The following is a 53783-nucleotide window of genomic DNA, read 5'->3' as shown; positions in this document are numbered from 1 at the left end:
ACAATACCCAGTGCATGACCGCACCAATTGATCCCGGATCGGCAGGGTTATCGGCAGCCGATGCCCAATCCCGAACGATGCGCCGATTTGCTCCAAACTGGCGGCTGTCCTTTGCAAAGCACGGCTGACACGATGGACCGGTGCCTGAGGGTCTAGCTTAGAATACCGGGAGAACACCGCGATGAATGACATCGTCGCGCAAGTCGAAGACTGGCTTGCCCATATGCCGCAGGGCGATTTCGAAGGCTATTGCGGCCCGGTGGCGGACGATTTCATCCTGCGCCTGCCGTTCATGCCTCCGGGTCTGCCCAACGAGTTCGCAGAGCGCGAAGTTGCACAGGCTGCGCTACAGAGTTCGGCGAAGGGCCGCGCACCGCTCGTTTTCTCGAACAAGGTGATCCTGCGCACCGAAGACCCAGACCTGGTCGTGGCGACCGCGCAGGCCGAAACGACTATGGCCAATGGCAAGCCATACCGGAACAGCTACGTGATCTTCGTGCGCTTCCGCGACGGCGTGATCGTCGAGCACACGGAGTACCTGAACCCGCTGGCGGTGATGGAAGCCGCCGGAGACTAAATCTCCAGCTGGCTGCCCAATTCCACCACGCGGTTGGTCGGCAGGCGGAAGAATTCCATCGCGCTGGCCGCGTTGCGCATCATCCACGCAAACAGCTTTTCGCGCCAGATCGCCATGCCCGGCTTCTCCGATGCGACCAGCGTCTGGCGCGAGAGGAAGAAGCTGGTCTTCATCATCTCGAACGGCGCCCCGCACATCGGCGCATAGGCCAGCGCATGGGGCACGTCGGTTTCTTCCATGAAGCCGTAGCGCAGCGTCATGCGGAAGAAGCCCTGCCCCAGATCGATGACTTCATACCGATCGCGCGGTTCGACATAGGGCACGTCCTGCACTTCGATCGTGAGCACGACGACGCGCTCGTGGAGGACCTTGTTGTGCTTGATGTTGTGCAGCAGCGCCGAGGGTACGCCGATATTGCTGGAAGCCATGAAGATCGCGGTACCCGGAACGCGGGCAGCACTGCCATGCGCGCTCTTGGCAAACACGTTCAGCGGCAGCGCGGCTTCGGTCATGCGGTCGCGCATGAGCTTGCGGCCCTTGTTCCAGGTCGTCAGCAGCGTGAAGGCAATGCCGCCGATCAGCAGCGGGAACCAGCCGCCGTCGGCGATCTTGGCCGCGTTCGCGGCGAAGTAGGCGCCGTCGACGATGAAGAAAAGCAGGATGACAGGCACGGCCAGCCACATCTTCCATCGCCACAAGCCGATCAGCAGCACCGCCATCAGGCAGGTGTCGATCAGCATCGCACCGGTAACCGCGATACCGTAGGCCGACGCAAGGTTCGACGAGTTCTGGAACACCAGAACCAGTACGATCACGCCCGTCATCAGCGCCCAGTTCACGAACGGAATGTATATCTGTCCGACCTCATGCTCGCTGGTGTGCCGGGTCGAAAGACGCGGAATGAAACCGAGCTGCATTGCCTGGTGCGTGATCGAGAATGCACCCGAAATCACCGCCTGACTGGCGATGAAGGTCGCGCAGGTTGCAAGGATCACGAGCGGCAGACGCAGCGAGTCCGGCGCAAGGTTGAAGAACGGGTTCTCCATGGCCTCTGCCGCCGAGGCATCGTCGAGCCCCAAAATCATGGCGGCCTGACCGAAGTAGTTGATCAGCAGGCACGGCATTACGAAGCCGAACCAGGAAAGCCGCATAGGACCGCGCCCGAAGTGCCCCATGTCCGAATAGAGCGCCTCTGCGCCGGTCACGGCCAGCACGACCGAACCAAGCGCGAGGAAGCCCAGCATCTTGTCGGTGAGGAAGAACTGGATCGCGTACCACGGATTGAGTGCCACCAGCACGCCGGGCATCTGCACCAGATGATAGATGCCGAGAACGGCAAGCGTGATGAAGTAGATGACCATCACCGGCGCGAACAGCGCACCGACCTTGGCCGTCCCGCTCTTTTGCAGAACGAACAAGCCGATCAGCAGTATCAGAGCGATCGGCAGCACGAACGGCGCGAGACTGGACTGGACGACGGTCAGACCTTCCACCGCAGACAGCACCGAAACTGCCGGCGTAATCATCGAATCGCCGTAGAAAAGCGATGTCGCGAAAACCCCGAGAAGGACGATCAAGCCGCTGTATCGGCGTTTCTTGAGCACGCCGGAAATCAGCGCGACCAGCGCAAGGCTGCCGCCCTGCCCCTTGTTGTCCGCCCGCATGAGAATGCTGACGTACTGGACCGAGACGACCAGCGTCATCGACCAGAAAATCAGGCTGACGACGCCGAGGATGTGCAGTTCGTCGATCGCCAGCGGGTGCGGGCCGACGAACGTTTCACGGAAAGCGTAGATCGGGCTGGTACCGATGTCGCCGAAGACGACACCGACAGCGCCGAACGCCAGTTTCGCGATATTGCCCGAGCCATGGCCACCATGCCCCGGTGTTGCGGAGGCTGTGACCGGATCGATAAACGCCGGGCCGTCAGCCGTATCCGATGTTGCATCACTCATTCGTGCGCCCCGTCATGGATTCGCAGGCCCATTTCGCCACTGCGGCAAGGGTGTGGCCGTTAGCAGCATGCGTTGGGCCAAGCAACGCCGCAGAAAGTGCGGTCAAAAGCCCGTTCACGGTTGGGACGGAACCGAATCGGAAGCGCCCGCAGGCTGTTGCGACAGCACTGCATCGAGTCGCTTCAACTGTTGTTCCAGAGGCGCGCGCCACTCGGCGTCCTCCGGCGCGCGGTCCAGCACATCGGCCCAGAGCGATCGTGCCTCGGCCACGTTCCCGCTCTGCAGCAGTGCCAAGCCGAAGAAGAATGGCGGTCCCGGCGCATTGGGGTCAGCCTTTGCCGCACGGCGATAGGCATAGATCGCAGCAGGCGTAAGGACACCTTCCGAATGCGCCATCAGCGAATTGGCCATCGCGAGCCAGGCTTCCGAATTGCCCGGATCCTTCTCGATAGCCCCGCGCAGAACCTTTGCGGCATCGGCATAACGGCCGTTCCGCGCCAGACCATCGGCGATCACCACCCATTGGTTGTTTGGCGGGATGCCTTTGTTGGTGACCTTGAGCCGCGCTTCGACGAGCGAGGCGGCATCGCGCGACATGGATTCGCTCGGCGGCTTCGGTGCGCCCGGCATGGCTGGCGAACCTTGCGTGACGTAGCCGGCAAGACCGAGCAGCAATGCAGCTGCAACGGCCTCACGCGTCCCGCGCGGTGTCTTGAAGGCGAAAACGATAAGCCCGAATGCAATCAGGGCAAGGGCAATGACGAAGACCCAGGTCATGCCTCGCCTCCTTCATCCGCTTTCGCGCCGAACCGGCGGCGCAGCAGCAGGAATGCGAGCAGGACCAGCACGGCAGGCACCGCAAACAGCGGCCACGTCAGACCGGTGATCCGGGGCGCATAGCTCACGTAGTCACCATAACGCTCGATCAGCCAGGAGCGGATCGCTTCGGGCTCCTCGCCCGCGGCGATGCGCTCGCGCACGAGCGAACGCATCGAGCCGGCTATCGGTGCATCCGAGTCGGCGATGGACTGGCCCTGACACTGCAGGCAGCGCAGCGTTTCCATCAAGTCCTGCGCCTGCTCTTCCTTGGCGGGATCATCGAGCTGCCGATAGGCATAGGGCGCGGTCGAGCGTTCCTCCTGCGCCATTCCCGGCGTGCCCGTGGCCAGTCCCAGAGCGAGAACCATGCCCGCGACAAAGCTGTAAGCCGCGCGCATCATCGGCCGGCCTCTTTCAGCTTGTCGAGCAGCAGCCCCAGATGTTCGGGGCGAATTTCACCGATGTGCTGATAGACGATCGTCCCCTTGCCATCGATCACATAGGTTTCGGGGACACCGGAAGAGCCCAGCGCAAGCTGGACCTGCCCATCGTCATCGGCCCCGATCCGCTGGTAGGGATCACCATTTTGCTGAAGGAAGGCCTGCAGGTTCTCGGTCGTGTCGCGAACCGAGATGCCCTCTATCGGGACACCGGCCTTTGCCAGTGCGGCCAGTTGGGGAGCCTCGACACGGCAGGGTACGCACCAGCTCGCGAAAATGTTCACGAGATGCGGTTTGCCATTGGCCAGTAGCTTGCTGTCCAGTCCCGGACGGCCCGGCAGCGCCGGCGGCAGACTGAACTCAGGCATCGGCTTGCCGACGAGCGCGCTGGCGACATTCCTGTCTGCCGGACGGAACAGACCGATCATCACGAGCACGACAAAGCCGAGAAAAAGCGCCAGCGGCAGCCAGATCACCCAGCGCCGGGGCTTGTTGGCGGGAAGGTCGCTCATGGCCGCATCCCCAACTGCGCTTCCCCTTCATGGCGGTCGGCAATCCTGCCCTTGGCCACCAGACGGCGCACATCGCTCTTTACCCGACCGATCAGCGCAAAGACGCCGCCAAGAGCAATCAGGAGCCCGCCAATCCAGATCAGCGGCACGAAGGGCTTCCACCACAGGCGAAGCTGCCAGCGGCCATCCTCGCCCTCTCCGCCAAGCACGGCATAAAGCTGCCCGTTCCAGCGCGTCAGCAGCGCGGATTCGCTGGTCTGCTGCGGCGGTGCCCAGAAGCTGCGCGATTGAGGCAGCATGCGGGTAACCTTGCCATCGGGACCATACCGCACCAGCAACCGGGCTTCGAGAGCAGTCCAGTTCGGCCCCGCCACCGGTTCGATGGCATCGAGCTTCACGCCCCACGGGCCGACCTCGGTAATGTCACCGGTTCGAACCGCCACAAGCTTCTCGACCGTGAACGCACTCTCGCAGCTCATGCCGAACAGGGCCACGGCAATGCCGAAATGGGCTATGACCATGCCCCAGACGGGCAAAGGCGTGCGGCGCAGGTTGCGGTCGCGCAGGGGAAGGAAGCTCGCCCACGCGAGGCCCACCGCCAGAACAAGCCCCAGGAAGGGCAGCAACGATACACCGCCGATCATGACAACCGCGATACCTGCCACGGCCACCAGCATGGCCGGGATCACCAGCGCCTTGCCCACGCGTGCGAACTTGTCGCGACGCCAGCGCAGCAACGGACCGACAGCCAGCACGACCAGCATAGGCACTGCGAACAGCGCACTCATCGGATTGAAGTACGGCGGGCCTACAGAGACCTTCGCCCCCATCGCCTCGGCCAGAAGCGGGTAGAGCGTGCCAAACAGCACGATGCCCAGAATGGCCGAAAGCATGACGTTATTGAAGACGAGCGCCCCCTCGCGGCTGACAAGCGCAAAGCGCTTGCCTTCGGTCACGGTCGCCGCACGCAGCGCGAACAGCGTCAGCGCACCGCCGATATAGATCGCCAGCAGGCCAAGAATGAAAGTGCCGCGTTCGGGATCGACGGCGAAAGCGTGAACGCTGGTGAGAATGCCGGAACGGACCAGGAAGGTGCCGATCATCGACATCGAGAAAGCGACCACACCCAGCATTATGGTCCACGCCCGCAAGGCGTTGCGCGAAGCCAGAACGCTGGCCGAATGCAGCAACGCCGTCGCGGCGAGCCAGGGCATCAGCGAGGCATTCTCGACCGGGTCCCAGAACCACCAACCGCCCCAGCCGAGCTCGTAATAGGCCCAATAGGAGCCGGCCGTGATACCGATGGTCAGGAAAATCCAGGCTCCCAGCACCCAGGGACGCATGGCACGGGCAAAGGCGGGGCCGACCTCACGGGTAATCAGTGCGCCAATGGCGAAGCTGAAGGCGACCGAGAGCCCGACATAGCCAAGGTAAAGCGTCGGCGGATGGAACGCGAGGCCAAGATCCTGCAGCAGCGGATTGAGCCCATTGCCCTCAGGCGGAACCGGCGAGAGCCGCTCGAAGGGATTGGAGGACAGCAGCAGAAAGGCATAGAAGCCAAGCGAAACGAACGCCTGCCCGGCCAGCGTGGCCAGCATGGTCGGTTCGGGCAGCCGTTTCTCGACGAGCGCGACGACAGCGCCGGCCATACCCATCACCGTCACCCACAAGAGCATCGAACCTTCATGGTTGCCCCAGGCACCGGCGATCTTGAAAACCAGCGGTTTCATCGAATGCGAATTCGCCGCGACCAGCTTTACCGACAGGTCCGTGACGGCGAAGACATAGATCAGGCAGCCGAAGGCGAGCAACGCAAGCAGTCCCTGAACGACTGCAAGAGGCCGGACGACGCCGCTCATCGCCGTCCCGCGCCGGGTCAGTCCCAGTGAGCCCGAAACGAGTTGAAGCGCGGCCAGTGCCGCAGCCAGCCAGAGGGCGGCAAGACCGAGTTCGGCAATCATTGGGTTTCGGCCACGACCTGCTTGGCCTGCGCGTCAGTCATGTTCTGCATTTCACGCGGCACATAGTTCTCGTCGTGTTTGGCCAGGAGATTGTCGGCGATGAACGTGCCGTCCGTCCGCATCTTGCCTTCGGCGACCACGCCGGAGCCCTCGACGAAGAGCGACGGAGCAATGCCCTTGAAGGTCACCGGCACGCGCGCCTCGCCATCCTGAACGACGAAGGAGATCGTTACCCCGTCGGGCTGTGTCTTGATCGAACCCTGCTCGACCATGCCGCCAAGCCGCACCGCTCGGTCGGGCGCGGGCGGGTCGGCAACGATCTCGCTGGGCACGTAGAAATAGCTTGCCTGATTGCGCAGTGCCCAGGCCGCAAGCAGCCCGGCGCCGATCAGCACGACAAGCGCGATCACGAGCAGGACCAGACGCTGGTGCTTTGCCTTGATAGCCATGATCAGCGCTTCCTCGCGTCGTCGCGGCGCTTTTCAGCGCGCCTCATCGACAGCAACGACCACCCGATCATGGCGACCGTGGCCCCCACGCCGATGGCATAGGACGCCGCAATGAATGTCCAGGGATCCATGGCTTCGCGCACTACAGGTCTCCTGCCGCCAGGGCCTTGCGGCGAAGGCGAGCCTCTGCCTGCTGATTGGCGAGAATAGCCCGCATGCGCGCCAGCACGACACCGCCGAAAATCAGCGTGAACCCGAGCATGGCGAACAGCAGCGGCCACAGGAAAGCGCCGGACATGGCCGACTTGCCCATGGTGATGCTGGGCGGCTGGTGCAGGCTGTTCCACCAGGTCACCGAGTAGTGAATTATCGGAATGTTCACAGCACCGACCAGTCCGAAGATCGCGGGCGCCTTGCTCTGCCCGCCGTCCGATGCCTCGCTGGCCTGCGACAGCGCCATCCAGCCGAAATAGAGGAACAGCAGAACAAGCATGCTGGTGAGACGCCCGTCCCACACCCACCAGGTTCCCCAGGCGGGGCGGCCCCAGAGCGATCCGGTGATCAGACAGACAGCCGTGAACACCGCACCCGGCACGGCACAGGCCCGCGCGGCGATGCCCGCCAGCGGGTGCCGCCAGACCAATTCGGTGAAGCTCGCAACGGCGATTCCCATCCACCCGGCCATGCCGAGCCAGGCAGCCGGGACGTGAAGATAGACGATTCGCACGGTCTCGCCCTGAAGGCGCTCTGCCGGTGCGGCCAAGAGCCCCCAGCCGAGGGCGCCGAAAGCCACGACGATTCCCGCCCCCATGCAAAGGGGCATCAACCATCGCGCGATGCGAAGGAATCGGGCCGGGTTGGCAAAGCCATGCATGACAGGCGCGCTTCTAAAGACCGTTGCGAAAGGAACAAGGGGTTGGACAACAAGGCGTCTTGCTTGTCACCCGCAATAGGGACCTGATGCCGCGATGAAAGGAAAAAATGGGGCGATCGATGGGGTTCGAACCCACGACCTCCGGTACCACAAACCGGCGCTCTAACCAACTGAGCTACGATCGCCACACCCGGGATGCGCTTATTTTGCAAGCTGCGTCCTGTTTCGCGAAGGGCGTAGCATAACACCCCAAGCGCGGGAGGGCGCATTTGCACATGGCGGCCCTTCTTGCAAAGCAAAAAATCGGATCGGGGCACAACTCACGCGATTTTCTCTCCCTTGCCACGCCGCTATGGGTGCCGCCATGACGCAACCAGGCGAATCATCGGCAGCGGGGCTGCTATCCCGCGCGGGCATTCAGCGCTTCCCGTCATCGCGACTGGACCTGTTCATCGTGCGCGACTTCCTCTCACGTGAGGAATGCGCGGCACTCGCTGAACTGATCGAAGCCCAGCACCGACCTTCCACCGTGGCCGACAGCAACGGCGACAATGCCTTCCGCACGAGTTCGACTTGCGACCTCTCGTCCGAAATCCCCGCCGTCGCGGCACTGGCGAAAAAGCTCTCGCACCTTTCCGGAATCGATCTCGCGCATGCCGAACCGCTTCAGGGCCAGCGCTACGAGGTCGGTCAGGAATTCAAGGCGCATACCGACTACTTCGAGCCGAAAAGCGCTGACTACGAGACCTATTGCGCGGTTGCCGGCCAGCGCACCTGGACCTTCATGATCTACCTGAACGATGTGGAGGCCGGAGGCGCCACTCGGTTCCGGGCTATCAACAAGACGATTCAGCCGGAATGCGGCAAGCTGATCGCGTGGAACAACCGCAAACCCGACGGTTCGCTCAATGCCGCAACGCTGCACCACGCGATGAAAGTGCGCGCGGGCCGCAAGTACGTGATCACGCAATGGTATCGCGAAAGACCCTGGGGCTAGGACGGAGGCAACCGCCCTGCCCCAGGTTCAGCATCATTCGCCAGCGCTGATCACCGCGCAGGCAATACGGTTACCTGCTGCGCCAGAAGGCTGGCTCATGTAGTCGTCAGCACCCGCGTGGATCACAAGTGCCGAACCGTCTGCATCGAGCAGCGAATTCGGGCCGGGCGTCAGCGTCACACCGGTGTTGAAGATCTGCTCCTTCAGTACACCATCCGGTCCCACGTACTGGTTCGGCATATCGCCCGCGTGCGGACCACCCTCCACCATGAGCCCATGCTTGGCATGACTGCCGGCGAAGTGCCCGCCGGATGTCGTGAACTTATCAGCCGGGCTGCAGATGCCCTTTTCGTGAAAGTGGAAGCCGTGCTCGCCTTCGGGCAGCCCCTTGAGATCGGTCGACACAAGGACGCCGGTCGGCGTCTGCTGCAAGGTGATCATGCCGAGCGAGTTTCCATCCAATCCAACGACGGTGGCATGCACCGTTTCGCCCTTGGCGGCCGCCGGCGAATCTTCCGCAACGGCTGCGGATGCAGACAGCACCAGGGCACATGCAGCGGCGATAGGGACTGATCGGATCATAGCGCTTCTCCTTGTCGGAACCTTCTCGGCTCTTTCCATCACTTGACGCCACCGACCGGGTGCCTCCCCATCAGGAAAAGCACGCCCCGGTGGCCGTGGTGCAAACCACACCTGTTTTCACAACGCGTCAGACTAGGAACGTTCCCTGCAAAGGCAATCTCCGCACCGTCGAAACAGGGTTACCGCGTTGGCAAGCCTGTATCGTGGGCGATGATTAACGATTGCAGAGCGACAATGCGCGTCTCTCCTAGCGCCACAAAAGACGGGAATCGCTGTGAACGCACCAATCGGAAGACTATACGCCAGCAATCAGGACGCGCTGGATGACCGCCGCCGCGAACGGCGTCACGCCACGCACTTTGAAGCCACTCTCGAAACATCGCAGGGTCGCCGCTTCGACGTTCTGCTGGCCGACATCTCCCTGCACGGCTGCTGCGTCCAGACCGAAGGCGAAGCGCTGCGTCAGGGCGGGTTCGTCTCGATCGGACTTTGCGAGAACTCGATGCTGCCCGCGATCGTGCGCTGGGTACGTGGTCAGGCCGCCGGTATGGAATTCCTGCGCGCTGTCCCGCCCGATCAGAGGGAATGGCACGACCTCATGAACTTCGGCCTGGATGGCTGAACGAAAAAAGGCGGTCCGATCCGGACCGCCTTTTTCTTTTTGGCTATATGCCGATCGCTCACTTCTTCTTGAGCGACAGACCACCGAAACGCTTGTTGAACTGGGCGACACGACCGCCTTCGTTGACGCGCTGCGTACCGCCGGTCCAGGCCGGGTGCGAGGTCGGATCGACTTCAAGCACCAGCGTATCGCCTTCAGCGCCCCAGGTGGAGCGGGTCTGGAAGGTGGTGCCATCGGTCATCTGCACCGTGATCATGTGGTAGTCGGGATGCGTATCGGCCTTCATTATTCGGTACTCTCTGCATGTGGCCGGTTCCGACCGGCCTGCCTAGGAAAGCGGCGCCCATAGCGCCGGAAGCTTATAATTGCAAGACTCCGTGCACCTGCCGTCGCGCAGGAGACCGCGTAAATCAGCTGTCTGCGATCATCGCGGTGAAGTTCACCTCGCACGTCACCTTGTCGCCGATCGAGGCCTTGCCCCAGAACTTGCAGACGCGCGAGCGCTTCTGGACGAAGCCCGCACGCAGATCGAGCAAATGGCCCGGCGTGACCGGATTGCGGAACTTCGCATCCTCGATCGCCATGAAATAGACCAGCTTGCCGGTTCCGGCGAGGCCGAGGCTCTCGATGGCGAGAATGCCCGCGGCCTGCGCCAGCGCCTCGATCTGGAGAACGCCGGGCATGATCGGACGGCCGGGGAAATGGCCCTGGAAGAAGTCCTCGTTGAAGCTCACGGCCTTCACGGCATGGATTTCCTCTTCGGCGAGGGAAGCCACGCGGTCGACCAGCAGCATCGGATAGCGGTGCGGAAGCGCCGCCAGGATCTTCGCGGTGTCGTATTCCACTTCGGTGTTGTCGCTCATGCCCGGTACTCGCGCTCTATCAGCGGCCGGCCGGCTGCGTGCTGGTGCTCTGCTGAGCCTGCTCGGCAGCAGCCTGCTGAGCACGAGCTTGGCGAACCTGACGCGGCTCCCACCCTGCCGGCGGTACCAGCTGCGCGGACGGGAGGGCGGTGTTCAGCTCGTTCAGGATGTCCTGATTGAGGTTGTAGGCCGCACCGTTGAAAGCAATGACCGATTCCGGCGACAGGACCATCGAGACGCTGCGCTTGTTCATCGCAGCCTTGAGAGCGTCGTTGAGCTTGTCCTCGATCTGCTCCTGAACATAAGCCTGCGACATCGCGACCGGCTGCAGGATCTGCTGAAGTTCGGCCTTGCCCTTTTCCTGGATCTGCTGGATCGCATTGGCCTGCTGCTGCAGCGAAGCCTGGTTCGGATTGGCCGCCTGACGATCGGTGTTGAACTTGTCGACCATCGGCTGAAGCTGAGCGGTCAGCTGGTCGCGACGGGCCTGCGCCTGATCGTACTGTGCCTTGTAGGTCGTCTCACGCTGCTGCTCGGCCGTCTTGTAGGCATTCGAGTTGGCGATCACGGCGTCGAGGTTGGCAACGCCAAGGCCAGGAACGATGGTACCGCCTTCTGCCTTGCTCGCCTTCTGGGCCAGAGCCGGCTGTGCGGCGACGGTGGCAAGCGCGAGGGCCGAGCCCAGCGCCACGGTCTTGAACATCTTTTTCATCAGAATTGGGTTCCCACGTTAAATGTGAATGTTTTGGGATCGTCGCCATCCTCCTTGAGGAGGACCTTGGAAATGTTGATGCGGAACGGCCCGAAGGGCGAGTTCCAGTTCACACCAAACCCCACCGCGACACGGGGCTTCCAGCTATCGCCGACGAAACGCTCGGTGAAATACTGCGTCGATCCGACTGCCAGGTTGTCAGTACCGTTGGTCTGCTCGGACGTCGTCGTCGTGGTGGTATCAAAGGTACCATCACCGTTGGCAGGGTAGTAGAGCTGATTGCCGTCGCTGTCGCGCGTTCCGATGAAGCAGCCGGCACCGCAGTCGATGGTGTCGGGCGCCTTGATGTTCCAAACAGCGCCGGTGTCGACGAAGATCGATGGACGCAGTCCCATCTCGCGTGCACCAGAGCCAAGCGGGATCTCCAGCTCGGCACGGCCCATGTAGTAGTACTTGCCACCCAGGGCATCGTCGGACTTGTTGCTCTGAACGGTGTAGTCGCCGTTCTCGTCCTGACTGAGGTACTGGCGGATGACGCGTGGGCCCACACCGCGGATGCCGAAGCCGCGGATCTGCGGCTCGCCAAGATAGAAGCGGTCGGTCAGACGGATTTCGTCGCCGCCATAGCCGGTGATGGCACCGCCCTCCGCCGAGAGCGAGAAGATAAACCCGCTGCCAAGCGACCAGTACTTTGCCGCGTTGGCACGCAGGCGCGCATACTTCACGTCACCGCCAAGACCGGCAATGTCGACATTGATCGACGCAGTTTCGCCGCGCGAGGGGCGAATACGGTTGTCGAGCGTATCGTAGACCAGCGAGAGGCCGAGGATGGAGCTGAGGCGCTTGCCGATTGCTTCGCACAGATAGCGACCGGCGCGCAGCGGATCGCAGCCATAAACGCCATTCTCGTCGGTCGAATAGAACTGGTTGCTGCTCAGCGACACGTCGTCGTAGTTGAGCGTGTAGCGACCGATGGCCGTGACATATTCGGTCAACGGAACACCGGCACGCACCTGGAAGCCGGTCGTCGCCTGCTTGTAGGTCGTATTGCGGCTGGAGTTATAATAGTTGAAGCTGTTGTAGTCGCGGCGATAGATGTCGACGCCGAGCGACACGTTCTTGTCGAACAGATAGGGTTCGACGAAGCTCGCCTGCACGCTCTTCGAATAGCGCGAATAGCTGCCCGACAGGCCGACCGTCTGACCACGACCGCGGAAGTTGCGCTGACGCACCGAGGCCTGGAAGATGAAGCTTTCGAGGCTCGAGAAACCAGCCGACAGCTGGAGTTCGCCGGTCGGCTTTTCCTCGACATTGGCTTCGAGGATGATCCGGTCCTCGCCGCTGCCCGGCTTCTGTTCGACCTCGAACTTCTCCTGGAAGTAGCCCAGCGACTTGATGCGGTTGGTCGAGCGCTTGACCTGCAGCGAGTTGAATGCGTCGCCTTCGGCAAGGCGGAACTCGCGGCGGATGACCTTGTCCTGGGTCAGCGTGTTGCCGTTGATGTCGATCCGTTCGACATAGACGCGCGGAGCCTCCTGGATCACGAACGTGATCCCCATGGTGAGGTCTTCCTTGTTGCGGTCGTATTCCGGACGGACATCGGCAAAGGCGTAACCGAAGGCACCGGCCGTCTCGTTGAGGCTGTCGATGGTATCTTCGACCTGCTTGGCATTGTACCAGTCGCCAGCCTTCATCGGCAGGTTCTTCGCCAGCTTCTCGCCGTCGAAATCGCGAAGCTGGCTTTCCACCTTCACGTCGCCGAACTTGTAGCGCTTACCTTCTTCCACCACGTACGTGATGATGAAGTCCTTCTTGTCCGGCGTAAGCTCGGCCACGGCCGAAACCACGCGGAAGTCAGCATAGCCTTCAGTCAGGTAGAACTGACGCAGCTTCTGCTGATCGAAGGCCATGCGGTCGGGGTCATAGCTCGTACCCGAGCTGAAAATGCGCGTTATGCGCGCTTCCTTGGTGACCATCTCGCCGCGCAGCTTCCCGTCGGAGAAGTGCTCGTTGCCGATGATGTTAATCTGGCGAACCTTGGACTTGGGTCCTTCGGTAATCTCGAAAACGATGTCGACGCGGTTCTGGTCGAGCATGACCATCTTCGGCTCGACCGTCGCGGCGTAGCGGCCCTGACGCTTGTAGAGTTCGATGATGCGGGCGACGTCGGCGCGGATCTTCGAGCGCGTGAAGATCTGGCGCGGTGCCACCTTGATCTCGGGCAGGATCTTGTCGTCCTTGATCCGCTTGTTGCCCTCAAGAATGATGCGGTTGACGACCGGGTTTTCCTGAATGGCAATGGTCACATTGCCGCCGTCGTTTGTGACCTGGACGTCCTTGAACAGTTCGGTCGAGTAGAGGTCCTTCAGCGCTTGGTCGGCCGCAGCCTTGGAGTAAGGCTGGCCGATACGCAGATCGATGTAGGACATCACCGTCTGGGGCTCGAGACGCTCGGCACCTGTCACCCGGATCGACTGAATGGTCTGAACGGCAGGAGCAGGATCGGGCGTCTCAGTCGGTGCAGGTGCTGCAGCCGGAGCAACCTCCGGTGCCTGCTCGGCATCCTGGGCGAAAGCCGCTTCGGGAACACCCGCGAGGATCGTGGTCCCAAGAAGCACTGCCGCAAGCTGCGACGCACGGCGGGCATCAGTGCTGCGAACCATTTCCCATCCCATCATTCTACGCAAATTCCCGTTTTCGCTTTCGCGATGAACCCTACATGCCGGACACGCCTGATGCTTGCCCAGCAGGCAATCGCAGCCATCTGCCCGATGGAAAGCCTGCGATCAAGCAGCCAAACCCGGCGAGATTGTGATCGTTGGATAAAACCTCCAGGCTATCCCCCGAAAATCGGTAGAGACACCAGATCGTTGACAGTCACAAACAGCATCAGCGCAAGTACCAGCGCCACGCCGGTGCGGATCGCCCATTCCTGACTGCGTACATCCAAGGGCCTGCGGCGGACCATTTCGGCCGCATAGAAAGCCAGGTGCCCACCGTCGAGGCCAGGGATTGGCAGGAGGTTGATGAATGCCAAGTTAATCGAGATCAGGGCCACAAATCCGACAAAGGCATCCCAGCCCAGACTGAACTGTTCGCCCGAATATTTGGCGATCTTGATCGGCCCACCAAGCTCCTTCACGGATCGGTCGCCCGTGAAAATCTGGCGGATCCCCGTCACCATCGTGCCCATGATCGTGAAGCTGCGCGAAACGCCGAGTTCCACCGCTTCGGTCGGGCTCACGGGCACCACTTCACCGAAACCGGCACGGATACCGAGCTGGCCGAACGCCTTCTCCTGCCCATCAGGCCCCTTGGCGGTGATCGAGCCGATCGTGACCGGGAAAACCCGCGCCTCGCCATCACGCAGCGCCGTGACCGTCACCTGCTTTCCGGGGAAAGGCTGAACCAGTTCGGGGATGTCGCCAAAGCTGCGAACGTCGGCATCATCAATGGCGACGATGCGGTCGCCCGCCTGCAAACCGGCTTGTTCGGCAGGCGATTCGCCAAAGAAGCCGCCAATGATCGGCGGAACGAAATCGATGCCGATGTCACCGATTTTCGCCGTATTGCCGAACTCGTCGCTGACCTGCTCGCTCGCGATCGTAACCGGCAGCACCAAAGTGCGCCCATCGCGCTCGATCGTGACCGGCAGCGTCTTCCCGGCAAAATACGCGACCCGGCCGGGCACCTCGGTAGCGCTGTCGATCTTGTCGCCGTCGATCGCGACAATACGATCCCCGATCTCCATGCCCGCCGCCTGCGCTGGCGAATTCACGGTAAAGGCAGCGACTTCGGCCTCGGCAACCGTGCGGCCGTTGAAAAAGGCAAAGGCGGCCAGAATGGCCACGCAGAGCAGGAAATTGGTGGCTGGTCCGGCGAACACGATCAGCGCGCGCTGCCACAGCGGCTTTACATGGAAAGTGTGCGAGCGTTGCTCCGGCGTCAGGCCGTCGTCTGCAGCCGATGGCGCACTCGCCGGGTTCATGTCTCCCGCGAACTGGACATAGCCCCCCAGCGGTAGAGCCGACAGCTTCCAGCGCGTGCCGCGCTTGTCCGTCCAGCCAGCAAGCTCCTTGCCGAAACCGACCGAAAAGGCATCGGCCTTCACACCGAACAGGCGACCGACGAGGTAGTGCCCCAGCTCATGGATCAGGACCAACGGCCCCAGCACGAGAAGAAAAGCGAAGATCGTCGTCAGCAAATTGGGCGATCCGGTCAAGTCAGGCAGCCTCCATCAGTTCCCGCGCCCGCTGCCGCGCTTCGCTGTCGACATCGAGGACGTCGGACAGGCTGGCAGGCGGAACGGGCATATAGGTATTGAGCACGTCTTCTACCTGTGCAGCAATCCGGGTGAACGAAATCTGACCGGCGAGAAAGGCGGCAACGGCCACTTCGTTCGCGGCATTGAGCACTGCAGGAATAGCGCCTCCCGCGTGCGCCGCATCGCGTGCCAGCCGCGTCGCCGGGAAGCGCACCTCATCGGGCATGCGGAACGTAAGTTCGCCGATGGCCGCCAGATCGAGCGGATCGCAGGGCGTGTTCATGCGTTCGGGCCACGCCAGCGCGGACGCAATCGGCACCCGCATGTCGGACGGGCCGAGTTGCGCGAGCGTCGATCCATCGCGGTATTCCACCATCGAATGCACGATCGATTGCGGGTGAACGATGATGCGCAAGCGGTCGAGGCCCACCGGGAAGAGGTGATGCGCCTCGATCAGTTCCAGCCCCTTGTTGAACATCGTGGCCGAATCCACGCTGATCTTGGCGCCCATATCCCAGTTGGGATGCTTGATCGCCTGTGCCGGCGTCGCCGCGCAAAGCTGTTCCCATGACCAGTCGCGAAACGGCCCCCCGCTCGCGGTCAGGGTAATCCAGCGGACGTGCGCGACATCGTTGCCCTGCAGACACTGGAAGATCGCGTTGTGCTCGGAATCGACGGGCAGCAATGTGGCGCCATGCTTCGCGACAGCCGCCGTCATGACTTCGCCGGCCGATACAAGGGCCTCCTTGTTGGCAAGGGCGATCACCCCACCTTTTTCGATGGCCGCCATGGTCGGTGCCAGCCCGGCGCAGCCAACGATGGCCGCGACCGTCACATCAACGCCGCGACCAGCCACTTCGATCAGGGCATTGCAACCGCCGGCCACCTCTATGCCGGTCCCGGCGAGCGCCTCGCGCAATTCCGGCAAGCGAGCCTCATCCGCGACCACGGCTATTTCGGCAGAGAACTCGCGGGCAAGGCGTGCCAGTTCCAGCGCATTGGAATGGGCGGTGAGCGCTACGACGCTCCAGTTTTCACGCTCACGACGCACGAGATCGAGCGTGGAGGCTCCTACCGAGCCTGTGGCGCCCAAAACAGAGAGGCTGCGCTGCGCACTCATCGCGGCTGGAACAACAGCATGAGGGCCAGCACGAACAGCACGGCGAGAAGACCGTCCACGCGGTCGAATGCGCCACCATGGCCGGGAATCAGGTTACCGGAGTCCTTCACGCCAGCGCGGCGCTTCATCCAGCTTTCGAAGAAGTCGCCTGCCTGCGCGCAGATGGCCAGAAGGATGCCCGTCATCAGGCACATCGCGAAAACCGGGATGGCACCTGCCTCGAGATACCAGCAGGGCTGCATGCCGAAGCAGGCGGGGGCATCTGCAACGAAGCCCGCCTGCGTCAGCCATATGCTGCCATTGCGCCACAGCATCGCGGCCGCAAACAGCGCAAGCGTCCCGCCCAGTGCGCCGCCCACAAGGCCGGACCATGTCTTGGAAGGACTGATAGCCGGCGCAATCTTGGGACCACCGAACGTGCGCCCGGTGAAATAGGCGCCAACGTCAACGGCGATGACTGCAGCAAGCACCGTCAACAGCGGCGCGAGGGTAAAGCTCGGATGGCGCAGAAACAGCAACATCGCCGCTCCCATGCCGACGTAGAGCATTCCGGCAAAGTTCCACAGGCCGCGCTCGGCCGGGCTCTGCGTCCCTGCCCTGGCTAGCTTGACCCATTCCCACAGCACTGCGACCGCAACCGCGCAAACGAACGCGATCCACACGGGGCCACCCAGCCAGACGGCCGCGCCGGCCACGACCAGCATTACCGCTGCGGAGATCACGCGAATGCCAAGGTCCGACTTAGTCTGTGTCATAGTCCTCTCGCCCGGGCCTGATCGCCAAGCTGCTCAGCGCCCCCCATAACGCCTCTCGCGTGCAGCGAAGGTGTTCAGCGCGGCCTTCAGATGCTCGGCGGTGAAATCCGGCCAGAGCACGTCGGTAAAGAGCATCTCTGCATAAGCAGCTTGCCAGAGCAGGAAGTTCGAAAGCCGGACTTCACCGGACGTCCGGATCAGCAGATCGAGCGGCGGCATGTCCGCCGTATCGAGTTCCGCGGAAATCGTCTCGGGGGTGATCGCCCCCTTGGCGGCCGCCTTGCTGGCAGCGCGCGCAATCTCGTCCTGCGAGCCGTAGTTCAACGCCACGGCCAGCGTGGTACCCGAATTGCGCGCCGTACGCTCGACGGCCTTTTCGACCAGCTCGACGACATCGGGTTTGAACGCCTGATAATTGCCGATGATCTTGAGCCGCACACCGGCCTCGGCAAATTCGTCGAGGTCCGAGACGATGAAGCGCTTCATCAGGCTCATCAGATCGGAGACTTCTTCCTCGGGTCGCCGCCAGTTCTCGGTCGAAAAGGCATAGAGGGTCAGCGCCTCCAGACCCAGGTCACGCGCCCCGCGCACGACCTTGCGCACCGCCTCCACGCCGCGCTGGTGCCCCAGCGCACGCGGCAGGCGGCGCTTCTTGGCCCAGCGCCCGTTGCCATCCATGATAATGGCAACATGGCGCGCCCGCGGCGCATCCCCGTTCATCTCGTTTCACTCACTGCAAGGTGGGACATAACCCTCACTTGTTGAGGATTTCCTTTTCCTTGCGCGCCAGCTCCTCGTCGACGGCCTTGATCTGCTCGTCGGTCAGCTTCTGGACATCCCCTTCGGACCGCTTCTTGTCGTCCTCGGAGATCTCCTTCTTGCTCTCGTCGGCCTTGAGCGCTTCCATGCCGTCACGGCGCACGTTACGGATCGCGACGCGGGCCTTTTCGGCATACTGGCTGGCCAGCTTCGCCAGTTCCTTGCGGCGCTCTTCGGTGAGATCGGGAATCGGCAGGCGCAGCGTGTTGCCGTCATTGATCGGGTTGAGGCCAAGACCGGCAGACCGGATCGCCTTCTCGACCGGGCCGATGTTCGACTTGTCCCAGACCTGCACCGAGATCATCCGCGGTTCAGGCACCGAAACCGTGGCAACCTGGTTGAGCGGCATGTTCGCGCCATAGACTTCGACCTGCACGGGATCGAGCAGCTGCGTCGATGCACGGCCGGTGCGCAGGCCGACAAGGTCCTGTTTGAGCGCTTCGACAGCGCCCTTCATGCGGCGTTCGAGATCGGCCTTGTCGTACTTGGCCATTGTTCAGGCTCCTTTCTGCACGATCGTCTGCGTTCCCTGTCCCGCCAGAACGCGGGCGAGATTGCCCTGTTCGCGGATCGAGAACACGACGATCGGAATAGCGTTGTCGCGGCACAGGGCCACGGCGGAAGCATCCATCACCTTCAGGTTGTCGGCGAGAACGGTGTCGTAATCGACGGATTCGTAACGCTTGGCGTCCGGATTGGTTTTCGGATCGCTGTCATAGACGCCATCGACGCTGGTACCCTTGAGCAGGGCATCGCAGCGCATTTCAGCGGCACGCAGCGCGGCGCCGGAATCGGTCGTGAAATAGGGAGCGCCCACGCCGGCGGCGAAGATCACCACCCGCCCCTTTTCGAGATGCCGTTCGGCCCGACGGCGGATCACCGGCTCGCAGACCTGATCCATCTGTACGGCGGATTGGACGCGCGTTTCCACGCCCAGTTGTTCAAGCGCGTTCTGCATTGCGAGCGCATTCATGACCGTGGCGAGCATGCCCATGTAGTCCGCCTGTGCGCGATCCATGCCCTTGGCAGCGCCAGCCATGCCGCGGAAGATATTGCCGCCGCCGATGACGAGGCAGATCTCGAGGCCGGTTTCCTTGGCCGCCTTCACTTCCTTGGCCAGTTCGGCAACGAATTCGGAGTCTATCCCGAATTGCTGGCTCCCCATCAGCACTTCGCCCGACAGCTTGAGAAGGACGCGTTTGTAGGGGGAGGATGACATGCCGCTCGGTCTCCTGGGGATTAGTCTGGAGCGGCTTTAGGAGGGCGCAGGCGGATTGCCAAGGGGCGAGGTTGTGGATGGGAGAATGTTGGCGCTCGACTACACGTAAGCTACAAAATCGAAGATCCGTCTAATCCGGACAAGCGGCGGCTTGGCAAACGAAAGCGGGCCGGGAAGCCTTTGCGCTTCCCGGCCCGCCTTGTTTCGTTTCCCAAAGGAAGTGCGGCTGAAATATCAGCCGGCAACCGCAGCGGCGACTTCCGCTGCGAAGTCGCTCTCTTCCTTCTCGATGCCTTCGCCGAGCTGGAAGCGCACGTAGTCCTTGAGGACGATCTTCGAACCCGCTTCCTTGCCGGCCGCATCGACGACCTGCTGGATCGGGGTCTTGTTGTCCATCACGAAGACCTGCGAGAGCAGCGCGTTTTCCTTGGCGTACTTGGCAATCGCGCCTTCGACCATCTTCTGCTGCACGTTCTCGGGCTTGCCGGATTCGGCGGCCTTTTCCTGGGCGATCTTGCGCTCACGCTCGATCAGTTCGGCGTCGAGATCGTCAGCGGTCAGCGCCAGCGGGAAAGCCGCGGCGATGTGCATGGCGATCTGCTTGCCGAGGGCTTCCAGAACGTCGGCCGGCGCTTCCGATTCCAGAGCAACCAGAACGCCAATCTTGCCGAGGTTCGGCGCAGCAGCGTTGTGCATGTAAGGGACGACGACGCCGTTGGCGACTTCGACGGTCTTCATGCGGCGAACCTGCTGGTTCTCGCCGATGGTCGCGACGTTGTTGGTCAGCGCTTCGGCAACGGTGCCGCCGGTGGGATAGCTGGCAGCCTTGAGCGCTTCGATGTCGTCGCCCGAGACGCCCAGCGCGACTTCGGTGGTGTTGCGCACGAAGTCCTGGAACTGCTCGTTCTTGGCAACGAAGTCGGTTTCCGAGTTGACCTCGACGGCAACGCCCTTGGTGCCCGAAACGGCAACGCCGACCAGACCTTCGGCCGCCGTGCGGCTCGACTTCTTGGCGGCGGCGGCAAGACCCTTGGCACGCAGCGCGTCAACGGCGGCTTCGAGGTCACCGTTCGACTCGTCGAGAGCCTTCTTGCAGTCCATCATGCCGGCGCCGGTGCGCTCGCGCAGGTTCTTCACGTCAGCGGCGGTGTAAGCCATCGCTCAAATCCTTTTGTTTGCTGGAGCCAGTTGCTGGCCCCCGATATGGGTGCGCGCCAGGCCCTGTGGACCCGGCGCGCGACAATTCCATGACGAAACGTCGTGGCCGGGGCCGATCAGGCCTCGACGGCTTCCGCGGTCGGCTCGTCCATGGCGCCGATGTCGGCACCGCTGTCGATCACGGCTTCGCGGCCGCCCTTGGTGGCAGCCTGAGCGACGGCGTCGCAGTAGAGGCGAACGGCGCGGCTGGCGTCGTCGTTGCCCGGGACCGGGAACGCGATGCCCTGCGGGTTCACGTTAGTGTCGAGCACGGCCACAACCGGAATGCCGAGGACGTTGGCTTCCTTGATCGCGAGGTCTTCCTTGTTGGCGTCGATCACGAACATGACATCGGGGATGCCACCCATGTCGCGGATACCGCCGAGCGACAGTTCAAGCTTGTCGCGCTCACGGGTGAGCTGAAGGATTTCCTTCTTGGTCAGGCCGTGGGTGTCGCCGGCAAGCTGCTCTTCCAGCGCCTTGAAGCGCTTGATCGACTGCGAGATCGTCTTCCAGTTGGTGAGCATGCCGCCCAGCCAGCGGTGGTTGACGAAGTGCTGGCCACAAGCGCGGGCAGCCTGAGCGATCGGCTCCTGAGCCTGACGCTTGGTGCCGACGAAGAGCACCTTGCCGCCCGACTGGACAGTGGCCGAGATAAAATCGAGCGCACGGGCCATGAGCGGCACGGTCTGCGACAGGTCGATGATGTGGATGCCGTTGCGGGCGCCGAAGATGTACGGTTTCATCCGCGGGTTCCAGCGGTGGGTCTGGTGGCCGAAGTGGGCACCGGCTTCGATGAGCTGCTGCATGGTGACGACAGGAGCCGCCATAAGTAATTCCTTTCCGGTTATGCCTCTGGAAAGCTGGAACCGTGCAGATCAGCCCGCCGCGGCACCGGTATGTGTGCTTTCCATGTGGATTTGCAGAGGTTGCCGCCCCCCGATTCGGGGCCGATCGCCTAAGCGCGCTCGCCCTTAGAGGCATTCACGATGGAAAGCCAGCCCCCTTCTATCGCGCACTTCGGGCGATTCGCCGCACTTTCCTCCGTTTCGGAACAGATTCCGGTCCGTTTTGGGAACGGCAGGCTCTTAAAAGCTTTTAATCGGCAAATATGACAGTAAATTAGCTAACACTTCAAGAACGCGAATATCTGTTGGGGGTTTTTGAAAGTCACCGGGGGGTGATATCGCCGAAGGAGACACATGATGAGTGTCATTCCATCTCTACTTTTCACCCTTGCGGCAATCGCCGCATTCGTGACCATCTGGATAAGTCTCAAGTCCGCCCTTCCTGCAATCGCACGACTACGCACCGAGCTGGCGGGTGCCCATACGGTACAAGAGATTACCATTCACACCATGGATCCTCGTGCCGGGGCTGAGCTGGAGATTGACGCTCTGCCACTGCCGCGACACATGCGCCGCCGTCTGCGGCCCAAACCGATTACGCATCGCCTGCATCATTACGCGCGCACGGCCAGAAGCGCGGCCTGACTTTCCGACCGGCCCGCTCGCGGCCAGTTACCTTCGTAAGCCTGACACCTAACGGGATCGTCCTGCTCTGGATCGTGTTCGGTCGACCTATTCCGGTGCCTCGCATTGCTGCCAAAGCTCGATCTTCACGCCATCGGGATCGAGAAGCCACGCGAACTTGCCGTACCCCTCGTCGACCGAATCCAGCACGTCGATACCCTTGGCGCGAAGATCCTGGACGAACGCATCGAGATCATCGACGCGCAGATTGATCATGAAAGCGCCTGCGCCCGGCCGAATGTAGGTCTCGTCCGAAAAGTGGCTGATGAGCGAATAGGGCTTCTCGCCCTTCTCTTCCGACCACAGCAGCATCGGCCCATATTCGCCATCGATGCCGAGCGTATCGCGATACCACGCTCGCGTAGCGGCCGGATCCTTCACGACGTAGAACACGCCGCCCAACCCCGTAACCTTTGCCATCACCTGCCTCATCTTCGTTCCAGGATCCCCGGATGAAGGCATCCGGGGCGGTGTGGAAGCCTACGCCAATCAGGCGGAGCTGTCGCCGAGGGAGACGGAATGATGGCCTTACGACGCAATGTTCCAATTAGCGCTTGACAACTTAGGAACAAAAAGCGAACAAAAGCTCGCAAGAACATTATTAGAACAGATTAGCGTTTTCCACAAGCCGTCCACTGACCTGCACACATGTCGCGGACGATGGCTCGAAAGGATCGGTCATGACTGCGTTCGCTGCCTGCCTCTTCGCCTTTGCCGCCCTAATCTCTGCCGGCATCATTGCCGCAAGCTGGCGTCGCCATGGCAAGCGCGCGCTTTCGCTTCGGGGCGAGCTGAAAGCCTGTCCCGGGGAAATGGCCATCAACTGGAAGTCGATTGAACGCAGGCGCTATCCCGGGCCGTTCGCGCTCAGGATGGACCGAGCGGTGCGCCCTGTTCGTCAAAATACTCCGGCGCAGGGTCTGGAGTGGCCTGGGCTGGCGCTTGCCGCCTGACCTTGGCGTACGTCACCAGACCGATCGGGATCAGCAGCAGATAGACGATCGTAATCGCCACAAGCGTGAACCACGGCTCGGTAAGCAGCGCCGCCATGGTCAGCCCCACAAGGGCAATCATGCCCAGACGCAGGCTGGGAGGCGGCCGCAGCCGCGACCAGCTCAGCGTCGGCAAGCTGGAAATCATCAGGAAAGCGCAGAGAACCATCCATCCGCTGACTAGGATGGGATTGGCAAACTCGGAAACGCCGCTGGCGATCCACAGATAGAGCGGAAGAAAAGCGAGACCTGCCCCCAGAGGAGCAGGCACGCCGGTCAGGAAACCGGCCTGCTTGTGCGGCTGATCGAGCATGTCGAGCCGCGCGTTGAAACGCGCCAGCCTCAGCACGCAGCAGATCGCAAAGGCCAGAGCCGCGATCCACCCCACGCTCGGCAACTGGTGGAGGCTCCAAAGATAGACGATCAGCGCGGGGGCGACGCCGAAGGAAATCGAATCGGCGAGACTGTCGAGCTCAGCGCCGAAACGCGTCTGCGCCTTGAGTAGGCGCGCGGCACGACCGTCGATACCGTCGAGCAGCCCGGCCAGGATCACAGCCTGCACCGAACGCTCGAAATCACCACCGATGGCGAAGCGAATGCCGGTCAGGCCCGCGCACAGTGCGGCGGCAGTAATGGCATTGGGCACAATGGCGCGCATCGAGAGACCGCGCGCGAGACGGCGTCGGCCGGCGCCCTTACCCTCCACAAACCCATCGTGTTCCGGAGCCGATCCGTCGCCGGGTTCAATACTCACTGCACAACGCCCTCGATCAGAGGTGCGGCGCCGAGTTCGGCAAGGACAGTTTCGCCGGCGATCGTCTTCTGACCCATCACCACCCGCGGCTCCACACCAGCGGGAAGATAGACGTCAACACGGCTGCCAAAGCGAATCAGGCCGACGCGCTGACCGGCAGCGATGAAATCGCCCGGCTTGATGAAAGGCACGATGCGCCGCGCCACAAGGCCGGCGATCTGCGTGAAACAGATGCGGGTGCCGTCGCTACGCTCGATCAGCACGTGCTGGCGCTCGTTCTCTTCGCTCGCCTTGTCGAGGTCTGCGTTCACGAACTTGCCGGGAATATAGATCACGCGCTTGACAGTACCGCCAATCGGCGCGCGATTGATGTGCACGTCGAACACCGACATGAAAATCGAGACACGGGTAACCGGCGCATTCGGCATCGGCGCAGAGCCCGACCCGTCGTCCACCGTCAGTTCACGCGGCGGCGCGACCTTGCTGATCAGCGTCACCAGCCCGTCGGCCGGCGCCACAATGCCGCGGTCGTCCTGGGGCGTCACGCGCACCGGGTCGCGGAAGAAGGCCAGGACGCAAAGCGTCAGCACTGCAAGCGGCCAGCCTACCCAAGGGCCGAGCAGCAACCAGCCAATCAGCGCTACGCCGCCGGCGATCGCTCCGAACTTGCGCCCTTCGGCATGAATGGAGGGCCACTGCCATGATGCTTCACCACGGCCTTGATTATCGAGTATTTCTGACGCCATCAGCTTCATCTAGTCCCTGTGCACAGGTACCGCAATGCCCGCCCATACGCATGGGGACCATCGGAACCGTCACTGTTGCTTAAGGAAGCTGGTGGTGGACAGGGCTGGATTCGAACCAACGTACGCTTGCGCGGGCAGATTTACAGTCTGCTGCCTTTAACCACTCGGCCACCTGTCCACACCAGTTTCTGGCTGCTGCTCTTCCCGCCATCGAGGCGGTGGAGCGGCTTGGTCGAGGCCCTTTTTTCGGAGCCCCGTTGCCGAGGAGCCGCGCCTTTGCCGAACCGAGCCTTGCCTGTCAATGGGGTCGCTGCCAAAGCGGGGGCACATTTTTCACTGAAAGGACAATCGATGAGCAAGCGCAGCGACAGGCAGGAGGGTGGACGCCCGGCCCGGGCCCTGCGCGGCCGTGCAGGCCGAATGAAAAACGGGCGTGGCAGCGGCCGGGCCTCTTCGGGCATGGTACGCCTCTGGGGCCGTCATGCCGTGGAGGCCGCCCTCAATAATCCCAACCGCAGCCACCGAAAGCTTTGGGCGACGCGCGAAGCCGTCGAATCGCTCGGCGGAGAGCTGCCGGCGGATTTTCCCGTCGAGTGGGCGCAGCCGGTCGATCTGGCCCGGCTGGTGGCACGCGATGCACCGCATCAGGGGCTGGTGCTCGAATGCGAACCTCTGGACGACCTGTTCCTCGCAGACGTACTCGACGGGGATCCGGCAAGGCCGCTCGTGGTTCTCGATCAAGTGACCGATCCGCACAACGTCGGCGCGATCATGCGTTCGGCCAAGGCATTCGATGCCTGCGCCATCGTGACCCAGGACCGCCATGCGCCGCCCGAATCGGGCGTGCTCGCCAAGTCGGCCTCGGGCGCTCTCGAAACGCTGCCATGGATCCGCGTGGTCAATCTGGCCCGCGCGCTCGATGAAATTGCCGAAGCAGGATACTGGCGCCTCGGACTGGACGGCGAAGGCGAAGCAACTCTGGCAGATGCGCTGCCGGCCGGTCCCGTGGCGCTGGTGCTGGGCGCCGAAGGCGAAGGCATGCGCCACAATATCTTACAACATTGCGATGCCATCGCACGCCTGCCGATCAGCCATGAAATGGAAAGCCTCAACGTCAGCAATGCCGCTGCCATTGCGCTCTATGCGGCAGCAATGCGCCAAACCGTGTAAAAGGAACACAAAAGCCCATCGAAGACATCAGGGGGATCATGCAGACACTATCGAACGGAAATGCCGGCCGCAAAGTGCTGACCGGATTTGCCGTCGCCGCGCTCTCGCTGCTCGCCGCTGCCTGTATCTTCGCGCCGGGCGCGTTCACGTCTCGCCTCGACATACGCAAGGATCGCAGTTTCTCGTTCCGCTACACCGGCGAGATCCTGATGATACCGATGATGGAATCGAGCAAATCGGACAAGAAGGCCACCTTCAAGCCCGACGACTGCTACGACGACGACACCTATGAGAAACGTGACTGCACCCCTGCCGAAATCGGCGATCAGAAGGCGCAGTGGGAGGAGGAAAACGCCAGCAAGGACAAAGGCAAGGCACAGGCTGCCCAGATGATGCTGGGCGGAATGGACCCGAGCAATCCCGAAGCCGGCAAGGCAATGGCTGAAAAGCTGCGGCGCCAGACCGGCTGGAACAAGGTCGAGTACATGGGCGAAGGCAAGTTCGACGTCGATTTCGCGATCTCCGGCACGCTGGGCCACGACTTCGTCTTTCCGACCATGGAAGACTTCCCGGTGAGCAACGCCTTTGTCCAGGTCTCCTTGCGCCACGACGGCAGCATTCGCATCGACGCGCCCGGCTTCGGTCCTCCGAGCGGCAGCGCGGCCATGGCCGGTATGATGTCCGGCATGGCCAGCACGGATAAGTCGGACGACAGCCCCACGGCCCTGGCGGATGGCACTTTCACTGTCCTGACCGATGCGCAGATCCTGGCCAACAATACCGATGAAGGGCCGAAGTCTGCTCCCGGCGGTCAGGCGCTGGAATGGGAAATCAATCCGCGCACCAAGGCGGCCCCAACCGCCCTCCTGAAAATGGTAGACTGAGCAGAGCTTTCACAAAGTTCGCTCAAAACGAAAAACGCCGCGCCAACCGAGGTTGGCGCGGCGTAATCGTTTCTGGCCTGCGAGGCGTTACAGACCGCAAGGCGCCTTAGTTGACAGCGTCCTTGAGGCCCTTGCCGGCCTTGAACTTCGGCTGCGACGAAGCCTTGATTTCCATCGGCTCGCCGGTGCGCGGGTTACGGCCGGTCGAAGCCTTACGCTTGGCAACCGAGAAGGTGCCGAAACCGACCAGACGCACTTCGTCGCCCTTCTTCAGCGCACCGGTGATGGCGTCGAACACGCTTTCGACCGCCTTGGTCGCATCGCTACGGGTAAGGCCGCTGGAGTCGGCAACTGCGCTGATGAGATCGTTCTTGTTCATTCTGGGAACCCCCTACCTTTCAGTGGAATCGGTTTGTGTTGGGATATGTTTGAATCGCCTCGGATAGGCACGGAATTGAGCGGGTTTTGACGGCGGTGGCAAGGGCTAAACCACCGTCAAATCCGCAGTTTATCGCGTTTTTCCGCCATTCTCTTGCCGATTTCGGGCTTGTGCAATGCAACATGCGCGACGACGCAGCGCGCCGACTCGCGCATGGGAGCAAATCACCGCAATGCAGCATTCCTGCCCGGCTGCCGCAGGCGACGATAGGCATCTCGATTCGGTGAAAATAGTTTAATCGAGAGCGGCGACGGAGCCCACTGCGCCGGACACGAAAAAGGCGGCCCGAAATCGAACCGCCTCCTTCTGTCCATCCTTGCGGATATTTTCAGCTCAGCCTTTGGCTTCGCTGAAGTCGCGACGCTCGGCGATGCGGGCGCGCTTACCGGTACGACCACGCAGGTAGTACAGCTTGGCGCGGCGCACGATGCCCTTGCGCACGACAGTGATCGAATCGATGTTCGGCGAGTAGAGCGGGAAAACGCGCTCCACGCCTTCACCGAAGCTGATCTTGCGAACGGTAAAGTTGGAACCCATGCCGCGGTTCGAACGCGCGATGCACACGCCTTCGAAGTTCTGCACACGGGTACGGGTGCCTTCAACGACCTTCACGCCGACGCGAACGGTGTCGCCCGGGCGAAACGTCGGGATATCCTTGGCAGCCTTGGAGATTTCCTCGGCTTCGATCTGCTGAATCAGGTTCATGAACCCAAGTCCTTCGTTCTGTGCCGCGCGCCAGAGGCAGACTGGTCCCGAGCACCGACATGGCGCTCCCAAAGGTCCGGTCTGCGTAACCGTGTATCTTCTTCCGCCTTTTGTTTCCGCCAGGCGGCGATTTTCGCATGATCCCCCGATCGCAGCACTTCAGGGATCGTGCGCCCTTCCCATTCGACAGGTCGGGTGTAGTGCGGATACTCGAGAAGGTCGTCCTCGAACGACTCCTCGGTCCCGCTTGAAGCCGCGCCCATTACGCCGGGAAGCAGCCGAATGCAAGCGTCTAACAGCATCAAAGCCGCCGGTTCTCCGCCGGAAAGCACGATGTCGCCGACGGAGATCTCTTCCACACCCCTGCCCGCGAAAATCCGCTCGTCGAATCCCTCGAAACGGCCGCACAGGATGGTGACGCCCGAACCTGCGGCGAGCTCCCGCACCCGCGCTTGCGCCAGCGGCTTCCCCCGCGGGGTCATGGCCAGCACCGGCGCATCGGGATTGAGGCCGCGGGCATGGTCGATGGCACTGGCGAGAACATCGGCCTTGAGCACCATACCGGCACCACCGCCCGCAGGCGTGTCGTCCACGGTGCGATGCTTGTCGGTCGCGAAATCGCGGATCTGCACAGGCGTGATCGACCACTTGCCCTGTTCAAGCGCCCTGCCCGCCAACGATATGCCCAGCGGGCCGGGAAACATCTCCGGGTAGAGCGTGAGGACTGTGGCGGCGAAGGTCATGTCCGGCCGCCATCAGGCCGACGCCTGGCCAGCTGCCGACCCAGAACATATCCAACCATGCCCAGACCGAACCCGATCGCAAGATTCACAACACCCACCACAAGCAAGGCATAAAACCACATAGGCCCCGTATTGTGGCAGGGCGGCGTCTCGCACGGGCTCATGTCTGCAGTGATGTAGATGAAGGCGGCCATACCGAAGATGGCGACCGCGCCAGGCACCGTGGCGATCAGGCCGCAGAGCCAGCTTGCCATGCCTGACCTAAAGAGGACCAGCCCCAGCCCGATCAGAACCGGAACGACGAACAGGATCGCCAGCGTGACAATTGCCATGATCGTTTCGCCTTCCAGTTCAAACGCCCCGCTGCGCCGCTTCAGGGCCCAATGCCCTATTCGACGAATGCCGCCACGACAACGACGCGAGACGCATCCCATTCGGGGACTGCGGATGCGATCATGGGCACCATGAAGCGTTGTACGCGGCCTTTGTCGTCCGGTTCAGCGCGTTCGATTTCCAGCACATCCCCCGCCCCGAAGTTCTCGACGGCGACGACCGATCCCAACGCTTCGCCTTCATCCGAAACGGCGGCTAGGCCGATCAGATCGGCGTGGTAGTACTCGCCCTCCGCGAGGTCCGGCATGGCCGAGCGCGGCACTGTAAGAGCCGTACCGCGCAGCTTTTCAGCAGCTGTACGATCCGGCACTTCCTCAAAGCGCGCGATAGCGCCACCCTTGCCGTCGTCGCGCAGCTTCTTCAGCGTCAGCGTGGAATCGTTGAAGGCGCGGTAGCACTTGAGCGCTGCCACGCCTTCTCCGAACAGCTTGAGGCGGACTTCGCCCGTCACGCCATGCGCGCCGGCAATGGCTGCGAGCGTGACAGGCATGTCGGTAGCCATACCGCAAAATCTCCGGGCTTAAGCCTCGGTCGATTCCTCGGTGCTTTCCTCAGCGGCAGCTTCTTCGGCCGGTGCTTCTTCAGCAGCCGGAGCTTCGGCAGCAGCCTTGGCGGCCTCTTCAGCTTCGCGCAGCTTCTCGGCACGCTCTTCAGCGCGTTCCTTGGCCTTGTCGCCCGGTTCACCCTTCTGCGGGTTGTTGGTCGGGGCGCGTTCCTTGAGGCCGGCCTTGTCGAGCATACGCGCAACGCGGTCGGTCGGCTGGGCGCCAACGCCGAGCCAGTAGTTCACGCGATCTTCGTTCAGCTTCACGCGGTTCTCGTCGTCCTTGGCGAGCAGCGGATTGTAGGTACCGATCTGCTCCAGGTACTTGCCGTCGCGCGGAGCGCGCGAGTTGGCAACGACGATCTTGTAGTAGGGGCGCTTCTTGGCACCACCGCGCGAAAGACGGATAGCAACGGACATTTTTCTACCTTTCTATCAAACTCTTGAAATTATTTTTTTAGAAACTTGCTGAGATCGGGTTGACCGCCTCCGCCGCCGAGCCCGGGCAATCCGCCGGCACCCGGGCCGAGGCCCTGCCCGCCGAGACCCGGCATGGCGCCATCGAGGCCGCCCTTGCCGAACATCGCGGCGAGGCCCTTGAGGCCGCCCATCTTCTTGATCTGCTTCATCGCCTTGGACATTTCCTGATGCATCTTGATCAGCTTGTTGATGTCCTGGACCTGCGTGCCGGACCCTTTGGCGACGCGGATCTTGCGCTTGGCGTTGAGAAGTGCGGGATTTGTGCGTTCCTTGGGCGTCATCGAACCGATGATCGCGTCCATGCGCACCAGCACCTTGTCGTCCATGTTCGAGGCGGCCATGGCCGCCTTGGCCTTCTTCATGCCCGGCATCATGTTCGCCAGCATGCCGAGACCGCCCATGTTCTGCATCTGCTTGAGCTGCATGCGCAGGTCGTTCATGTCGAACTTGCCCTGCTCCATGCGCTTGGCCAGCGCTTCAGCCTCCTCGACCTTAACAGATTCGGCGGCCTTTTCGACAAGGCTGACGACGTCGCCCATGCCGAGGATGCGGTTGGCAACGCGGCTGGGGTGGAAGATCTCGATAGCTTCGGGCTTTTCGCCCGTGCCGGCAAACTTGATCGGCTTGCCGGTGACGGCGCGCATGGAAAGCGCAGCACCGCCGCGCGCATCACCGTCCATACGGGTCAGCACGACGCCGGTCAGGTCAACTTCGCCGGAGAAGCTCTGGGCAACGTTGACAGCGTCCTGACCCGTCAGCGAGTCGACCACCAGCAGCGTCTCGCGCGGCGACGAGATGGCGGAGACCGCCTTCATCTCGTCCATCAGCTGCTGATCGACGTGGAGACGGCCTGCGGTATCGAGCAGCAGCACGTCCACTGCCTGCAGCTTGGCAGACTGCAGCGCGCGGGTGGCAATCTCGGTCGGCTGCTGGCCGGCGATGATCGGCAGCGTGGCAACGCCGACCTGCTCACCCAGCACCTTGAGCTGTTCCTGAGCAGCCGGACGGTTCACGTCCAGCGAGGCCATCAGGACCTTCTTGCCCTGCTTGTCCTTGAGGAACTTGGAAATCTTGGCAGTGCTGGTGGTCTTGCCCGAGCCCTGCAGACCGACCATCATGATCACGACCGGCGGCGCGGCATTGAGGTCGAGTTCGGGCGTCGTATCGCCGCCCAGCATCTCCACCAGCGCGTCGTTGACGATCTTGACGACCTGCTGGCCCGGCGTGACCGAGCGCAGGACCGACTGACCGATCGCCTTTTCGGTAACCTGATCGACGAAGCGGCGAACCACCGGCAGCGCCACATCGGCTTCCAGCAGCGCGATGCGAACTTCGCGCATGGCATCGCGGACGTCCTGCTCCTTGAGCGCGCCGCGACCGCGCAGCTTGTCGAATACGCCGCCAAGACGATCGGATAGAGAATCAAACATTGTCGTTCCTGTCCTCACTCCGGGCGAACATCGCGCCGAATTCCATCACGCAGACTGGCGAAGTCTGCAAAACGCCAAAAACGTCGGTGGACGAAACCTCGCCGACCGACGCATGCGCCATATTACGCGAAAAACGCCGGTGGACGAAACCTCGTCAACCAGCGTGTCGCTATCGCGCGAAACTTATGTAGCGAAATGGTGGAGCCTAGCGGGATCGAACCGCTGACCTCTACAATGCCATTGTAGCGCTCTCCCAGCTGAGCTAAGGCCCCGTGCCATTTCGTTCAGACGGCCCTGGGAGGTCCGTCTATCTCCTTGCTTGCGCTTGGGAGGCCGCCCTCTAATGGGGGCTTTCCCGCTTGGCAAGAGGGAAATTGGAGGCATCCGATTTTTTACCGGACGCCCCCTGCGTCCTTACTCGTCGCGATCGTCCTCGTCCTTGCCGCCACCGATGCCGAGATCATCGTCACCGCCGAGATCGACGTCGTTGTCGGGCGAATCGCTGTCCTCATCGATGTCCAGATCGTCATCGGCCAGATCATCGTCCTCGGTCTCGACCTTTTCCTTCTTCTGGACTTCCTCGAAGGGAATCGGCTGCTTGGATTTGAGCACCGGCTCGGGGTTCCACTCGTAACCGCACTCGATGCAGGTAACCGGGTCGTCCTTGCCCAGGTCATAGAAGCGGGTGCCACATTTCGGGCAGCCATGCTTGGCGCCCCACTCAGGCTTGGCCATGAATTGTCCTCGTCTTGCCTACCCGGATGGGTAAGGGCGTAAAATCCTAATTGATGGTAAGGCCCGGACTCAAAATCAAGCATCCGGATCGCATCAGGGCGCGCGCCTTGCCATAGGCGGCCCGCGCTGTCAAAAGCCGCGCGATTTTCCGGCCTGCCCTGCAACGAAAGCCAGATCCTTGAGCCACGCCCCCGATTCCGTCATGCGTCCCCGCCGCTTCCTGCCTGCAGGGCCGCTCAAGGGCCGGATTCGCGTGCCTGGTGACAAGTCGATCAGCCACCGCTCGATCATGCTCGGCGCTCTGGCGGTCGGCGAAACACGGGTGACCGGCCTTCTCGAAGGCGAAGATGTTCTGGCCACCGCCGCCGCGATGCGGGCGATGGGCGCAACGGTGGAGCGCAACGGTGAAGGCGCCTGGTCGGTGCATGGCGTGGGCGTAGGCGCGCTGCTGCAGCCTCAGAGCCCGCTCGACATGGGCAATTCCGGCACATCCACGCGGCTCCTCATGGGACTTATCGCCAGCCACCCGATAACGGCGGCCTTCACGGGCGATGCTTCGCTGTCGAAACGGCCGATGGGGCGGGTGATCGATCCGCTCTCGCAAATGGGCGCCAGTTTCGAGGCAAGCGAAGGGGGCCGCCTCCCCCTGATCCTCAAAGGCGCCAGTCCGGCCGTTCCGATCACCTACCGCCTTCCCGTCGCCTCCGCGCAGGTCAAGAGCGCGGTGCTGCTCGCCGGACTCAACACGCCGGGCATCACGACGGTCATCGAGCCGGTACCGACGCGCGACCACTCCGAGCGCATGTTGCGCGGCTTCGGCGCCGAACTCGATGTCGAGATAGAACCGGACGGCACCCGCGTGATTTCGATCCGGGGCGAAGCCGAACTCCGCCCGCAAGTGATCGACGTACCCGGCGACCCATCCTCGGCCGCTTTCTTTCTGGTGGCTGCACTGATTACGCCGGGCAGCGAAGTCGTGATCGAGAATGTCGGCCTCAACCCGACCCGCGCCGGACTGGTCGACGTCCTGCGCCAGATGGGCGGCCATATCGAGGAACTGAATCCGCGCGAAGTCGGCGGTGAACCGGTGGCCGATCTTCTGGTGAAGCACTCCACCCTCAAAGGCATCGAGGTCGATCCCGCCATCGCCCCCAGCATGATCGACGAATTCCCTGCCCTCTTCGTCGCTGCCGCGCTTGCCGAGGGCGAGACGGTCACCAGCGGGCTCGACGAGCTGCGTGTGAAGGAATCGGATCGCCTCGCCGTGATGGCAGCCGCCCTCACCGCCTCAGGCGCGCGAATCGACGAACGCGCGGACGGCCTCGTGATCACAGGTTCCGGCGGAGATCCCCTGCCCGGCACCGAAGGCCCCATCGCGACCCATCTCGACCACCGCATCGCGATGTCCATGGCCGTCGCCGGCCTCGCGAGTCGTGACGGCGTGGAAGTCGACGACACGCGCCCCATCGCCACCAGCTTCCCAGTGTTCGAGGCAATGCTGGATGGGCTCTCGGCGTGAGCGGCATCCGCCAGCGGGCCATCGATGCCTGCTACGAACAGGCGCTCAAGAGCTATCATGAAGGCGGCTTGCCGATCGGCTCGACACTGACCCGCGGCGACGAGATCATCGCAGTCGGCCACAACCGGCGGGTGCAGCAAGGCAATCCTATCCTCCACGGCGAAATGGACTGTCTGCAGAACGCCGGACGCCAGACCAGCTACCGCGACTGCACGCTCTACACCTCGCTGTCGCCCTGTATGATGTGTTCGGGGACGATCGTGCAATTCAAGATCCCCCACGTCGTCATCTGCGAGAACCGCAGTCATCTGCGAGAACCGCAATTTCGGCGGGAACGAGCAGTTCCTGCACGATCATGGCGTTGCCGTCGACATCGTCGACGATCCCCGCTGCATCGCATTGATGGCGCGCTTCATTGCCGAGAACGGCGCGCTATGGGCGGAAGACATCGCCGACTGAACCGAACACGGCTCAGCCTTGCCAACCCCGGCGCGGCGCGTCATGGGAACGGCATGATTATCGCCGTGGATGGACCGACCGCTTCAGGCAAAGGCACGATTGCGCGGGCCCTCGCCGCCCATTTCGGGCTGCCGCATCTCGATACCGGACTGCTCTATCGCGCAGTCGGGCGACAATGCGCGCTCAACGGCGGCAACCCGGACGATCCCGCCGATGCCCGCGCCGCCTGCACGTTTCCCGATAGCCTGCTTGACGATCCCGAGCTGCGTTCCGAGGCAACTGGCGGATTGGCAAGCCGCGTCTCGATCCATTCCGATGTGCGCAAGGCCCTCTACGAGCGTCAACGCAGCTTCGCGACCCAACCCGGCGGTGCCATCCTTGACGGGCGCGACATCGGCACCGTCATTGCACCCGAAGCAGACGCCAAACTCTTCGTGACAGCAAGTGTCGAAGCCCGCGCCGAGCGCCGCCATAGCGAAATGCTCGAACAGGATCGCGCGGTCTCGATCGAGGACATCACCGCCGACCTCGCAGCCCGTGACAAACGCGACCGCACGCGCAAGGATTCGCCCCTAGTGGTCGCCGAAGATGCGCTGGTGATCGAGACATCGGGCCTGCGGCGCGAGGAAGCCATTGCCGCAGCGATCGCGGCTGTCGACGCCTTGCTCGCCGAGCACCGCTGAAACCGACGGCGCGCTGCCGCTTTGCACGCCATTTTCCTTGCATTTCTGCACACACGCGCGTACGGCGCGCCGGTTCGAAGGCTCCAGTGGCCGGAGAACGCCGCAGACCGCGTTCGGCGCCTGCGGCAGTTCGGCCCTTTTGGCCCGCCGATGCAATGGTGCGGATGGCGGAGAAAGACCGGCGGAAACAACCGCCTGGCCGGAAAAATCGTAAAGACAGGAAACACCTGAACAATGGCTACTTCTGCCAATCCGACTCGCGACGATTTCGCGAAAATGCTCGACGAGCAGCTCGGTGGCGTCGCTGACGACGGCTTCGAAGGCCGCGTCGTCAAGGGCACCATCACCGCCATCGAAAACGACAAGGCCGTCATCGACGTAGGCCTCAAGAGCGAAGGCCGCGTGCCGCTGCGCGAATTCGCGCGTGGTGAAGACGAGCACGGCCTCAAGGTCGGCGACGAAGTCGAAGTCTATGTCGACCGCGTCGAGAACGCCGACGGCGAAGCGATGCTGTCGCGCGACCGCGCCCGCCGCGAAGCCGCGTGGGACAAGCTCGAAAACGAATTCGGCGAAGGCAAGCGCGTCGAAGGCGTGATCTTCGGTCGCGTCAAGGGCGGCTTCACCGTCGACCTCGACGGCGCCGTGGCCTTCCTGCCCGGCTCGCAGGTCGACATCCGTCCGGTGCGCGACGTCGCTCCGCTGATGGACGTGCCGCAGCCCTTCCAGATCCTCAAGATGGACCGTCGCCGCGGCAACATCGTCGTTTCGCGCCGCGCCGTTCTCGAAGAGACCCGCGCCGAGCAGCGCAGCGAGCTGATCGACAAGCTGAGCGAAGGCCAGGTCATCGACGGCGTCGTCAAGAACATCACCGACTACGGTGCGTTCGTCGACCTCGGCGGCATCGACGGCCTGCTCCATGTCACCGACATGAGCTACAAGCGCGTCAACCACCCGAGCGAAGTGATCAATATCGGTGACACCGTCACCGTGCAGATCATCCGCATCAACACCGAAACGCAGCGCATCTCGCTGGGCATGAAGCAGCTCGAGAGCGATCCGTGGGAAGGTGCAGCGGTCAAGTACCCGGTCGGCGCCAAGCTCACCGGTACGGTCACCAACATCACCGAATACGGCGCCTTCGTGGAGCTGGAACCGGGCATCGAGGGTCTCGTCCACGTGTCCGAAATGTCCTGGACCAAGAAGAACGTCCACCCGGGCAAGATCGTTTCGACCTCGCAGGAAGTCGAAGTCATGGTGCTGGAAGTCGATTCCGACAAGCGCCGCATCTCGCTCGGCCTCAAGCAGGCTCAGCAAAACCCCTGGGAAGCCTTTGCCGAGAAGCACCCGGTTGGTTCGCAGGTTGCTGGCGAAGTCAAGAATGCCACCGAGTTCGGCCTGTTCATCGGCCTGGACGGCGACGTCGATGGCATGGTCCACATGTCGGACATCGCCTGGGGCATCTCGGGCGAGGACGCCCTGGCTCTGCACCGCAAGGGCGAGGAAGTCGAAGCTGTCGTTCTCGACGTCGACGTCGAGAAGGAACGCATCAGCCTCGGCATGAAGCAGCTTGAGCGTGGCGCTCCGGCAGCCGGTGTCGCAACCGGCGGTTCGCTCCGCCGCGGCGAAGTCGTCACCGTCAGCGTTCTCGAAGTCCGCGATGGCGGCCTCGAAGTGCAGGCTGGCGAAGACGGCGCAACCGGCTTCATCAAGCGCTCGGACCTCGGCCGCGACCGCGACGAACAGCGTCCGGACCGCTTCCAGGTCGGCCAGAAGATCGACGCCATGGTCACCGGCTTCGACCGTTCGAAGAAGCCGAACTTCTCGATCAAGGCGCGTCAGCTCGCCGAAGAGAAGGAAGCCGTGGAACAGTACGGTTCGTCCGACTCGGGTGCATCGCTCGGCGACATCCTCGGCGAGGCGCTGAAGAACCGTTGATCTTGTGCCGTCCCTTCGGGGACACGGCAAAGCAAATCACCAAGAGCCCGTCCGGAGCGATCCGGGCGGGCTTTTGCTTTGCCGTAACATGGCTACATTGGGGGCAAGGAGATTGAGATGCTCGAAGTCCACCAGTTCCCTTGCCTGTCCGACAACTACGGCTACCTGCTGCACGATCCGGACAGCGAGGAGACCGTCTGCATCGACACACCCGATGCGAACGAATATCTGCGTCAGGCAGGCCGCAAGGGCTGGCAGATTACGCAGATCTGGAACACCCACTGGCACCCCGACCATGCGGGCGGCAACGAGGCCATCAAGGCCGTCACCGGTTGCCAGATCACCGCACCGGCGGGCGATGCCGAAAAGATCGAAGGCGCGGACCGTCTTGTAGAACAGGGCGACATCGTCGCTATCGGCGACTGGCAGGCCGGTGTCATCGACGTCGGCGGGCATACGCTCGGACACATTGCCTACCACGTTGCAGGCGCCACCATGGCCTTCGTCGGGGATTCGCTATTTGCGCTGGGCTGCGGCCGCATGTTCGAGGGGACGGCTCCGCAGTTCTGGGACAGCCTCAAACGCCTCAAGGCGCTGCCACCCGAAACGATGATCTACTGCGCACACGAGTACACCGAGGCCAATCTCCGCTTCGCCCTGCATGCCGATCCCGACAACGCCGAACTCGCAGCCTACGCGAAGGACATCGCACGCTGGCGCGAGGCAGGATTGCCGACGGTTCCCGCCAAGCTGGGCCGCGAACTCAAGACCAATCCGTTCCTGCGCGCCGACGATCCGGACATGGAGGCCCGCTGGGGTGGCGGCGGTGATGCGGTGGCGACATTTGCTGCCCTGCGCGCGGCGAAGGACAACTTCTGAGCACCGTCACCACCGCGCCGTAAGAAGCTAGGTGTCAGGGAAAGACAAAGTGCGGTTGAGGCGATCCATCACCTCATCCAGCGGCTCGACCACGGTAACGCTGCGGCCCTCGCCGAACCGTATCCGGGTGCCGTCGGAAACCTGCGTCACGAACGTGACCTGAGACGCGTTGATCGCGGTTGGCGTCCGATCGATCCCGGTCAGCTTGATGAACATGGCATCCACTCTCCTTGCTATTATGGCACGAACCTAGCGCTTCGTGTGCCGGACGCCAGCAGGAGATAGATCTTTGAGCCGGAAAATGAAAAAGCCCCCGCAATCAGCGGAGGCTTTTCAAAATCTACAGATGGCCGAAACGGCCGGAATTCAGATACCGGCAATAGCCTGATCGACCAGTGCCTTGTCGGCATCGGCCGAGTGGTTGGCAGCAATCAGCCCCTTGGCTGCGGCGGCGGCCGCTGCTGCGGCCTGATTGCGCAGACCGGTCACAGCGGCGAGTTCGGCAGCTCCGATCTTGTCCTGCGCCATCTTTTCACGGCGAACGATCACCTCGGCAGCGTCATGCTCCGCCTTGGCAACGATGGCTTCTGCCTCGTGCTGGGCGTGCTCGATCATGGCCGCCGCGTCCTTTTCGGCGTTGGCGATCTTGTCGGCATATTCCTTGCGCAAGGCTTCTGCCTCGGCGCGCAGGGTCTTTGCTTCCTCAAGCTGAGCCTTGATCTCCGCGATGCGGGAATCGAGCCCCTTGGTGAGCATGCCGGGCAACCCCTTCCAGACCGCGATGGCCAGCAGCACGATCATAGACGTACTGACGACCGCGACGGGTGGAGCAATACCGAGCAGAGCCGGTTCGGCGTGATGCTCTACCGTGGCATGGGTTTCGGCACCCGCGAGGGCGGCCCCTTCCGCGGAAAGGTTGTGCTGAATAGCAACATCATCAGCCATGGACCAGGTTCTCCTTTACGGCCGAACGCACGGCAGTGTCGTCCAGCGAAAGGCCGGCAACGCGGCTGACGATGTCGCGCGCGGCGTCGGCAGCGACGTCTTCGATCTCTGCCGCAGCCGAGCGGCGCGCTTCGGCGATACGGGTTTCGGCTTCCGCGAGCTTGCTGTCGATCAGGACTTGGGCAGCGGCCAGACGCTCTTCGGTAGCAGCAGCAGCCTTGCTGCGCGCTTCAGCGATCAGGGCCTGGGCCTGGGCACGGTTGGCGTTTTCACGCTTGCGCCACGATTCCTCTTCCTCGTCAGCCTGCTTGCGAGCACGCTCCGCGGCGAGAAGGTCGTCGGCAATCTGCTTGTCACGCTGCGCCACCGTATCCATCACTTTCGGCACCATGCCCCGCCCAACGGCGAAGAAGGTGAAACCGAAAAAGATCAGCAGCCAGAAAATCTGGCTGGAATAGGTCGCGGCTAGCTGTGCGATCTGAGGCATTGGTCAGCCCTGTCTCGTGGTGGCCGTCAAAATTTCGATCCGCCGATCGAACCGCTCCACCAAAGGGTCAGAGCGGTTCGGCCGAACGGAACTGCGTTGCGATCAGGCGAAGATCAGCAGCGCGGCAATAACGAACGAGAGCAGGCCCAGAAGCTCGGCACCGGCGAAGCCGATGAACAGGCGGCCCTGCTGGGCGTCAGCGGCGCCCGGGTTGCGCAGTGCGCCTTCGAGGAACTTGGCGAAAACGTTGCCCACGCCGATCGAAGCGAGGCCAGCGCCGATAGCGGCGAAACCAGCACCAAGCAGCTTTGCAGCTTCTGCGTCCATTTCAAAAACTCCCTTTGGAAAACTCGATTGGCTGTAAAATCAGTGAAGGTTCTCGGCGTCATTGAGATAGACGCAAGTGAGAAGAGCGAAAACGTAAGCCTGAATGCCAGCGACCAGCAGCTCAAGAGCGCAGATGCCGACCATCAGGATGAAGCTGGGCACACCAGCGATGGCGAAAAGGCCAAGGTTGGCATTGCCCGAGCTGATTACGAAGCTCGAAAGCACTTCGAGCAAAACGTGCCCCGCCATCATCGCGACGAAGAGACGCAGGCCGAGGCTGAACGGGCGCACCAGGAACGAGATCAACTCGACCACGAAAATGGCCGGGATCATCAGAGCGGGCGTACCGTGCGGCACAAACAGCGAGAAGAAGTGCAGCTTGTGCTTGGCGAAACCGACGATGATCACGATCGAGAAAGACAGGATCGAAAGTACACCGGTAGCCGAGAAGTGGCTGGTGAACGTGAAGGGATGGAGGCCCAGCACACCCAGCGGCATCAGGCCGAGGAAGTTCGCGAAGAGAATGAACATGAACAGCGAGAAGATGTAAGGCACATACTTCTTGCCGTTGGCGCCGACATTGGCGGCAAGCATGCCATCGACGAAGCCGGTGAACGTTTCCACCGCCATCTGCCAGCGTCCGGGCACGAGCTGACGCTTCGCACCGCCCGCCACGAAGACGAACAGCAGCGCTGCTGCAATCGCCATCCACAGCGAACTGTTGGTGAAAGCGACATTGTAACCAGCAATATTCCAGCCATCCGAGCCGAACATCGGCTGGATGGTAAACTGGTGCATCGGGTCGACCTTGCCTTCGGCTGCCACGCGAATATTCCTGTCGCCTACTGAACAGCAGCGTCCCTTCCCACCCCCCTTGGGTCAGTCAGGACGCCGGTTCGAAATCCGGATAATGTTTCTGAAGGCAACGAATATTCCGAAGAACAACATTACCAACAGACCCCAGGGAGACGTTCCGGCGAAGTGATCAATCACCCAACCGATAAACAGTCCACCCGCAAGTCCCCCCAGCAATTCCGACAACACCCGGTTCCCGAGACGATAATTCTCGTCCGTTCCCGCGCTTGCCGTCGGTTGGTTACGCTTCTCTTCCCGCTCTCGAAGGGCCTTGAGCCTTTCATCGAGCGCGTCGATCCGCGCATCCTCGCCAACAGGGTCCGGGGCAGGTGGCTCGTCGTTCATGTCAGGCTCCTCTTTGACACAGGAACGAATGACGCGTTCAACGGCTGCCCGCCCAGGGCGCCGCCCCCTTAGGTTGCGGCTTTTCCCGAGTCAACCGTGGCCGGTGCTGCACTGCAACTATCGACGCTCAACCGCCGCCCAAACGATGCAGACTTGGCCCCGACCCCAGATAGTCCCGATCCAATACCGCGTTGGCGATGCTGCAAAAAAAAGGGCCGGATGACAATGCTGTCAGCCGGCCCTTTCAAACGAATCAAAGTCGGATTGTGTCCAACGCGCTCCCGCCGTCACTTGCAGCCGGACGGACGCGGCGGCATCGCGGAGCCGCGCGTCTGCCAGGAGCCGTCGGGCGCCTGATACTTCTCACCAGGCTTGGTGTCCGCCAGCAGGCGGCAGGCAGTCGCGGTGGCGTATTCCTGAACCGTGCTTTTCGAGGCAGCCGCACCTTCGGTATAGACGGCGCGGCGCTTGTTGTTGAGGTCCCGCACCATCGCGACGATCGAAGCTGGCTGACTGCCGACAACACCGAGATAACCGTCCTGCTGCTCGCCCACCTTGCCGGAGGCACGCGCGTCGGCATATTCGGGGCTGCGACCATCGGCATGGACAGCGACAGAGCCCGTGGCCAGCAATGCTGCCGCAATGGCGATTGCGACGAATTTCAAACTCTTGATCGACATCGTGGTCATCAGAAAATGTCCCTGTTCTCCTCGATCGTCTTGGCCGCTTGCGCGTCAAGGCGATAGACGACTTCCTGCCGGATATTGATGTTCAGCTCGATCACGATCGGCTTGTCGGGCGCGGACACGTTCACGCAGCCGCCAAGCCCCCCGATCGCGCATGCTGACATCAGCACCGGCGCATGTTTAATCATGGCACGAACGGCGCGCCTGCCGGACCTTCCGCTATCCTGCTGCACAATGTTTCCACCCCAACCTTGCGTTGCGGGATTACTTGCAGCCGGAACACGTCCGGTCAATTCGCATACCGTCATGGATTATTCTCGCTGACTGAAGGCTGAATGGCAGGGCCTGGAACTGATTGCTGCCCGAAGGTCCTGGGGCGCCCGTCGGTGCCCATGAGGCCGAGCGTGCGCGGATCGGTCACATAAGATGGATCGTAGAGTGAACGCAGCGGCGAAAAGAGGCTGAAGAACGGCGCCTTGATGTTGAGCACAAAGCGTATGGGCAGCCTGGCAATTTGCTTGGTCAGGAAATTGCTCGATGCGCCGGCGCCCTGACTGAGCCCGGTGAAGCTGACCCGGGTGATAATCTCCCCGGCGAGTTCCCCGCCCATAGTGACTTCCATGCTCGTGTAGTCCACGGACTTGAGCGTATCGAAGGCGAAGTTTCCCATCGCCGACAGATCCTTGTAGGTCAGTTCACCGACGTAGGCGACGTTGCCGCCCGGAGGCCTGGACAGCAGGTGCCCTTCCTCGATTCTTCCCCCGTTCTCGTCGAACACGAGCGGCAACTGGCCATCAAAGACGCCCGAAGCATTGAGGTTGGAAAGCTCCAGCCGCTGCACGAAAATCGATGCGTCTAGCCCCTTGACCCTCAGCGTGTAGTATCGCGTTTCCGCAACGCCGATCTTCATGTGCGCCGGATCGAGCGTCAGCGTGCCGCCCATGAACGGCCAGCGGGCGCCGTTCACCTGCAGATTGTAATCGGGCAGCATCTCGAACGACAGAGTACCATCCGTCGCTTCGACACCGGGGTTGATGGAATCGATGTGCAATGTCTGGTCCGGCGCGGTTACCAGACCGAGCAGATCAGTGAACACGACTTTGCCCGAGAGGCCTCTCACCGGGCCGAACGCTGCGGCGAAATCCACGCCATCGGTCGAGAACGTACCGTCGCTGGTAACGCCCTGCGCGTTCCAGTCGATACGACCCTGCCCACGGACAACGCCCTGCAGATTCGAGACCACACCGAGGGCTAGCGACGACAGGGCATCTGCCTGAAGGTCATCGTCGAAACGGATACCATCGACGGCCAGATCGGCATGGCCCGTGCTGTCCGACAGGTCGTGGACAATATCGGCGCGAACCACCTCCCGGTCACTCTCGGGCTCGCGGATCAGGGCTTTCGCCGTGATGACATTGCTCTCAAGCCGTAAGGTGGCGTCACGCGCCATCATCGGCTTGAAGCGCGCCGCCTTCTGGCGATCGACAAGCACGAAGCTGGCGCCGTCGACAGTTACCACCCCGTCTTTGTAGGCCCAGTCCCCGGTAGTCTGGTGCATGTCCAGCGGCACAGCGAAAAGACTTATATCGGCACCGTCGAACCTTCCGGCAACCTGATCCGCCACATTGGCATTGAGATCGGCGATGGCGAAGTGCGATGCGCTGTCTTCGGGACCAAGATCAACCTGGAGCGCCTTGGCTGCAATGACACCCGGCTGCGTCCCGTTCTGTGCATATCCCAGCGGTCCGCTCGCTATGCGGATCTGCGTTTCGCCCAGACGTCCAGCCAGATCCATATCCGAGACGCCTGCGGCAAGGTGCAGCCCCGATCGGTCGGTGCGGACAATTGTACCTCCCTTGCCAGGACATATGGCCAGGCTGCGCCTATCGAGCGTAAGATTGGCGAAGCGAAGGCTATCGAACGTAACCTGAGTGCACCCAGGCCATACCGTCAGATCCCCCGCGGCGCTCCATCGCCCTTCGACAGGAACCTTCAAATTATCCGCATAACCGCCAGGCAGATCGCCGGAAATTCCGGCGCGCCCGTTGAAGGCAAGCGCCCCGTTGGCATTCTGGACCAACTCCAGTTGCGGAAGCACGATGCTCGCATTTCCGGCACGATATTCGGGCATTGCAACGTGCATTGTCAGACGCCGACCGCCGCCGCTTTCCATCCGTCCCGAAATGTTCGGCAAGTCGCGACCGCCCGTGGCAAAATTGCCGGTCACGCGCGGCACATCTCCGTTAGCAAACATGGCCTTCACGCGCGACAGGGTAAGCAAAGAGGAGCCACTGCCACCTCTCAGCGACCCGCGCGGCACCACCACGCTCAGGCCTTCCGCAGTCCGTCGGACGATCACATTGGCGGCAAGCGTGCTGCTTCTTGCCTCGCGTGCCAGCGCTCCGCGCATCCGCGCCGCCAATGGCGCCACGAGGGTGTCTGCTCCAGACGTCTCAGCCTCGGCCAGAGCCTTATCGATTTGCCTGCCCAGCTTAACACCGTCGCCGCTGACGTCGCCCTCGATGTCGAAGCGATCAAATCCCTGTGCCGACCGGGCACGGCCATCGAAAGACAGGCTGGCAAAGCCAACCTGAGGTGTCGTGACGCCGCGCGCTTTGAGAGCGTACCGGGCGTTCAGCCCGCTGTCGCGGTACGTGAAGTCGGCCGTTCCGGATGCCCCGTCGATTCGGCTTTCCGCATAGCGCCCTGCCCCGGCATTGATCCCCAGTTTGCCGCGAGCGCCATCGAGAGCCTTGTCCAGCGTCACGTCCAGTTTCAGTCCTGCCTGCCTGAGGGCAATGCCCCGATCCGGACAGGACAGGTTGGCGAGACGCACCGGGCCTACAAAGCGCGGCTGCTGCGCCTTGGTCGTCAACTTTCCGTAGAGACTGGCGCGATGGGCCATGCAGCCGGCGAGAACGGGATCGGGGACGACTGCTGCCAATTCGCCTTCGAAACCGCCGCGCAAGGCACCGGCACCTTTCAGCGTGATGCCGATGCGGCCACTGTCCGTTTCGATCAGCGCACCGCCGTCCTCGATGACAACGTCCAGAGCCGGCATTTCAAACGGACCGCCCTGCCCGCTGAACAGCACCTCGTCGAGACTGCCAAAACTGACCTTGCCATCATGGACCGATCCGAAAAGGCGCGGACGCACGACTGTGATGCGTCCAAGCCTTGGCATCCCCCATGTGAGGCGCGTTTCAACACGCAATTCTTCAATGGTGAGATCGGGAGACGCTGGATCGCCGACAACCAGATCGCGCACGACCTGCTCGGACGGCCCGATCGACACGACCTCGTACTTTGCCGGCAGTCCCAGCGAATCGAGTTCGTCCGATATGACGGTATCGGCGATGTCCTTGCGCATGATCCAGACGACGCCGAGCGCCAGGATCAAAAGCGCAGCAAGCCCCAGCAGCACCCAACGCCAACGGGCCCGGCGCACGGGCTGCGCGCCGGTCTCGTCCACCGTCATCTCGGGACTGGGGGGCAGGTCCTGCTCTTGCGCCATCCGCTCCATCACTTGCGCTGGCCGCGCGGGAAAGGCAATTGTTTGTGCATTCTATGCCGGAAGACACCCCTCTCTTCGATGAACGCGCCGTGCCTGAGCGCCGCCCCGGCGATATGGGCAACGACCCGAGCGGACATCGCAAGCGTCTTCGCAAGCGACTGCTCGATGGGGGGCTGGAAGCATTGGCCGATCACGAGGTGATAGAACTCCTCCTCACCCAAGCGGTTGCGCGACGTGACATGAAACCGCTCGCCCGCAGTCTGTTGCAGCGGTTCGGGTCACTCGCGGGCGTATTGCAGGCCAATCCGCGTACGCTCTCGGCCCACCCCGGAATGGGCGAGGCCACAACCGTCGCGCTCCAACTAGTCCGCGTTGCGGCAACCCGAATGGCCCGCGAGAAAGTGCGCGAAGCTCCGATTATAAGCTCGTGGCAGGCCCTGATCGACTACCTGACCATCGACATGGCCCATCTGACGGTCGAGCGCGTGCGAGTGCTTTACCTCAATGCCCGGAACATGCTGGTGCTTGACGATCTGGTCGGGGAAGGCTCGATCGACGAAGCTGCCATCCATCCCCGCGAAGTCATCCGGCGCGCACTGGACATCGGCGCGACCGCGCTGATCCTCGTCCACAACCATCCTTCCGGTTCGCCGAACCCCAGCCGGGCAGACATCGAGATCACCAATCGTATCGCCGAAGCCGGGCGTCTCTTGGGAATCACCGTGCACGATCACGTCATCATCGGGCGCGAAGGCCACGTCAGCCTGAAAGCCAAGGGCCTGATCTGATGTGCGTTGCTGCCGTTGCCTGGAATGCCCATCCCGACTGGCTACTCGTGTGCGCCGGGAACAGGGACGAATTTCATGCCCGCCCCGCGGTACCACTTTCCAGATGGTCCGACGGGTCCGGCATCATCGCAGGAACCGACCTGACAGGCGGCGGCACCTGGCTGGGGGTCACCGAAGCGGGCCGGTTCGCTCTCGTCACCAACTACCGCGTCCCCGAAGGCCCTCAGCCCGGACGGCCTTCCCGCGGAAAGCTTGTGACCGACCTGCTCACGGGACGCGCTCCCCAGAACATGGAGGCCATGAATCCTTTCAATCTGGTGATGGTCGAAAACGGAACGGCATCATTTCTCACCAATTTTCCAATTCTCGAAAGAAGAGCGCTGTCGCCCGGCATGCACGGCCTGTCGAACGGCGGTTTCGATGTGCCATGGCCCAAGACATTGGAAGTACAGGCCGCCATCGAACGATGGATGGCCGCAGGCGAGGACGACTTCTCCTCACTTCTCCATGCCCTGCGCAACGAGTGCCCCGGGCCTGCTCCGGCTCACCCTGGGCAAGGCCCCGAGCCGCGCTTTGCCCCCGTATTCATCGGCGATGCGGTATATGGAACGCGCTGCAGCACCGTCATCGCCATCCGGCACGATGGCACCGGTCGGATCGTCGAAAGAAGTTACTCGGAAGAAGGCGCCGCCACCTACGAACATGCGACTAATTTCAAGTGGCCGGTAGCGTGACCTCCCTTTCGACCACCCCCGCCGAACAAAAATTTCATGTCCTTTGTCAATTATTTTTATAGACAAATGACCCTTGCGTAACACGCAATTCCCGCTAACTCATGCTGCCGGCTTTGACGCCAAGTAACGAGGGGCAGCATAGGACATGATTCCGGGAATCGGTGCGAGTTCGCCTGCCGTAATGGGCATTCTCCTAGTCCTGTTGTTCTTGGCGTTCGCGTTGGAACTCGCCGCACCGGAAGTCATCGCACTGATACTGGTCGCGGTATTGCTCGTATTGGGCGTAGTGGCCACTGACGATGTTCTTGCATCGATGAGCAACCCTGCGCCCCTTACCATCGCCTGCATGTTCATCATCTCATCGGCGATGGTACGAACGGGTGCGCTCGATTTTCTGGCCGCGCGCATTACCGGCATCGGCAAGAAACGCCCCGCAGTTTCCGTCGCGATCTTTCTCGCCGTCATCGCAGCCATGTCGGCTTTCACCAACAACACCCCTCTCGTCATGATGATGATCCCGGTAGGGATGACCTTGGCGAAAGAACTGGACATGGCTCCTTCCAAAATTCTGATGCCCATTTCCTTTGCGGCGGTGCTGGGCGGCACGGTAACCTTGCTGGGCACTTCCACAAACATTCTGGTCGATGGCGTTGCCCGCAAAGCGGGAATCGCTCCGTTTTCCATTTTCGAGATCGCCCCGGTGGGCATTGTCGTGGCGGTCATCGGCGTAATCTGGCTGGCAGCTTCCCACCGCCTGCTTCCCGAACGCCTCACCGTCGCCGGGCTGACACCCAACAATGACAACAAGCGCTTTGTCGTCTCCGTCTTCATCGAAGCGGGATCGCCCTATATCGGCTGCAATCCAAGAGAGATCGACCTGTTCGCCCGCCCCGAACGCAGGCTTGTAGACGTGCTGCGCGGCGATGAATCGCTCAGGCGCGATTTCGATAATTGCGTACTCGATGAAGGCGACATTCTCGTCATGCGCACATCCGCGACCGACCTTATGACAATCAAGGAACGCGGCGAGCATGCGCTGACAGCCTCATCCACCAATGATCCGCATCTGGTCCAGCTCTCGGCGCGAAACTCCAAGATGGTGGAAACGCTGCTCGCGCCGGGCGCGGCGATTATCGGACATACGCTTGCCAACCTCCGCCTGCGTAGGCGTTATGGCGTCTATCCCATCGCCCTGCATCGCAAGGGCACGAATCTCGAAGAACGCTACGAAACCGTACCGCTCGAGGTCGGCGACACGATCCTGATGGAGGGCGCGCCCGACGATTTGCGACGCCTCGTTCAGGACCAGCAACTGGTCAACATAGCCGAACCCACCGTGCGCGGTTTCCGTCGCAACAAGGCGTGGATCGCCGTGGGCACCATGATCGGTGTGGTAGTGGCAGCGGCTTTCAACCTCATGCCCCTGGCCGGCCTCGCCATACTCGGTGTGGCCATAGTGCTGGGAATGCGCTGCGTGGAGGCCGACGAGGCCTTCAAAGCCGTCGACTGGCGCATCATCGTGCTGATCATCGCCATGCTCTCGATCGGGACCGCGCTCGAGAAGACCGGGCTGGTAGAAGCCATCGTAACGCTTGCAACGCCATGGCTTGGAACGATGGGACCATTCGCAGCGCTTGTGGCGATCTACCTTCTCAGCCTGGTGCTTACAGAACTTGTGACCAACAACGCCGTGGCGGTAGTGGTCACGCCCATCGGCATCAGCCTCGCCCAAGCACTGCATGTCGATCCGCGCCCCTTCGTGGTGGCCGTGATGTTCGCTGCATCGGCCAGCTTCCTGACACCTATCGGCTACCAGACCAACACCCTGGTCTACGGTGCTGGCGGCTACAAGTTCACGGACTTCTACAAATACGGCTTTGCCCTTACGCTTGTCGTGGCGATTACCACCCTGACGATGATCCCGATGATCTGGCCGTTCTGACAACCAGCGCCCTCAACCGCCGGCCGGCTTTTCCAACCGCCCTTGCCTTTCCTCCGTTCGCACCCTAGCGGCTCTCGCGCATCTAGGTCTGCAAGGAGTCGAACATGGTCCCCCGTTATGCCCGCCCGGCAATGACTGCGATCTGGGAGCCGGAAGCCCGCTACCGCATCTGGTTCGAGATCGAGGCACACGCCGCCGTGAAGATGGGCGAGATGGGCACCGTGCCGGAAAGCGCGGGCAAGGCTCTGTGGGACTGGTGGGCGACCGATCCGAAGATCGACGTCGAAGCCATCGACGCGATCGAGGCGGTCACCAAGCACGACGTCATCGCCTTCCTCGACTGGGTTGCCCAGCAGGTCGGGCCGGAAGCGCGCTTCATGCACCAGGGCATGACCAGCTCCGACGTGCTCGACACCACGCTGAACGTTCAGCTTGCCCGCGCCGCAGATATCCTGCTTGAGGACCTCGATGCCCTGCTCGCCGCCATCAAGCGCCGCGCCGAAGAGCACAAGTACACTCCCTCCATCGGCCGCAGCCACGGCATCCATGCCGAGCCGGTCACTTTCGGTCTCAAGCTGGCCGAGGCCCACGCCGAATTCGCCCGTGCGAAGAAGCGCCTGATCGCCGCCCGTGAAGAAATCGCGACTTGTGCCATTTCGGGCGCGGTCGGCACGTTCGCCAACGTCGATCCGGCGGTGGAAGCCTATGTAGCAGACAAGATGGGTCTCGAGATCGAGCCCGTCTCGACCCAGGTCATCCCGCGCGACCGCCACGCGATGTTCTTCGCGACGCTGGGCGTCATCGCCAGCTCGATCGAGCGACTTGCTGTCGAGGTCCGCCACCTGCAGCGCACCGAAGTTCTCGAGGCCGAGGAATACTTCTCACCTGGCCAGAAGGGTTCGAGCGCGATGCCGCACAAGCGCAACCCGGTCCTCACCGAAAACCTCACCGGACAGGCGCGCATCATTCGCTCCTACGCCATGCCGGCGATGGAAAACGTGGCGCTCTGGCATGAACGCGACATCTCGCACTCGTCGGTCGAACGCTTCATCGGTCCCGATGCGACGATCACTCTCGACTTCGCACTGGCGCGCCTGACCGGCGTGATCGACAAGCTCCTTATCTACCCGGAACGTATGCAGAAGAACCTTGATCGCATGGGCGGTCTTGTTCACTCGCAGCGCGTGCTGCTGGCCCTCACGCAGGCCGGCCTGACCCGCGACGAAAGCTACCGCCTCGTCCAGCGCAATGCGATGAAGGTGTGGGAGTCCGACGGGCAGCTCAGCCTGATGGAACTGCTCAAGGCGGACCCAGAAGTTGCAGCGGCCTTGCCGGCAGACGTGATCGAGGAAAAGTTCAACCTCGACTACCACTTCAAGCACGTCGATACGATCTTCGATCGCGTCTTCGGCGCCTGAGCCTGCCCGCCGGTCTTCCCTTGCCCGGCATTACATCCTAGCATCGGCGCAGTCCCGCGAGGAAGGCAGGAGGAAAAATGCAGATCATCCGCACCGTGGTTTGGATCGCGATCACCGCGATTCTCGTCGCTTTCATCGCCATGAACTGGACAAAGGTTCCGGTGAACTTCTGGCCGCTGGAAGGTGGCAACTACATTCACTTCGAATGGCCGGTCGGGGTTGTAGCGCTGGTATTCTTCCTGCTGGGAGGGGTGCCGGTATGGCTTTACCTGCGGGCCACACGCTGGCGGATGGGCCGTCGCATCTCGTCCCTGGAAAATTCACTGAGGGCCAGTTCCATGCCCTCGATCAATGCGCACGCCGATACGCCCGCCACAACCGAAAGTGTTTCCAAGGAAACGCCTTCGCCAACAAGCTCGCCGGAAGTCTGATCCTATGAACCACAATCCCGTCTTTCTCGCTCTCGACCTGCCCCGCCTCGACGCCGCCGAGGCTCTGGCGCGCAAGGTTGCGGGGCACATCGGCGGGATCAAGCTCGGGCTCGAGTTCTTCTGCGCCCATGGCCACCATGGCGTGCACGAACTGCACAAGCTCGGCCTGCCGATTTTCCTCGATCTGAAGCTGCATGACATTCCCAACACGGTCGCCGCGGCAATGCAGGCCATCCACGTTCTGGAGCCGGCCATCGTCACCGTGCACGCATCGGGCGGCCGCGCCATGATGGAGGATGCCAAGGCCGCAGCGGGGGAGAACACCAAGGTCGTGGGCGTTACTGTCCTCACCAGCCTCGACGATGACGATCTGACCGCGACCGGCGTCTCCTGCTCACCCCATGATCAGGCCCTGCGCCTTGCAGATCTGGCGCATTCCGCAGGGCTCGACGGCATCGTCTGCTCCGGACACGAAGTCGGCGCAGTTCACAAGCAGTGGAAGGACGGCTTCTTCGTGGTCCCCGGCCTGCGCCCCGACGACGGCAAGAACGGCGACCAGAAGCGTACCGTAACACCGCGCCAGGCCCGCGATGCCGGCGCCAGCGTGCTCGTGATCGGACGCCCGATCTCGCGCGCCGAGGACCCGATGGCCGCAGCACGGGCGATCGAAGCGACGCTCTGAACTCCTTGACCCGGTTCAGGCCCGGGCAACCTGCTTCCATCCAGTTCGTTGGGAAGACCGAACAGATGGAGAGTTGTCGATGAAACGCCTGCCCCTGATTACCGCACTCGCCATGGGGACGAGCCTCGTAGCCGCCGCGCCCGCCGCGATGGCGCAGCAGACTAGCCCGATGCCGACGATCCAGACCGGCCACACCCTGCTGACCGTGTCGGCCGAGGGCTCGTCGGCGCGCACGCCCGACATGGCCCGCTATTCCGCCGGTGTTACCACGCAAGGCGCGACGGCAAGCGAAGCGCTTTCCGCCAATTCGGCGCAGATGAACCGGGTGATGGCTGCCCTCAAGCAGGCCGGTATTGCCGACAGGGACATCCAGACCAGCAATCTCAACCTCCGCCCGGTCTATGCCCAACCCAAGCGCCAGCCGGACGGCAGCTATGACGAAAGCGAGCAGCGCATCGTCGCCTATCGTGCCACCAACACCGTCTCCGTGCGGCAGCGCAAGCTGGAAGACATGGGCAAGGTGATCGATGCGCTCGTCAAGGCCGGCGCCAACCAGGTCAACGGCCCGAATTTCGCGCTAAGCGAACCTGACGAGGCTCAGGATGAAGCCCGCATGGAGGCGATGAAGAAGGCGCGCGAGCGCGCCAACCTCTACGCAAAGGCCGCAGGCCTGCGGGTCGTGGGTATCGTCTCGATCAGCGAGAGCGGCGGCTACACGCCCAGCCCCGTCATGTACGCACGCGCCGAGAAGATGGACGCTGCCGCGCCGCCTCCGGTAGCAGCTGGCGAGCTGGAAATGAACGTCAACGTGACCGTCCAGTTCGAGCTTGCGCCCTGATTCAGTTCAGCATCATGTCCTGCGACTGGATGTTGTAGGCGACCAGCTTGGGCTTGCCTTCGTCGTCCTTGCGATAGACGAACCGCTCGGTGCCGCTGCCCTTTTCGAAAGTCGTACGCATTGTCAGCGTCAGGTAAGTCCCGCCCGTCGTGGCATTGGCATTCCAGCCGACCTGCTCGCTCGCCGTGACCTTGCCCAGCTTGTTGTGCACGGCGTCGAGCAGCCGGCCGAACTTGTTGCGGGTGGTTGCATTGCGCAGCTCGGGACTGGCTTCGGCCCACAGACCCTGCCATTTTCCGGCGTCGAGAGCGGTATGAAACTGCGCGACTTCCTGCGACGCGTCCTTGAACGACTCCTTCACGCCGCACCCGGCAAGCATTGCAGCCACGGCAAATGGCACTAGATAGCGCGCCAGACGGTTCATTTGGGTCCCTCTCCAACAGCTGGGGACCGCAATCTAGGCAAGAACACTCCAATGCCAACAGCGGCCATCAAGATTTGCGGCATAAGCACACCGGTAGCTCTGGAAGCCGCGATCCGGGCACGTGCCGACTATGCCGGCTTCGTGTTCTTTCCCAAGAGCCCGCGCAACGTCACTCCGGCGCAAGCGGCAGAACTGGCCGTGCGCGCCAAAGGCTGGATCGCCAGAGTCGGGTTGTTCGTCGATGCAGACGATGCGACGCTTGCCGAGGCGGTGGAGGCTGCCGATCTCGATGTGCTTCAGCTTCACGGCAAGGAAACCCCGGAGCGTGCGGCACAGCTACGCGCGCGTTTCGGGTTGCAGGTATGGAAAGCGCTCCCCGTCGCCAGCGCCGATGATGTGGAACGCGCCCGGGTCTATGCGGGCGCCGTCGATCTGCTGCTGTTCGATGCCAAGACGCCCGCAGACGCCCTGCCTGGCGGCATGGGGCTCAGTTTCGACTGGAGCCTCGTCGCCGGCTGGAAAGGGGCGACGGCATGGGGCCTTGCCGGCGGCCTGACGCCGGACAACGTCGCCGAAGCCTTGGCGATGACGCAGGCGCCACTGGTCGACACATCATCAGGCGTGGAAAGCGCGCCGGGTGTGAAGGACGAAGACAAGATCGCTGCCTTCTGCGCGGCCGTACGCCGCACATAAGCGAAAGAGCGGCCGCGCGCGCGATGCGGGCCGCCCCTTTGCGTCCATCAGGATGCCTGGGTTCAGGCGCGATGGACCTGCTGTGCCGAATAGGCGGCAAAAGCATTTGCCTGCGCATCGTTGACAGCCGCGTTGGCGATACCGAACATGGCGAATACGGCCAGAGCGGCGGCGGAAAGACTGGTAAGACGGTTCATTTTACATTCCTTGAAGCAGTATTGACAACTAAGAGCGGATTTCATTGCCGACCTTGTCTTGATGCGCCGCTCTCTATGCTTCTTCGCTGACCGCGCCAATCTCCGCTCGTCGAAGACGAAGGACTTGGTCGGCCTGCCAATGACATTCGTCGATTGCGGAAGCGCAACCATGTCCAAAAGGGCGTCTGGACAAGCGAAGGCGGCTCTGCCAAGCGCGCATCCATGACTGCTCAACCGCCCGTGAATTCGCTACGCTCGCTGCCGGACTCGACCGGTCACTTCGGTACGTTCGGTGGCCGTTATGTCGCCGAAACGCTGATGCCGCTCATTCTCGATCTCGAGAAGGAGTACCGCAGGGCGAAGGAAGACCCCTCGTTCCAGGAAGAGTTCGACGATCTTCTAAAGAACTTCGTCGGCCGCCCCAGCCCGCTCTACTACGCGCCGCGTATGACCGAGCACTTCCGCGAGGCCGCGCCCAAAGGCAAAGGCCCCAAGATCTACTTCAAGCGCGAAGACCTCAATCACACCGGCGCGCACAAGATCAACAACTGCATCGGCCAGATCCTGCTGGCGATCCGCATGGGCAAGACCCGGATCATCGCCGAGACCGGCGCCGGCCAGCACGGCGTTGCCACCGCGACGGTCTGCGCGCGCTTCGGCATACCTTGCGTGATCTACATGGGCTCGACCGATGTTGCCCGCCAGCAGCCCAACGTGT

62 protein-coding genes, 3 tRNA genes and 1 pseudogene (1 of these 66 cut by a window edge) are annotated in these 53783 nt (G+C 62.4%); 20 read left to right on the top strand and 46 right to left on the bottom strand.

Annotated features, from left to right (window positions below; all coding sequences use genetic code 11):
- The first annotated feature begins 181 nt into the window (after nucleotides 1–181).
- The gene (locus IEX64_RS07990) at nucleotides 182–577 is read left to right on the top strand and encodes a nuclear transport factor 2 family protein (RefSeq protein WP_188819126.1); all 396 of its coding nucleotides are present in this window, start codon (nucleotides 182–184) and stop codon (nucleotides 575–577) included.
- On the opposite strand, the gene IEX64_RS07985 is transcribed toward IEX64_RS07990, so the two are convergent.
- The 9 genes from IEX64_RS07985 to IEX64_RS07945 form a co-directional block, all read right to left on the bottom strand.
- The gene (locus tag IEX64_RS07985) at nucleotides 574–2532 is read right to left on the bottom strand and encodes a potassium transporter Kup (RefSeq protein WP_188819125.1); all 1959 of its coding nucleotides are present in this window, start codon (nucleotides 2530–2532) and stop codon (nucleotides 574–576) included. The two genes, IEX64_RS07990 and IEX64_RS07985, sit on opposite strands and share 4 nt — an antisense overlap.
- 114 nt (nucleotides 2533–2646) lie before the next feature.
- On the bottom strand, nucleotides 2647–3309 hold the full coding sequence (locus IEX64_RS07980; protein WP_188819124.1) for a tetratricopeptide repeat protein: 663 nt from the start codon (nucleotides 3307–3309) through the stop codon (nucleotides 2647–2649).
- Complete coding sequence (locus tag IEX64_RS07975; RefSeq protein WP_373290134.1) at nucleotides 3306–3719, bottom strand: cytochrome c-type biogenesis protein; 414 nt, start codon at nucleotides 3717–3719, stop codon at nucleotides 3306–3308. Before IEX64_RS07975 ends, IEX64_RS07980 begins: the two co-directional genes overlap by 4 nt.
- Before the next feature lie 29 nt (nucleotides 3720–3748).
- Nucleotides 3749–4303 carry a DsbE family thiol:disulfide interchange protein gene (locus tag IEX64_RS07970; RefSeq protein WP_188819122.1) on the bottom strand — a complete coding sequence of 185 codons (555 nt, stop codon included), beginning with the start codon at nucleotides 4301–4303 and terminating at the stop codon, nucleotides 3749–3751.
- Nucleotides 4300–6264: a heme lyase CcmF/NrfE family subunit gene (locus tag IEX64_RS07965; RefSeq protein WP_188819121.1), complete on the bottom strand. Its 1965-nt coding sequence runs from the start codon at nucleotides 6262–6264 to the stop codon at nucleotides 4300–4302. Before IEX64_RS07965 ends, IEX64_RS07970 begins: the two co-directional genes overlap by 4 nt.
- Nucleotides 6261–6713: a cytochrome c maturation protein CcmE gene (gene ccmE / locus IEX64_RS07960; RefSeq protein ID WP_188819120.1), complete on the bottom strand. Its 453-nt coding sequence runs from the start codon at nucleotides 6711–6713 to the stop codon at nucleotides 6261–6263. Before ccmE ends, IEX64_RS07965 begins: the two co-directional genes overlap by 4 nt.
- 2 nt (nucleotides 6714–6715) lie before the next feature.
- Nucleotides 6716–6856 carry a hypothetical protein gene (locus IEX64_RS07955; protein ID WP_188819119.1) on the bottom strand — a complete coding sequence of 47 codons (141 nt, stop codon included), beginning with the start codon at nucleotides 6854–6856 and terminating at the stop codon, nucleotides 6716–6718.
- Nucleotides 6856–7587 (bottom strand): heme ABC transporter permease CcmC, encoded by a 732-nt coding sequence (gene ccmC, locus IEX64_RS07950; protein ID WP_188819118.1) that lies wholly within the window; start codon nucleotides 7585–7587, stop codon nucleotides 6856–6858. The genes IEX64_RS07955 and ccmC overlap by 1 nt, the downstream gene beginning before the upstream one ends.
- A 108-nt stretch (nucleotides 7588–7695) precedes the next feature.
- Nucleotides 7696–7772: transfer RNA gene (locus tag IEX64_RS07945), tRNA-His, on the bottom strand.
- Between the two features lie 179 nt (nucleotides 7773–7951).
- Between IEX64_RS07945 and IEX64_RS07940 the strand changes: the two genes are divergently transcribed.
- Nucleotides 7952–8584, top strand: a complete 633-nt coding sequence (locus IEX64_RS07940) for a prolyl hydroxylase family protein (RefSeq protein ID WP_188819117.1) — start codon at nucleotides 7952–7954, stop codon at nucleotides 8582–8584.
- Between the two features lie 33 nt (nucleotides 8585–8617).
- Here IEX64_RS07940 and IEX64_RS07935 read toward each other — a convergent pair whose 3' ends face one another.
- Nucleotides 8618–9166, bottom strand: coding sequence for a superoxide dismutase family protein (locus tag IEX64_RS07935; protein WP_188819116.1), 549 nt, complete (start codon nucleotides 9164–9166; stop codon nucleotides 8618–8620).
- 274 nt (nucleotides 9167–9440) lie between these two features.
- Here IEX64_RS07935 and IEX64_RS07930 point away from each other — a divergent pair, with 274 nt between their 5' ends.
- On the top strand, nucleotides 9441–9788 hold the full coding sequence (locus IEX64_RS07930; protein ID WP_188819115.1) for a PilZ domain-containing protein: 348 nt from the start codon (nucleotides 9441–9443) through the stop codon (nucleotides 9786–9788).
- A gap of 58 nt (nucleotides 9789–9846) precedes the next feature.
- On the opposite strand, the gene rpmE is transcribed toward IEX64_RS07930, so the two are convergent.
- The 12 genes from rpmE to rpsB form a co-directional block, all read right to left on the bottom strand.
- Complete coding sequence (rpmE, locus tag IEX64_RS07925) at nucleotides 9847–10074, bottom strand: 50S ribosomal protein L31 (RefSeq protein WP_188819114.1); 228 nt, start codon at nucleotides 10072–10074, stop codon at nucleotides 9847–9849.
- Between the two features lie 124 nt (nucleotides 10075–10198).
- Nucleotides 10199–10651 carry a 3-hydroxyacyl-ACP dehydratase FabZ gene (gene fabZ, locus IEX64_RS07920; protein ID WP_188819113.1) on the bottom strand — a complete coding sequence of 151 codons (453 nt, stop codon included), beginning with the start codon at nucleotides 10649–10651 and terminating at the stop codon, nucleotides 10199–10201.
- A gap of 19 nt (nucleotides 10652–10670) precedes the next feature.
- Complete coding sequence (locus IEX64_RS07915) at nucleotides 10671–11363, bottom strand: OmpH family outer membrane protein (protein WP_188819112.1); 693 nt, start codon at nucleotides 11361–11363, stop codon at nucleotides 10671–10673.
- Nucleotides 11363–14026 (bottom strand): outer membrane protein assembly factor BamA, encoded by a 2664-nt coding sequence (gene bamA, locus IEX64_RS07910; RefSeq protein WP_229710142.1) that lies wholly within the window; start codon nucleotides 14024–14026, stop codon nucleotides 11363–11365. Before bamA ends, IEX64_RS07915 begins: the two co-directional genes overlap by 1 nt.
- Before the next feature lie 173 nt (nucleotides 14027–14199).
- On the bottom strand, nucleotides 14200–15585 hold the full coding sequence (gene rseP / locus IEX64_RS07905) for an RIP metalloprotease RseP (protein ID WP_188819110.1): 1386 nt from the start codon (nucleotides 15583–15585) through the stop codon (nucleotides 14200–14202).
- 1 nt (nucleotide 15586) lies between these two features.
- On the bottom strand, nucleotides 15587–16747 hold the full coding sequence (locus IEX64_RS07900; RefSeq protein WP_188819109.1) for a 1-deoxy-D-xylulose-5-phosphate reductoisomerase: 1161 nt from the start codon (nucleotides 16745–16747) through the stop codon (nucleotides 15587–15589).
- Complete coding sequence (locus tag IEX64_RS07895; RefSeq protein WP_188819108.1) at nucleotides 16744–17502, bottom strand: phosphatidate cytidylyltransferase; 759 nt, start codon at nucleotides 17500–17502, stop codon at nucleotides 16744–16746. Before IEX64_RS07895 ends, IEX64_RS07900 begins: the two co-directional genes overlap by 4 nt.
- Nucleotides 17503–17535: 33 nt before the next feature.
- Nucleotides 17536–18222 (bottom strand): polyprenyl diphosphate synthase, encoded by a 687-nt coding sequence (gene uppS, locus IEX64_RS07890; RefSeq protein ID WP_188819107.1) that lies wholly within the window; start codon nucleotides 18220–18222, stop codon nucleotides 17536–17538.
- Nucleotides 18223–18256: 34 nt separating this feature from the next.
- A complete protein-coding gene (gene frr / locus IEX64_RS07885) occupies nucleotides 18257–18814 on the bottom strand; it encodes a ribosome recycling factor (protein ID WP_188819106.1) in 558 nt (185 codons plus the stop codon).
- A gap of 3 nt (nucleotides 18815–18817) precedes the next feature.
- Entirely contained in the window at nucleotides 18818–19540 is a 723-nt protein-coding gene (pyrH, locus tag IEX64_RS07880) for a UMP kinase (protein WP_188819105.1), read from the bottom strand.
- Between the two features lie 234 nt (nucleotides 19541–19774).
- Nucleotides 19775–20698 carry a translation elongation factor Ts gene (tsf, locus tag IEX64_RS07875; RefSeq protein WP_188819104.1) on the bottom strand — a complete coding sequence of 308 codons (924 nt, stop codon included), beginning with the start codon at nucleotides 20696–20698 and terminating at the stop codon, nucleotides 19775–19777.
- Between the two features lie 116 nt (nucleotides 20699–20814).
- Nucleotides 20815–21567, bottom strand: coding sequence for a 30S ribosomal protein S2 (gene rpsB / locus IEX64_RS07870; RefSeq protein WP_188819103.1), 753 nt, complete (start codon nucleotides 21565–21567; stop codon nucleotides 20815–20817).
- A gap of 372 nt (nucleotides 21568–21939) precedes the next feature.
- Between rpsB and IEX64_RS07865 the strand changes: the two genes are divergently transcribed.
- On the top strand, nucleotides 21940–22230 hold the full coding sequence (locus IEX64_RS07865; protein ID WP_188819102.1) for a hypothetical protein: 291 nt from the start codon (nucleotides 21940–21942) through the stop codon (nucleotides 22228–22230).
- A gap of 87 nt (nucleotides 22231–22317) precedes the next feature.
- Here IEX64_RS07865 and IEX64_RS07860 read toward each other — a convergent pair whose 3' ends face one another.
- From IEX64_RS07860 to IEX64_RS07845, 4 genes are all read right to left on the bottom strand, one after another.
- On the bottom strand, nucleotides 22318–22689 hold the full coding sequence (locus IEX64_RS07860) for a VOC family protein (protein ID WP_188819101.1): 372 nt from the start codon (nucleotides 22687–22689) through the stop codon (nucleotides 22318–22320).
- 447 nt (nucleotides 22690–23136) lie between these two features.
- Nucleotides 23137–23919, bottom strand: coding sequence for a CDP-alcohol phosphatidyltransferase family protein (locus IEX64_RS07855; protein ID WP_188819205.1), 783 nt, complete (start codon nucleotides 23917–23919; stop codon nucleotides 23137–23139).
- Nucleotides 23920–24011: 92 nt separating this feature from the next.
- Nucleotides 24012–24761 carry a phosphatidylserine decarboxylase gene (locus tag IEX64_RS07850; protein ID WP_188819100.1) on the bottom strand — a complete coding sequence of 250 codons (750 nt, stop codon included), beginning with the start codon at nucleotides 24759–24761 and terminating at the stop codon, nucleotides 24012–24014.
- A gap of 92 nt (nucleotides 24762–24853) precedes the next feature.
- A tRNA-Tyr gene (locus tag IEX64_RS07845) sits at nucleotides 24854–24939 on the bottom strand.
- 173 nt (nucleotides 24940–25112) lie between these two features.
- Between IEX64_RS07845 and rlmB the strand changes: the two genes are divergently transcribed.
- Nucleotides 25113–25931: a 23S rRNA (guanosine(2251)-2'-O)-methyltransferase RlmB gene (rlmB, locus tag IEX64_RS07840; RefSeq protein ID WP_188819099.1), complete on the top strand. Its 819-nt coding sequence runs from the start codon at nucleotides 25113–25115 to the stop codon at nucleotides 25929–25931.
- A gap of 38 nt (nucleotides 25932–25969) precedes the next feature.
- Nucleotides 25970–26815 (top strand): hypothetical protein, encoded by an 846-nt coding sequence (locus tag IEX64_RS07835; RefSeq protein ID WP_188819098.1) that lies wholly within the window; start codon nucleotides 25970–25972, stop codon nucleotides 26813–26815.
- A 106-nt stretch (nucleotides 26816–26921) separates the two neighbouring features.
- Here the strand turns inward: IEX64_RS07835 and IEX64_RS07830 are convergent, their stop codons facing one another.
- The 9 genes from IEX64_RS07830 to IEX64_RS07790 form a co-directional block, all read right to left on the bottom strand.
- Nucleotides 26922–27194, bottom strand: coding sequence for an HU family DNA-binding protein (locus IEX64_RS07830; RefSeq protein ID WP_188819097.1), 273 nt, complete (start codon nucleotides 27192–27194; stop codon nucleotides 26922–26924).
- Nucleotides 27195–27587: 393 nt separating this feature from the next.
- Entirely contained in the window at nucleotides 27588–27959 is a 372-nt protein-coding gene (gene rplS / locus IEX64_RS07825; protein ID WP_188819096.1) for a 50S ribosomal protein L19, read from the bottom strand.
- Nucleotides 27956–28702 carry a tRNA (guanosine(37)-N1)-methyltransferase TrmD gene (trmD, locus tag IEX64_RS07820; RefSeq protein ID WP_188819095.1) on the bottom strand — a complete coding sequence of 249 codons (747 nt, stop codon included), beginning with the start codon at nucleotides 28700–28702 and terminating at the stop codon, nucleotides 27956–27958. Before trmD ends, rplS begins: the two co-directional genes overlap by 4 nt.
- Nucleotides 28699–29034: a hypothetical protein gene (locus IEX64_RS07815; protein ID WP_188819094.1), complete on the bottom strand. Its 336-nt coding sequence runs from the start codon at nucleotides 29032–29034 to the stop codon at nucleotides 28699–28701. The genes trmD and IEX64_RS07815 overlap by 4 nt, the downstream gene beginning before the upstream one ends.
- Before the next feature lie 56 nt (nucleotides 29035–29090).
- A complete protein-coding gene (gene rimM, locus IEX64_RS07810; RefSeq protein WP_188819093.1) occupies nucleotides 29091–29597 on the bottom strand; it encodes a ribosome maturation factor RimM in 507 nt (168 codons plus the stop codon).
- Between the two features lie 18 nt (nucleotides 29598–29615).
- On the bottom strand, nucleotides 29616–30059 hold the full coding sequence (rpsP, locus tag IEX64_RS07805) for a 30S ribosomal protein S16 (RefSeq protein ID WP_188819092.1): 444 nt from the start codon (nucleotides 30057–30059) through the stop codon (nucleotides 29616–29618).
- A 29-nt stretch (nucleotides 30060–30088) separates the two neighbouring features.
- Complete coding sequence (gene ffh / locus IEX64_RS07800; RefSeq protein ID WP_188819091.1) at nucleotides 30089–31549, bottom strand: signal recognition particle protein; 1461 nt, start codon at nucleotides 31547–31549, stop codon at nucleotides 30089–30091.
- 196 nt (nucleotides 31550–31745) lie between these two features.
- Nucleotides 31746–31821, bottom strand: a tRNA-Ala gene (locus IEX64_RS07795).
- A gap of 142 nt (nucleotides 31822–31963) precedes the next feature.
- Nucleotides 31964–32284 (bottom strand): FYDLN acid domain-containing protein, encoded by a 321-nt coding sequence (locus IEX64_RS07790; RefSeq protein WP_188819090.1) that lies wholly within the window; start codon nucleotides 32282–32284, stop codon nucleotides 31964–31966.
- Nucleotides 32285–32486: 202 nt separating this feature from the next.
- On the opposite strand from IEX64_RS07790, the gene aroA reads away from it, so the two are divergent.
- The 5 genes and pseudogenes from aroA (at nucleotide 32487) to gloB (ending at nucleotide 37759) form a co-directional block, all read left to right on the top strand.
- Entirely contained in the window at nucleotides 32487–33803 is a 1317-nt protein-coding gene (aroA, locus tag IEX64_RS07785) for a 3-phosphoshikimate 1-carboxyvinyltransferase (protein ID WP_188819204.1), read from the top strand.
- Nucleotides 33800–34036, top strand: a pseudogene (locus IEX64_RS24405) (tRNA-specific adenosine deaminase); the annotation flags it as partial. The gene aroA and the pseudogene IEX64_RS24405, both read left to right, overlap by 4 nt.
- Nucleotides 34037–34315: 279 nt before the next feature.
- On the top strand, nucleotides 34316–34945 hold the full coding sequence (locus IEX64_RS07775; RefSeq protein WP_188819089.1) for a (d)CMP kinase: 630 nt from the start codon (nucleotides 34316–34318) through the stop codon (nucleotides 34943–34945).
- A gap of 234 nt (nucleotides 34946–35179) precedes the next feature.
- Nucleotides 35180–36880, top strand: coding sequence for a 30S ribosomal protein S1 (rpsA, locus tag IEX64_RS07770; protein WP_188819088.1), 1701 nt, complete (start codon nucleotides 35180–35182; stop codon nucleotides 36878–36880).
- A gap of 117 nt (nucleotides 36881–36997) precedes the next feature.
- Nucleotides 36998–37759: a hydroxyacylglutathione hydrolase gene (gene gloB / locus IEX64_RS07765; protein ID WP_188819087.1), complete on the top strand. Its 762-nt coding sequence runs from the start codon at nucleotides 36998–37000 to the stop codon at nucleotides 37757–37759.
- Between the two features lie 27 nt (nucleotides 37760–37786).
- On the opposite strand, the gene IEX64_RS07760 is transcribed toward gloB, so the two are convergent.
- From IEX64_RS07760 to IEX64_RS07720, 9 genes are all read right to left on the bottom strand, one after another.
- Nucleotides 37787–37975, bottom strand: coding sequence for a flagellar FlbD family protein (locus IEX64_RS07760; RefSeq protein ID WP_188819086.1), 189 nt, complete (start codon nucleotides 37973–37975; stop codon nucleotides 37787–37789).
- Nucleotides 37976–38125: 150 nt separating this feature from the next.
- A complete protein-coding gene (locus IEX64_RS07755; RefSeq protein WP_188819085.1) occupies nucleotides 38126–38704 on the bottom strand; it encodes a F0F1 ATP synthase subunit B family protein in 579 nt (192 codons plus the stop codon).
- The gene (locus IEX64_RS07750; RefSeq protein ID WP_188819084.1) at nucleotides 38697–39191 is read right to left on the bottom strand and encodes a F0F1 ATP synthase subunit B family protein; all 495 of its coding nucleotides are present in this window, start codon (nucleotides 39189–39191) and stop codon (nucleotides 38697–38699) included. The genes IEX64_RS07755 and IEX64_RS07750 overlap by 8 nt, the downstream gene beginning before the upstream one ends.
- A 102-nt stretch (nucleotides 39192–39293) precedes the next feature.
- On the bottom strand, nucleotides 39294–39518 hold the full coding sequence (locus IEX64_RS07745) for a F0F1 ATP synthase subunit C (RefSeq protein WP_008833283.1): 225 nt from the start codon (nucleotides 39516–39518) through the stop codon (nucleotides 39294–39296).
- Between the two features lie 39 nt (nucleotides 39519–39557).
- Nucleotides 39558–40343 (bottom strand): F0F1 ATP synthase subunit A, encoded by a 786-nt coding sequence (locus IEX64_RS07740; protein ID WP_188819083.1) that lies wholly within the window; start codon nucleotides 40341–40343, stop codon nucleotides 39558–39560.
- 54 nt (nucleotides 40344–40397) lie between these two features.
- Nucleotides 40398–40718, bottom strand: a complete 321-nt coding sequence (locus IEX64_RS07735; RefSeq protein ID WP_188819082.1) for an AtpZ/AtpI family protein — start codon at nucleotides 40716–40718, stop codon at nucleotides 40398–40400.
- Between the two features lie 287 nt (nucleotides 40719–41005).
- Nucleotides 41006–41407 (bottom strand): YdbL family probable chaperone protein, encoded by a 402-nt coding sequence (locus IEX64_RS07730; RefSeq protein WP_188819081.1) that lies wholly within the window; start codon nucleotides 41405–41407, stop codon nucleotides 41006–41008.
- Nucleotides 41407–41712, bottom strand: coding sequence for a YnbE family lipoprotein (locus IEX64_RS07725; RefSeq protein ID WP_188819080.1), 306 nt, complete (start codon nucleotides 41710–41712; stop codon nucleotides 41407–41409). The genes IEX64_RS07730 and IEX64_RS07725 overlap by 1 nt, the downstream gene beginning before the upstream one ends.
- A complete protein-coding gene (locus IEX64_RS07720; RefSeq protein ID WP_188819079.1) occupies nucleotides 41709–44918 on the bottom strand; it encodes an intermembrane phospholipid transport YdbH family protein in 3210 nt (1069 codons plus the stop codon). The genes IEX64_RS07725 and IEX64_RS07720 overlap by 4 nt, the downstream gene beginning before the upstream one ends.
- Before the next feature lie 53 nt (nucleotides 44919–44971).
- Between IEX64_RS07720 and radC the strand changes: the two genes are divergently transcribed.
- From radC to IEX64_RS07685, 7 genes are all read left to right on the top strand, one after another.
- Complete coding sequence (gene radC, locus IEX64_RS07715) at nucleotides 44972–45706, top strand: RadC family protein (protein ID WP_188819203.1); 735 nt, start codon at nucleotides 44972–44974, stop codon at nucleotides 45704–45706.
- The gene (locus tag IEX64_RS07710) at nucleotides 45706–46440 is read left to right on the top strand and encodes an NRDE family protein (RefSeq protein ID WP_188819078.1); all 735 of its coding nucleotides are present in this window, start codon (nucleotides 45706–45708) and stop codon (nucleotides 46438–46440) included. The genes radC and IEX64_RS07710 overlap by 1 nt, the downstream gene beginning before the upstream one ends.
- A gap of 145 nt (nucleotides 46441–46585) precedes the next feature.
- Nucleotides 46586–48382 (top strand): SLC13 family permease, encoded by a 1797-nt coding sequence (locus IEX64_RS07705; RefSeq protein ID WP_188819077.1) that lies wholly within the window; start codon nucleotides 46586–46588, stop codon nucleotides 48380–48382.
- 104 nt (nucleotides 48383–48486) lie between these two features.
- Nucleotides 48487–49800 carry an adenylosuccinate lyase gene (gene purB, locus IEX64_RS07700; protein WP_188819076.1) on the top strand — a complete coding sequence of 438 codons (1314 nt, stop codon included), beginning with the start codon at nucleotides 48487–48489 and terminating at the stop codon, nucleotides 49798–49800.
- A gap of 77 nt (nucleotides 49801–49877) precedes the next feature.
- On the top strand, nucleotides 49878–50231 hold the full coding sequence (locus tag IEX64_RS07695; RefSeq protein WP_188819075.1) for a LapA family protein: 354 nt from the start codon (nucleotides 49878–49880) through the stop codon (nucleotides 50229–50231).
- A 4-nt stretch (nucleotides 50232–50235) separates the two neighbouring features.
- A complete protein-coding gene (gene pyrF / locus IEX64_RS07690; RefSeq protein WP_188819074.1) occupies nucleotides 50236–50913 on the top strand; it encodes an orotidine-5'-phosphate decarboxylase in 678 nt (225 codons plus the stop codon).
- A 79-nt stretch (nucleotides 50914–50992) separates the two neighbouring features.
- The gene (locus tag IEX64_RS07685) at nucleotides 50993–51751 is read left to right on the top strand and encodes an SIMPL domain-containing protein (RefSeq protein WP_188819073.1); all 759 of its coding nucleotides are present in this window, start codon (nucleotides 50993–50995) and stop codon (nucleotides 51749–51751) included.
- A gap of 1 nt (nucleotide 51752) precedes the next feature.
- Here the strand turns inward: IEX64_RS07685 and IEX64_RS07680 are convergent, their stop codons facing one another.
- Nucleotides 51753–52175 (bottom strand): DUF4019 domain-containing protein, encoded by a 423-nt coding sequence (locus tag IEX64_RS07680; RefSeq protein WP_188819072.1) that lies wholly within the window; start codon nucleotides 52173–52175, stop codon nucleotides 51753–51755.
- Between the two features lie 51 nt (nucleotides 52176–52226).
- Here IEX64_RS07680 and IEX64_RS07675 point away from each other — a divergent pair, with 51 nt between their 5' ends.
- Nucleotides 52227–52868 (top strand): phosphoribosylanthranilate isomerase, encoded by a 642-nt coding sequence (locus IEX64_RS07675; protein ID WP_188819071.1) that lies wholly within the window; start codon nucleotides 52227–52229, stop codon nucleotides 52866–52868.
- Between the two features lie 62 nt (nucleotides 52869–52930).
- Here the strand turns inward: IEX64_RS07675 and IEX64_RS24610 are convergent, their stop codons facing one another.
- The gene (locus tag IEX64_RS24610) at nucleotides 52931–53065 is read right to left on the bottom strand and encodes a hypothetical protein (protein WP_268238443.1); all 135 of its coding nucleotides are present in this window, start codon (nucleotides 53063–53065) and stop codon (nucleotides 52931–52933) included.
- Between the two features lie 222 nt (nucleotides 53066–53287).
- On the opposite strand from IEX64_RS24610, the gene trpB reads away from it, so the two are divergent.
- Nucleotides 53288–53783, top strand: partial view of a tryptophan synthase subunit beta gene (trpB, locus tag IEX64_RS07670; protein ID WP_188819070.1) — the 5' portion only. Its footprint extends 746 nt past the window's final position; 496 of the gene's 1242 nt are visible here — the first part of the coding sequence; the start codon lies at nucleotides 53288–53290; its stop codon lies off the right edge, out of view.

The organism is Novosphingobium indicum (assembly GCF_014645195.1).
Lineage (GTDB): Bacteria > Pseudomonadota > Alphaproteobacteria > Sphingomonadales > Sphingomonadaceae > Novosphingobium > Novosphingobium indicum.
The sequence above is the reverse complement of the archived record's forward strand: the minus strand, read 5'-3'. Positions and strand labels throughout refer to the sequence as shown.

Coding starts and splice junctions, on each gene's coding strand:
- IEX64_RS07985 (WP_188819125.1), bottom strand. CDS start 2,532: ATGAGTGATGCAACATCGGATACGGCTGACGGCCCGGCGTTTATCGAT.
- IEX64_RS07725 (WP_188819080.1), bottom strand. CDS start 41,712: ATGACGGTATGCGAATTGACCGGACGTGTTCCGGCTGCAAGTAATCCC.
- rimM (WP_188819093.1), bottom strand. CDS start 29,597: ATGGCTACCGACATGCCTGTCACGCTCGCAGCCATTGCCGGCGCGCAT.
- IEX64_RS24610 (WP_268238443.1), bottom strand. CDS start 53,065: ATGAACCGTCTTACCAGTCTTTCCGCCGCCGCTCTGGCCGTATTCGCC.
- IEX64_RS07815 (WP_188819094.1), bottom strand. CDS start 29,034: ATGGCAATTGTCACGCTGGCGATCCTGTTCGTCGTTCCGGTTCTGATC.
- IEX64_RS07855 (WP_188819205.1), bottom strand. CDS start 23,919: ATGCGCGCCATTGTGCCCAATGCCATTACTGCCGCCGCACTGTGCGCG.
- radC (WP_188819203.1), top strand. CDS start 44,972: ATGCCGGAAGACACCCCTCTCTTCGATGAACGCGCCGTGCCTGAGCGC.
- ccmE (WP_188819120.1), bottom strand. CDS start 6,713: ATGGCTATCAAGGCAAAGCACCAGCGTCTGGTCCTGCTCGTGATCGCG.
- IEX64_RS07970 (WP_188819122.1), bottom strand. CDS start 4,303: ATGAGCGACCTTCCCGCCAACAAGCCCCGGCGCTGGGTGATCTGGCTG.
- IEX64_RS07830 (WP_188819097.1), bottom strand. CDS start 27,194: ATGAACAAGAACGATCTCATCAGCGCAGTTGCCGACTCCAGCGGCCTT.
- trmD (WP_188819095.1), bottom strand. CDS start 28,702: ATGACCTTCGCCGCCACAGTCCTCACGCTCTACCCGGAGATGTTTCCC.
- IEX64_RS07705 (WP_188819077.1), top strand. CDS start 46,586: ATGATTCCGGGAATCGGTGCGAGTTCGCCTGCCGTAATGGGCATTCTC.
- IEX64_RS07680 (WP_188819072.1), bottom strand. CDS start 52,175: ATGAACCGTCTGGCGCGCTATCTAGTGCCATTTGCCGTGGCTGCAATG.
- IEX64_RS07990 (WP_188819126.1), top strand. CDS start 182: ATGAATGACATCGTCGCGCAAGTCGAAGACTGGCTTGCCCATATGCCG.
- rplS (WP_188819096.1), bottom strand. CDS start 27,959: ATGAACCTGATTCAGCAGATCGAAGCCGAGGAAATCTCCAAGGCTGCC.
- fabZ (WP_188819113.1), bottom strand. CDS start 10,651: ATGAGCGACAACACCGAAGTGGAATACGACACCGCGAAGATCCTGGCG.
- IEX64_RS07735 (WP_188819082.1), bottom strand. CDS start 40,718: ATGAACGACGAGCCACCTGCCCCGGACCCTGTTGGCGAGGATGCGCGG.
- rlmB (WP_188819099.1), top strand. CDS start 25,113: ATGAGCAAGCGCAGCGACAGGCAGGAGGGTGGACGCCCGGCCCGGGCC.
- IEX64_RS07695 (WP_188819075.1), top strand. CDS start 49,878: ATGCAGATCATCCGCACCGTGGTTTGGATCGCGATCACCGCGATTCTC.
- tsf (WP_188819104.1), bottom strand. CDS start 20,698: ATGGCTTACACCGCCGCTGACGTGAAGAACCTGCGCGAGCGCACCGGC.
- pyrF (WP_188819074.1), top strand. CDS start 50,236: ATGAACCACAATCCCGTCTTTCTCGCTCTCGACCTGCCCCGCCTCGAC.
- IEX64_RS07710 (WP_188819078.1), top strand. CDS start 45,706: ATGTGCGTTGCTGCCGTTGCCTGGAATGCCCATCCCGACTGGCTACTC.
- rpsA (WP_188819088.1), top strand. CDS start 35,180: ATGGCTACTTCTGCCAATCCGACTCGCGACGATTTCGCGAAAATGCTC.
- rpsP (WP_188819092.1), bottom strand. CDS start 30,059: ATGTCCGTTGCTATCCGTCTTTCGCGCGGTGGTGCCAAGAAGCGCCCC.
- ccmC (WP_188819118.1), bottom strand. CDS start 7,587: ATGCATGGCTTTGCCAACCCGGCCCGATTCCTTCGCATCGCGCGATGG.
- uppS (WP_188819107.1), bottom strand. CDS start 18,222: ATGAACGGGGATGCGCCGCGGGCGCGCCATGTTGCCATTATCATGGAT.
- IEX64_RS07940 (WP_188819117.1), top strand. CDS start 7,952: ATGACGCAACCAGGCGAATCATCGGCAGCGGGGCTGCTATCCCGCGCG.
- IEX64_RS07900 (WP_188819109.1), bottom strand. CDS start 16,747: ATGAGTGCGCAGCGCAGCCTCTCTGTTTTGGGCGCCACAGGCTCGGTA.
- IEX64_RS07860 (WP_188819101.1), bottom strand. CDS start 22,689: ATGGCAAAGGTTACGGGGTTGGGCGGCGTGTTCTACGTCGTGAAGGAT.
- IEX64_RS07675 (WP_188819071.1), top strand. CDS start 52,227: ATGCCAACAGCGGCCATCAAGATTTGCGGCATAAGCACACCGGTAGCT.
- IEX64_RS07935 (WP_188819116.1), bottom strand. CDS start 9,166: ATGATCCGATCAGTCCCTATCGCCGCTGCATGTGCCCTGGTGCTGTCT.
- IEX64_RS07755 (WP_188819085.1), bottom strand. CDS start 38,704: ATGGCTGATGATGTTGCTATTCAGCACAACCTTTCCGCGGAAGGGGCC.
- IEX64_RS07720 (WP_188819079.1), bottom strand. CDS start 44,918: ATGGCGCAAGAGCAGGACCTGCCCCCCAGTCCCGAGATGACGGTGGAC.
- IEX64_RS07865 (WP_188819102.1), top strand. CDS start 21,940: ATGATGAGTGTCATTCCATCTCTACTTTTCACCCTTGCGGCAATCGCC.
- IEX64_RS07745 (WP_008833283.1), bottom strand. CDS start 39,518: ATGGACGCAGAAGCTGCAAAGCTGCTTGGTGCTGGTTTCGCCGCTATC.
- IEX64_RS07790 (WP_188819090.1), bottom strand. CDS start 32,284: ATGGCCAAGCCTGAGTGGGGCGCCAAGCATGGCTGCCCGAAATGTGGC.
- bamA (WP_229710142.1), bottom strand. CDS start 14,026: ATGGTTCGCAGCACTGATGCCCGCCGTGCGTCGCAGCTTGCGGCAGTG.
- gloB (WP_188819087.1), top strand. CDS start 36,998: ATGCTCGAAGTCCACCAGTTCCCTTGCCTGTCCGACAACTACGGCTAC.
- IEX64_RS07975 (WP_373290134.1), bottom strand. CDS start 3,719: ATGGTTCTCGCTCTGGGACTGGCCACGGGCACGCCGGGAATGGCGCAG.
- IEX64_RS07835 (WP_188819098.1), top strand. CDS start 25,970: ATGCAGACACTATCGAACGGAAATGCCGGCCGCAAAGTGCTGACCGGA.
- IEX64_RS07915 (WP_188819112.1), bottom strand. CDS start 11,363: ATGAAAAAGATGTTCAAGACCGTGGCGCTGGGCTCGGCCCTCGCGCTT.
- rpmE (WP_188819114.1), bottom strand. CDS start 10,074: ATGAAGGCCGATACGCATCCCGACTACCACATGATCACGGTGCAGATG.
- IEX64_RS07980 (WP_188819124.1), bottom strand. CDS start 3,309: ATGACCTGGGTCTTCGTCATTGCCCTTGCCCTGATTGCATTCGGGCTT.
- IEX64_RS07760 (WP_188819086.1), bottom strand. CDS start 37,975: ATGTTCATCAAGCTGACCGGGATCGATCGGACGCCAACCGCGATCAAC.
- IEX64_RS07730 (WP_188819081.1), bottom strand. CDS start 41,407: ATGACCACGATGTCGATCAAGAGTTTGAAATTCGTCGCAATCGCCATT.
- aroA (WP_188819204.1), top strand. CDS start 32,487: ATGCGTCCCCGCCGCTTCCTGCCTGCAGGGCCGCTCAAGGGCCGGATT.
- frr (WP_188819106.1), bottom strand. CDS start 18,814: ATGGCCAAGTACGACAAGGCCGATCTCGAACGCCGCATGAAGGGCGCT.
- IEX64_RS07685 (WP_188819073.1), top strand. CDS start 50,993: ATGAAACGCCTGCCCCTGATTACCGCACTCGCCATGGGGACGAGCCTC.
- ffh (WP_188819091.1), bottom strand. CDS start 31,549: ATGTTTGATTCTCTATCCGATCGTCTTGGCGGCGTATTCGACAAGCTG.
- rpsB (WP_188819103.1), bottom strand. CDS start 21,567: ATGGCGGCTCCTGTCGTCACCATGCAGCAGCTCATCGAAGCCGGTGCC.
- pyrH (WP_188819105.1), bottom strand. CDS start 19,540: ATGTCATCCTCCCCCTACAAACGCGTCCTTCTCAAGCTGTCGGGCGAA.
- purB (WP_188819076.1), top strand. CDS start 48,487: ATGGTCCCCCGTTATGCCCGCCCGGCAATGACTGCGATCTGGGAGCCG.
- IEX64_RS07895 (WP_188819108.1), bottom strand. CDS start 17,502: ATGACACAGACTAAGTCGGACCTTGGCATTCGCGTGATCTCCGCAGCG.
- IEX64_RS07750 (WP_188819084.1), bottom strand. CDS start 39,191: ATGCCTCAGATCGCACAGCTAGCCGCGACCTATTCCAGCCAGATTTTC.
- IEX64_RS07850 (WP_188819100.1), bottom strand. CDS start 24,761: ATGGCGTCAGAAATACTCGATAATCAAGGCCGTGGTGAAGCATCATGG.
- IEX64_RS07965 (WP_188819121.1), bottom strand. CDS start 6,264: ATGATTGCCGAACTCGGTCTTGCCGCCCTCTGGCTGGCTGCGGCACTG.
- IEX64_RS07775 (WP_188819089.1), top strand. CDS start 34,316: ATGATTATCGCCGTGGATGGACCGACCGCTTCAGGCAAAGGCACGATT.